The organism is Verrucomicrobium sp. BvORR034 (assembly GCF_000739635.1).
In the GTDB taxonomy this organism is placed as follows: domain Bacteria; phylum Verrucomicrobiota; class Verrucomicrobiia; order Verrucomicrobiales; family Verrucomicrobiaceae; genus Verrucomicrobium.
Window position 1 is genome coordinate 1 of the sequence record NZ_BATQ01000104.1, and the last position, 57,671, is coordinate 57,671.

The 57,671-nt window shown below is 58.7% G+C and carries 52 protein-coding genes (1 of these 52 running past the window's edge); 24 read left to right on the forward strand and 28 right to left on the reverse strand.

Annotated elements, in window-relative coordinates:
- Both BV034_RS17030 and BV034_RS17035 read left to right on the forward strand, forming a co-directional pair.
- The coding region (locus tag BV034_RS17030) for a hypothetical protein (RefSeq protein ID WP_265593110.1) at positions 1-397 on the forward strand (397 nt) is incomplete at its 5' end.
- 33 nt (positions 398-430) lie between these two features.
- Positions 431-700 carry a hypothetical protein gene (locus BV034_RS17035; protein ID WP_050028198.1) on the forward strand — a complete coding sequence of 90 codons (270 nt, stop codon included), beginning with the start codon at positions 431-433 and terminating at the stop codon, positions 698-700.
- Positions 701-865: 165 nt separating this feature from the next.
- Here the strand turns inward: BV034_RS17035 and BV034_RS17040 are convergent, their stop codons facing one another.
- The 6 genes from BV034_RS17040 to BV034_RS17070 all read right to left on the reverse strand — a co-directional run bounded on the left by BV034_RS17040 (position 866) and on the right by BV034_RS17070 (position 10,426).
- Positions 866-5,224, reverse strand: a complete 4,359-nt coding sequence (locus BV034_RS17040; protein ID WP_050028199.1) for a hypothetical protein — start codon at positions 5,222-5,224, stop codon at positions 866-868.
- A 579-nt stretch (positions 5,225-5,803) separates the two neighbouring features.
- Positions 5,804-6,511: an ABC transporter ATP-binding protein gene (locus BV034_RS17050; protein WP_029190501.1), complete on the reverse strand. Its 708-nt coding sequence runs from the start codon at positions 6,509-6,511 to the stop codon at positions 5,804-5,806.
- Positions 6,504-7,292: an ABC transporter ATP-binding protein gene (locus BV034_RS17055; protein WP_050028201.1), complete on the reverse strand. Its 789-nt coding sequence runs from the start codon at positions 7,290-7,292 to the stop codon at positions 6,504-6,506. Before BV034_RS17055 ends, BV034_RS17050 begins: the two co-directional genes overlap by 8 nt.
- A complete protein-coding gene (locus BV034_RS17060; protein WP_050028202.1) occupies positions 7,289-8,266 on the reverse strand; it encodes a branched-chain amino acid ABC transporter permease in 978 nt (325 codons plus the stop codon). The genes BV034_RS17055 and BV034_RS17060 overlap by 4 nt, the downstream gene beginning before the upstream one ends.
- 11 nt (positions 8,267-8,277) lie before the next feature.
- The gene (locus BV034_RS17065; protein WP_050028203.1) at positions 8,278-9,201 is read right to left on the reverse strand and encodes a branched-chain amino acid ABC transporter permease; all 924 of its coding nucleotides are present in this window, start codon (positions 9,199-9,201) and stop codon (positions 8,278-8,280) included.
- 70 nt (positions 9,202-9,271) lie between these two features.
- Positions 9,272-10,426, reverse strand: a complete 1,155-nt coding sequence (locus BV034_RS17070) for an ABC transporter substrate-binding protein (RefSeq protein ID WP_051946243.1) — start codon at positions 10,424-10,426, stop codon at positions 9,272-9,274.
- Between the two features lie 185 nt (positions 10,427-10,611).
- Between BV034_RS17070 and BV034_RS17075 the strand changes: the two genes are divergently transcribed.
- The 7 genes from BV034_RS17075 to BV034_RS17105 all read left to right on the forward strand — a co-directional run bounded on the left by BV034_RS17075 (position 10,612) and on the right by BV034_RS17105 (position 18,421).
- A complete protein-coding gene (locus BV034_RS17075; protein WP_050028205.1) occupies positions 10,612-12,630 on the forward strand; it encodes an ATP-dependent helicase in 2,019 nt (672 codons plus the stop codon).
- Positions 12,627-13,670 carry a phosphodiester glycosidase family protein gene (locus tag BV034_RS17080; RefSeq protein WP_050028206.1) on the forward strand — a complete coding sequence of 348 codons (1,044 nt, stop codon included), beginning with the start codon at positions 12,627-12,629 and terminating at the stop codon, positions 13,668-13,670. Before BV034_RS17075 ends, BV034_RS17080 begins: the two co-directional genes overlap by 4 nt.
- Positions 13,667-14,371 carry a ribonuclease HII gene (locus BV034_RS17085; RefSeq protein WP_081887883.1) on the forward strand — a complete coding sequence of 235 codons (705 nt, stop codon included), beginning with the start codon at positions 13,667-13,669 and terminating at the stop codon, positions 14,369-14,371. Before BV034_RS17080 ends, BV034_RS17085 begins: the two co-directional genes overlap by 4 nt.
- The gene (locus BV034_RS36845) at positions 14,298-14,756 is read left to right on the forward strand and encodes a YraN family protein (RefSeq protein WP_081887884.1); all 459 of its coding nucleotides are present in this window, start codon (positions 14,298-14,300) and stop codon (positions 14,754-14,756) included. The genes BV034_RS17085 and BV034_RS36845 overlap by 74 nt, the downstream gene beginning before the upstream one ends.
- Before the next feature lie 44 nt (positions 14,757-14,800).
- Positions 14,801-15,649 carry a PEP-CTERM sorting domain-containing protein gene (locus BV034_RS17095; RefSeq protein WP_050028208.1) on the forward strand — a complete coding sequence of 283 codons (849 nt, stop codon included), beginning with the start codon at positions 14,801-14,803 and terminating at the stop codon, positions 15,647-15,649.
- 93 nt (positions 15,650-15,742) lie between these two features.
- Positions 15,743-16,642: a PEP-CTERM sorting domain-containing protein gene (locus BV034_RS17100; protein WP_050028209.1), complete on the forward strand. Its 900-nt coding sequence runs from the start codon at positions 15,743-15,745 to the stop codon at positions 16,640-16,642.
- 75 nt (positions 16,643-16,717) lie between these two features.
- Positions 16,718-18,421 (forward strand): alpha/beta fold hydrolase, encoded by a 1,704-nt coding sequence (locus BV034_RS17105; protein ID WP_050028210.1) that lies wholly within the window; start codon positions 16,718-16,720, stop codon positions 18,419-18,421.
- A 227-nt stretch (positions 18,422-18,648) separates the two neighbouring features.
- Here BV034_RS17105 and BV034_RS34880 read toward each other — a convergent pair whose 3' ends face one another.
- Both BV034_RS34880 and BV034_RS17120 read right to left on the reverse strand, forming a co-directional pair.
- Positions 18,649-19,308, reverse strand: coding sequence for a helix-turn-helix domain-containing protein (locus tag BV034_RS34880; protein ID WP_265593111.1), 660 nt, complete (start codon positions 19,306-19,308; stop codon positions 18,649-18,651).
- Positions 19,309-19,616: 308 nt separating this feature from the next.
- Positions 19,617-20,129, reverse strand: coding sequence for an endonuclease V (locus tag BV034_RS17120; RefSeq protein WP_063768808.1), 513 nt, complete (start codon positions 20,127-20,129; stop codon positions 19,617-19,619).
- Between the two features lie 242 nt (positions 20,130-20,371).
- Here BV034_RS17120 and BV034_RS17125 point away from each other — a divergent pair, with 242 nt between their 5' ends.
- The 4 genes from BV034_RS17125 to BV034_RS17140 all read left to right on the forward strand — a co-directional run bounded on the left by BV034_RS17125 (position 20,372) and on the right by BV034_RS17140 (position 24,226).
- Positions 20,372-21,253, forward strand: coding sequence for an alpha/beta hydrolase-fold protein (locus BV034_RS17125; protein WP_050028213.1), 882 nt, complete (start codon positions 20,372-20,374; stop codon positions 21,251-21,253).
- Between the two features lie 195 nt (positions 21,254-21,448).
- Positions 21,449-22,075, forward strand: a complete 627-nt coding sequence (dhaL, locus tag BV034_RS17130; protein ID WP_050028214.1) for a dihydroxyacetone kinase subunit DhaL — start codon at positions 21,449-21,451, stop codon at positions 22,073-22,075.
- A gap of 107 nt (positions 22,076-22,182) precedes the next feature.
- Positions 22,183-23,085, forward strand: a complete 903-nt coding sequence (gene lsrF / locus BV034_RS17135) for a 3-hydroxy-5-phosphonooxypentane-2,4-dione thiolase (RefSeq protein WP_050028215.1) — start codon at positions 22,183-22,185, stop codon at positions 23,083-23,085.
- Between the two features lie 118 nt (positions 23,086-23,203).
- Positions 23,204-24,226 carry a TIM barrel protein gene (locus BV034_RS17140; protein WP_050028216.1) on the forward strand — a complete coding sequence of 341 codons (1,023 nt, stop codon included), beginning with the start codon at positions 23,204-23,206 and terminating at the stop codon, positions 24,224-24,226.
- Between the two features lie 199 nt (positions 24,227-24,425).
- Here the strand turns inward: BV034_RS17140 and BV034_RS17145 are convergent, their stop codons facing one another.
- From BV034_RS17145 to BV034_RS17165, 5 genes are all read right to left on the reverse strand, one after another.
- Entirely contained in the window at positions 24,426-26,813 is a 2,388-nt protein-coding gene (locus tag BV034_RS17145) for an ATP-binding protein (RefSeq protein WP_081887886.1), read from the reverse strand.
- Positions 26,806-28,332, reverse strand: coding sequence for an ATPase domain-containing protein (locus tag BV034_RS17150; protein ID WP_050028266.1), 1,527 nt, complete (start codon positions 28,330-28,332; stop codon positions 26,806-26,808). Before BV034_RS17150 ends, BV034_RS17145 begins: the two co-directional genes overlap by 8 nt.
- Before the next feature lie 481 nt (positions 28,333-28,813).
- Complete coding sequence (locus tag BV034_RS17155; RefSeq protein WP_265593112.1) at positions 28,814-29,029, reverse strand: hypothetical protein; 216 nt, start codon at positions 29,027-29,029, stop codon at positions 28,814-28,816.
- Positions 29,030-29,261: 232 nt separating this feature from the next.
- Positions 29,262-29,504 carry a hypothetical protein gene (locus BV034_RS17160; protein WP_050028219.1) on the reverse strand — a complete coding sequence of 81 codons (243 nt, stop codon included), beginning with the start codon at positions 29,502-29,504 and terminating at the stop codon, positions 29,262-29,264.
- A 126-nt stretch (positions 29,505-29,630) separates the two neighbouring features.
- Entirely contained in the window at positions 29,631-30,494 is an 864-nt protein-coding gene (locus BV034_RS17165; RefSeq protein WP_050028220.1) for a GNAT family N-acetyltransferase, read from the reverse strand.
- A 1,050-nt stretch (positions 30,495-31,544) separates the two neighbouring features.
- Between BV034_RS17165 and BV034_RS17175 the strand changes: the two genes are divergently transcribed.
- Positions 31,545-32,240: a DUF3592 domain-containing protein gene (locus BV034_RS17175; RefSeq protein ID WP_050028222.1), complete on the forward strand. Its 696-nt coding sequence runs from the start codon at positions 31,545-31,547 to the stop codon at positions 32,238-32,240.
- Between the two features lie 67 nt (positions 32,241-32,307).
- Here the strand turns inward: BV034_RS17175 and BV034_RS17180 are convergent, their stop codons facing one another.
- Both BV034_RS17180 and BV034_RS17185 read right to left on the reverse strand, forming a co-directional pair.
- Positions 32,308-32,508 (reverse strand): hypothetical protein, encoded by a 201-nt coding sequence (locus BV034_RS17180; RefSeq protein ID WP_050028223.1) that lies wholly within the window; start codon positions 32,506-32,508, stop codon positions 32,308-32,310.
- A 308-nt stretch (positions 32,509-32,816) separates the two neighbouring features.
- Positions 32,817-33,188, reverse strand: coding sequence for a hypothetical protein (locus BV034_RS17185; protein ID WP_050028224.1), 372 nt, complete (start codon positions 33,186-33,188; stop codon positions 32,817-32,819).
- Positions 33,189-33,970: 782 nt separating this feature from the next.
- Here BV034_RS17185 and BV034_RS17195 point away from each other — a divergent pair.
- Positions 33,971-34,474 (forward strand): hypothetical protein, encoded by a 504-nt coding sequence (locus tag BV034_RS17195; RefSeq protein WP_050028226.1) that lies wholly within the window; start codon positions 33,971-33,973, stop codon positions 34,472-34,474.
- A gap of 1,085 nt (positions 34,475-35,559) precedes the next feature.
- Here the strand turns inward: BV034_RS17195 and BV034_RS17205 are convergent.
- Entirely contained in the window at positions 35,560-36,045 is a 486-nt protein-coding gene (locus BV034_RS17205; protein ID WP_265593113.1) for a hypothetical protein, read from the reverse strand.
- Positions 36,046-36,343: 298 nt separating this feature from the next.
- Between BV034_RS17205 and BV034_RS17210 the strand changes: the two genes are divergently transcribed.
- Positions 36,344-36,526, forward strand: a complete 183-nt coding sequence (locus BV034_RS17210; RefSeq protein WP_050028229.1) for a hypothetical protein — start codon at positions 36,344-36,346, stop codon at positions 36,524-36,526.
- Positions 36,527-36,632: 106 nt separating this feature from the next.
- Positions 36,633-36,836 (forward strand): hypothetical protein, encoded by a 204-nt coding sequence (locus BV034_RS17215; RefSeq protein WP_050028230.1) that lies wholly within the window; start codon positions 36,633-36,635, stop codon positions 36,834-36,836.
- A gap of 32 nt (positions 36,837-36,868) precedes the next feature.
- Here the strand turns inward: BV034_RS17215 and BV034_RS17220 are convergent, their stop codons facing one another.
- The 12 genes from BV034_RS17220 to BV034_RS17285 form a co-directional block, all read right to left on the reverse strand.
- Positions 36,869-37,783 carry a hypothetical protein gene (locus BV034_RS17220; protein WP_050028231.1) on the reverse strand — a complete coding sequence of 305 codons (915 nt, stop codon included), beginning with the start codon at positions 37,781-37,783 and terminating at the stop codon, positions 36,869-36,871.
- Between the two features lie 164 nt (positions 37,784-37,947).
- On the reverse strand, positions 37,948-38,127 hold the full coding sequence (locus tag BV034_RS17225; protein WP_050028232.1) for a hypothetical protein: 180 nt from the start codon (positions 38,125-38,127) through the stop codon (positions 37,948-37,950).
- 81 nt (positions 38,128-38,208) lie between these two features.
- Entirely contained in the window at positions 38,209-38,424 is a 216-nt protein-coding gene (locus BV034_RS17230) for a hypothetical protein (protein ID WP_050028233.1), read from the reverse strand.
- Entirely contained in the window at positions 38,421-39,812 is a 1,392-nt protein-coding gene (locus BV034_RS17235; RefSeq protein WP_050028234.1) for a hypothetical protein, read from the reverse strand. The genes BV034_RS17230 and BV034_RS17235 overlap by 4 nt, the downstream gene beginning before the upstream one ends.
- A 22-nt stretch (positions 39,813-39,834) precedes the next feature.
- Positions 39,835-41,022: a zonular occludens toxin domain-containing protein gene (locus tag BV034_RS17240; RefSeq protein ID WP_050028235.1), complete on the reverse strand. Its 1,188-nt coding sequence runs from the start codon at positions 41,020-41,022 to the stop codon at positions 39,835-39,837.
- Positions 41,023-41,024: 2 nt separating this feature from the next.
- The gene (locus tag BV034_RS17245) at positions 41,025-41,390 is read right to left on the reverse strand and encodes a hypothetical protein (RefSeq protein ID WP_050028236.1); all 366 of its coding nucleotides are present in this window, start codon (positions 41,388-41,390) and stop codon (positions 41,025-41,027) included.
- 18 nt (positions 41,391-41,408) lie between these two features.
- Positions 41,409-42,767: a hypothetical protein gene (locus tag BV034_RS17250; protein WP_265593114.1), complete on the reverse strand. Its 1,359-nt coding sequence runs from the start codon at positions 42,765-42,767 to the stop codon at positions 41,409-41,411.
- 441 nt (positions 42,768-43,208) lie between these two features.
- Positions 43,209-43,457: a hypothetical protein gene (locus BV034_RS17260; protein WP_050028239.1), complete on the reverse strand. Its 249-nt coding sequence runs from the start codon at positions 43,455-43,457 to the stop codon at positions 43,209-43,211.
- Positions 43,458-43,845: 388 nt separating this feature from the next.
- On the reverse strand, positions 43,846-44,544 hold the full coding sequence (locus BV034_RS17265) for a hypothetical protein (protein WP_050028240.1): 699 nt from the start codon (positions 44,542-44,544) through the stop codon (positions 43,846-43,848).
- Between the two features lie 21 nt (positions 44,545-44,565).
- Positions 44,566-44,958 carry a hypothetical protein gene (locus BV034_RS17270; RefSeq protein ID WP_050028241.1) on the reverse strand — a complete coding sequence of 131 codons (393 nt, stop codon included), beginning with the start codon at positions 44,956-44,958 and terminating at the stop codon, positions 44,566-44,568.
- A 641-nt stretch (positions 44,959-45,599) separates the two neighbouring features.
- Entirely contained in the window at positions 45,600-46,427 is an 828-nt protein-coding gene (locus tag BV034_RS17280; RefSeq protein WP_050028243.1) for a hypothetical protein, read from the reverse strand.
- 561 nt (positions 46,428-46,988) lie between these two features.
- Complete coding sequence (locus tag BV034_RS17285; protein ID WP_050028244.1) at positions 46,989-49,400, reverse strand: DEAD/DEAH box helicase; 2,412 nt, start codon at positions 49,398-49,400, stop codon at positions 46,989-46,991.
- A 936-nt stretch (positions 49,401-50,336) separates the two neighbouring features.
- Here BV034_RS17285 and BV034_RS17290 point away from each other — a divergent pair.
- The 7 genes from BV034_RS17290 to BV034_RS17320 form a co-directional block, all read left to right on the forward strand.
- Positions 50,337-51,113, forward strand: a complete 777-nt coding sequence (locus BV034_RS17290; RefSeq protein WP_050028245.1) for a ParA family protein — start codon at positions 50,337-50,339, stop codon at positions 51,111-51,113.
- Between the two features lie 160 nt (positions 51,114-51,273).
- Positions 51,274-51,807, forward strand: coding sequence for a sigma-70 family RNA polymerase sigma factor (locus BV034_RS17295; RefSeq protein ID WP_050028246.1), 534 nt, complete (start codon positions 51,274-51,276; stop codon positions 51,805-51,807).
- Positions 51,804-53,489, forward strand: coding sequence for a LamG-like jellyroll fold domain-containing protein (locus tag BV034_RS17300; protein ID WP_050028247.1), 1,686 nt, complete (start codon positions 51,804-51,806; stop codon positions 53,487-53,489). Before BV034_RS17295 ends, BV034_RS17300 begins: the two co-directional genes overlap by 4 nt.
- Positions 53,490-53,953: 464 nt before the next feature.
- A complete protein-coding gene (locus BV034_RS17305) occupies positions 53,954-54,604 on the forward strand; it encodes an NUDIX domain-containing protein (RefSeq protein WP_050028248.1) in 651 nt (216 codons plus the stop codon).
- 194 nt (positions 54,605-54,798) lie between these two features.
- Positions 54,799-55,353, forward strand: a complete 555-nt coding sequence (locus tag BV034_RS17310; protein WP_050028249.1) for a sigma-70 family RNA polymerase sigma factor — start codon at positions 54,799-54,801, stop codon at positions 55,351-55,353.
- Positions 55,354-55,359: 6 nt separating this feature from the next.
- On the forward strand, positions 55,360-57,069 hold the full coding sequence (locus BV034_RS17315) for a LamG-like jellyroll fold domain-containing protein (RefSeq protein ID WP_050028250.1): 1,710 nt from the start codon (positions 55,360-55,362) through the stop codon (positions 57,067-57,069).
- Positions 57,070-57,121: 52 nt separating this feature from the next.
- Positions 57,122-57,671 carry the 5' end (the start) of a PSD1 and planctomycete cytochrome C domain-containing protein gene (locus tag BV034_RS17320; protein ID WP_050028251.1) on the forward strand. The gene runs 2,357 nt beyond the window's last position, so 550 of the gene's 2,907 nt are visible here — the first part of the coding sequence; its start codon is at positions 57,122-57,124; its stop codon lies beyond the right edge, outside the window.

A 57,671-nucleotide genomic window follows, 5' to 3' on the forward strand; every position in this document is an offset into this window, starting at 1 on the left:
TTTGATGCTGGCGCTCCTCGCCACCGTGCCATCCTTGCACTCTGAAGGGCGAGACTCCAAAACTCCCGTGGCGGTGAGCCCGTCAAGCTCGACTGAGCGCTGGGTTCCCCCAGGGTATAAGGCCGAGACGACGTTGGTGGGAAAGACGCTGACCAAAGTCCTCGAAGCCCTCAAGACCAGTGAGTCAGCAGTCCAGCACTACGATTTCACGCCGGGCCAACTCACCGCCGTTGCCATTCCGGCTAAAGCCGATGGCAGATGGCTCGTGCTGGGCTTCGCACCGCCCCCGATGGACTTCACGCGAAAGTGGCCCGCGAAGAGCCTTGAAAAGCATCCCATCGCCTGGGCCTATTCACGAGAAGGGAAACCCAAGGCGCACGAGATTGTGCTCGAGTAATACGACAGATCCGAGACCTCGTCCCAGTTTGATATGAACTCCCGTCTACTCAAGCTGGCCGGCATTCTGGTGCTGGCGGCATCCGGCGTCGCCGCCTCCCACATCCCTTGGGGAAAAGAAGACGCATTCCACGGCACCGGGTTCCCGGTATTCACCGTTGCTTGGGACAGAAGCAAGGACACCGCCCTGTTCCTGGACTACCCCAATCCGCTCGGGTACATCCTGAATCCATTACTATTCGTGGTTGTTGGATTTTTTATATTTTGTGCTACGCGATGGTGTTTTCACCTGCTGAACAAATGAGATCTTGATGGCGTAGTCATGAACTTCCCAGGGACATCTGACTGCGGCAGATTCCTGGCAAACGTGGCGCCCTGTGTGTGATCCCATAGTCGTCGGAACATAGGGCAATGAGCATGACGCTTGCGGCGGATTGCCGCATTCAGAGTTAAGCCAACACAGTGCAAATCATTTTCCGGTTGCCAGCGGCGGCGTGAGATCCAGCCCATATACGGCAATTCGAACCGCGTGTTTCATGTCCTCCTCGAGTGCCATGGCAATGCCTTGCAGTCTCAGGACTACCTCGGCGAACGCAAGCTTCCTGCGACTCCCGGGCTCAATCCAGAACTTTTTACTGCCATTGTAAGTTAGCAGCAAGCAACCTGAACTACACAACTTATGCCTGAGATACTGTTTCACCAGTTGAACCCGAAGAGCCTTTTCCAAGTCACGAATCGACCATCGGGAGTCAGCAATCTTCACTTCTATGACGGATCTCACTTCTCCTCGAACGGAGTGTAACCTAATGTCAGTCTTCTTGCGATCTGCGACCTCCTCTTCTCTTACTGTTATGTATACGCTCTTGGCTCGATCGGCAAATTTGGCAGCAAGAGCTCTCTGCATGTCCTCTTCGTCAGAGAGTGCGGTCAAAATGGATCTGTCGGTAAAATCATGATGGCTTATGTCGTGCTGTATATCATCTAGACGGTCGATGACTGTGTTAAACAGACTGTCGCGGTCAAAGGTTGCTCGCTCATATCTCGCTTCAAACATCTGAACATCTTCAGGTCGAAAGGCATCAAACTCAGAATCTTTTGCTGCCCTTTCGCGAGCCAAGTGTCGCAGTCGATCAGGGATGTGTCGAAAGGCGCTCTCGCTGGCTAATTCACGCAGCATTTCACTAGACTTAATTCCCGGTGTTTCGATCAGGGCACCAAGGAGGTAGCCACGCGCTTCTTGAGCATGGTCCCGGATGTCTGGAGTGTAGCCACCTGTGTGCACATGATCGTCTTCTGGCCTCACGAAGGCATATATCTTGCGAAGCATACGACCAAGTAGTTCAACACGCAGTTCTGGGGCTTCAACTATGAGCGCCACTCCATCGGTCCGTGCGAATACGGTTCCAAACGCTTTGATTGCGACTCGGGAGGCGTCCGCGCCATCGCAATGCGTCAAGAGCTTTTCAATAGCTTCCACCCCACGGACGGGATCGAAACGAAAGAGTCCTCGAAGAAACACCATCGCAGTTCCCGCGGCCAACCCTAATTCAGACCGCAATTGACATTGATCAGCTACCAGCACCCGTTGACATGTCGGTATTCCCTCATCAAGGATGCCTAACATTTGGTCTAACACATGTGACCAGTGCGTGTCGTTTTGCTCATAAAAATCTAAACTGAAGGTCTGAAGGATTTCTAGCAATCTCGGTGCCAGAAGAATTTTGAGCGCATTGGACGCGGAAGTAAGATTTTGCAGGGCTGGTAAGTGCTCGGTGCTGGCGGCACTGACAATCTGATCGCGGATTTCGCTGCCCAGTACTGATTCAACGGTAGAAGGATGATTCTGTGCAAGTTCATCAAGAAAATTTGAGAAACTGTTGATCTCAACCATTGCAAGTTTCGCAGCCAAGATCGCTTCGGATGAGTTTAGTTTGGTTGCCCATCCGGCTTTCTCAGATTCGGCAGATACACCGCACATGCCATATATCCAAACGTATTGCGTACTGTTACGATCTTCTTTGGCGCGGCCACTCCACATCTCTGGCGAGGTTTGCCTCCAATACCATTGAAAAGCGGTCGAAGCGTAGTCGGCTACGTTCTGGCCAAATGCCTCAATTAGGAGATTTCTATTCCACACATTGTACCTGGTGGAACTATCCTGCGATTTTGCTAACCATGCGTACAAGAGCGCAATAGAGTTTCCAGTTTTTTCTGTGGAGAAAAATATACAAGGATCCGTCATGACTTTTTGCCTCCATGCGCGCCATTCATCGATTGCACGATCATTGCGCAACTGGTGTAACGCCTGTCTCCTTTTGGCATTCCGTTCCAATCTCTCCATTTTGCGATCTTTTACCGGGGGGATGATACTTTTGTTTACAAGTGCCTCGAGATCCTCGAATCCCGACACTAGTTTCTGCAACTGAATCGCTTGATCGTGTTTGCGGCCACGGCTTCTCCATAGCCAGAGCAATGCTTCAACTGCAACTATTGAGTATTCTCGACAACCGGAGCAGACACGTCGCTCCAACCATTCTGAATCTCCGTCTTCGAACTTGTCTAGGATTGTATTCTGCTCAACTTGATGGAACCTCATCCACGAATCACTCTTTGGATAAAGCTCGTCCATCAGCGATAGCTCCGCCAAAAATGCGGCTTCACGGTATTCGCTTGCGGACTGGAAGAATTTCTTGAGGTTATCAACTTCGGCTCGTGAGTGAGGATCGTTGTGAAAACGGTGTGCTACAATGCATGCGCGAAGAATTGATTGGCCAACGTGATGGGCATTGAGTTCAAGGTATTTGAGGCAAGCGGAAGCTAATCCGATTGAATATGAGTTTAACTTGCCACTCATTCGATAGTACTCTGAGTGAGGACTCCGCCCGCGCAACACTAGATCTGCAAGTCTTTCGATGAATGTTGTCAGAATCTCGGTTGTCGAAAACACTTCAACGATGGTCGACAGCGACCAACTCAGTTGCTCTGCATCTTTCTCCGTATGGGCATCTCTCCCTAATAGTTCAAACAATCGATCCAGCGATAAATGCTTTGGAAATATGTTATTGAGCGCATCAGCAACAAGTTGAGTCGGCCAAGAGCTTGGGTTGCCAAGCATATTGAGAGCAGTCCTCCGAATCCTCGCAATTTCTGTTGAACTCGCCAAAGCTCTCATGGCAACCCCCCGGAGCGATGGTGCGAATCCGTCCGAAGTTGCCACGGATTCGGCAATGTCCATGCACCCTTCAAGCGGGCTGAGCCAAATGAGTTCAAGCAGCAGCGACTGCACTTCATTGTTTTGAGTGGTTCTCTGCCAACATTTGTATACTGTTGAGTCTAGGCCGATGTGCGCTAGCCTTTGCACAGTATCAATCTGAATACCCAGACCTCGCCAACCGCCCCGACCATAGAAGACAACTAGAGCTTCGACTAGCAATTTCCTGCTTTCCACGGTGAGCGATTCGGGATCTCCTTGCGTCAGAAGAAGTTCTGGCTCCAGCTTAAGCACTTTCTGTCGCACTGATTCGTTCGAAAGAGAGTGCCAGGACGCGATTGCGCGCATAGAAGGGACAACTAACTCGAAGCCATATCGATTGGAAAAGAGCAGTCTAAAGATTGCATTGGTAGGCATGCCTCTATCGCGGAGATTGGCAAGTCTTTGGGCTGCAAGATACTCCTGTATGGAACGATGGTGAAAGCGAATGCGTCCATAGGTAGCAGGGTCAAAAAGTGGTCTCCTTAAGAGGGTTTGTCGCTCCTCTTCCGTCCAGTCTGTGAGTATGGCCGATGCATCAATTGCGGTTTCGGAGACATTCAGTTCCAGCACTTGCTCTGGGCTCTTAATGGTCCTACAATGCGATAGCGTAAGTGCAAGAGCTAAACGTTGTGCGCCCTGCATCGCTTTATCATCCGATAGCACGCCGCGATCCGCTCGCTCAGGGTTGTCGCGAAGCCTCGACGATAGATTCAAGGCATGCTGCTCAGCACGCGTTCCCAATCGTCGTTTTGTTTTCCAGAATGAAATGAGCTCCAGTAGATCGAGAGGCTGCCTTGCGAATAGCCACGCATTGCGCTTGCGTATTGTATCGAGGAAATCTTTAGCATCCTCGATGCCTTTAGACAGCGTGAGAGTTTCAATTTGCCGATTACTCAGAGGAAGCAAAGTCACAATTGTCATTGCAGGGAGCGCAGCCTTGCCCTTAATCTCAGCGTTGCGCTGATCAGTCTGGTGTGACTTTTCCTTGTCAAATGCTTGGAGAAATAGCTCCTCTGCGGACAATGTGTTTTTCTTCTTTGGTGGCTCAAAAGGAAGATACTCTTGAACCAGTGCACTATCGTGATGAAGCCTCCAATCGTGGGGTCGACTGGATATCAAGATGTGGGAACGGTTCAGCTCGGCGCCAAGAGCATTCTTTAGTCTTTGCAGTGCTCGCTTGAAGGTTCCACGAGTGAGTTTAAGTTCATCGACCGAGTCCAAGAAAAACCAACCTTCTTCAGATTCGTCATTCAGCCACTGATCGAAACGCTTGTTCTCTGGAGGGCTAAGAATAGACGGGAGATCTTCTTGCCCTAGTTGCTCCAGGGGTATGAAAAGGCAAAATTGCCCATTGGAGTTCAGGGCCTTGGATCGCTCTTGCATTTCCCTGGTTTTTCCGGCTCCTGCAGTCGCCAATAGCAATACTCTTGCGCGACACAATAACTCTTCCCAGCCCAAGGAGAGATACGACTCGTACATCGACGGCTCATTGAGTTGAGCAAGATCGTCAGAGGCTTCGAGCTCTGTTTCGTTCACGATCCGAAATCGCCGCGCGAGGTCAACGAAGGAATTCATGTTATCTAGTTGAATAAATTAGAAACTTTAGACAAAGAATGATGCCAATAGTCTGCACGGGGTCAGTGGGGAGTTAGGTGGGAGCGCGTGCTTACTCGATCTCCGGCAATCCGTTAGGGTAGGGGCGCTCATAGGCAAGGTTCCTTATCCCTCGATAGAGTCCAAGCATAGGAACAAATTCTACCACGAGCCACAGTTCTTGTTCGCACCCCTCGGCGGATCTGACATTCACAGAGTAGTCAAACTCAAGAAGGAATATTGCTGCTCGAATGGAGCCGCAATCCTTGAAAACTATCTTTCTGCGAGACGACAGGAGAATGTAGGCGTTCTCCTCCAGCCACTTTTGCACGGCGAATCGCGCTTGAACCAACATCCAAATGTGTCGGAGGAATCGGAAGGACAGAAATGGCACGAAAATCCAGAGGGAGATTAGTGCGAAAGTTTCGAAGGTCATGGACAGGGGGAGTGACGCATCCTCCCCCGATACGTCACATTTTTCCAGTGGTTTGCGATTCCTATGCTGAAGTGCACCCCACGGCTCCCGCATCAGCACTGCTTCGAGCAACTTCCTGGAGACCCTTAATCCCCCAAATAAGCCTCGCGCACCTGCGGATTTTGCCGTAGCGCAGCCGCAGAGTCTTCCAAGATCACTTTCCCAGTCTCCAAGACATAACCGTAGTGGGAGATCGCCAACGCCAGGTTGGCGTTCTGTTCGACAAGCAGAATCGTCAGGCCGCGCTCTTTGTTGATCTTGACGATCTGGTCGAAGATGGCGCGTACGAGCATGGGGGCGATGCCGAGGGAGGGCTCGTCCAGCATGAGGCATTTGGGCTTGCTCATGAGGGCCCGGGCGATGGCGAGCATCTGCTGCTCACCGCCGGAGAGGGTGCCGGCGAGCTGGGAGATGCGCTCCTTGAGCCGGGGGAACATGGTGAAGGCGTAGTCCACGTCCTCCTTGATGCCGGCTTTGTCCCGACGCAGGTAAGCGCCCATCCGGAGGTTCTCCTCCACGGTCAGGTTGGCGAAGACCATGCGGCCTTCCGGCACGTGGCAGAGGCCCTTGGAGACCACAGCGTGGGGCGACTGGTTGGTGATTTCCTTCCCGTCGTACTTCACTTGGCCGCCGCCGGCGCGGATGAGTCCGGAGATGGCGCGCAGGGTGGTGGACTTGCCCGCGCCGTTGGCCCCGATGAGCGTGACGATGGACTTCTCCGGCACTTTCAGGGACACCCCGTGCAGAGCCTTGATCGTTCCGTAGGAGACTTCGAGTTGGTTGACTTCAAGCATCGAGCGGGCCCTTTCCATCCTCGGTGCCCAGGTAGGCGGCGATGACTTTCGGGTTGCTTTGAATTTCTGCGGGCGTGCCTTCAGCGATCTTCACCCCGTACTCAAGCACGGCGATGCGCTGGCAGATGCCCATGACGACCTTCATGTCGTGCTCCACGAGCAGCACGCTGATTTGGAATTTGTCTTTGATGAACTGGATGAGGTGCATGAGCTCCTCTTTCTCCGTGGGGTTCATTCCGGCGGCGGGCTCGTCCAGCAGCAAGAGCTTGGGCTTGGTGGCCAGGGCGCGGACGATCTCCAGGCGGCGCTGATCGCCATAGCAAAGTGACTTGCACGGTGTGGACGCCTCCTTGCCCAGATCGAAGATATCGAGCAGGTCGAACACCTCGTTCTCGATCATCGCTTCCTCATCCAGGAACGCCGGTCCGCGGAAGAGGGAATGGGCAATGCCATGCTGCAGGTGCATCATCTTGGCCGTGCGGACGTTGTCGAAGACCGACAGCGAGGAGAACAGGCGGATGTTCTGGAAGGTGCGGGCAATGCCCAGCTTCGTGATCTGGTGCGGCTTGTGCCCCGGCACGGAGACACCGCCGAACTTGATGCTGCCGCTGGTGGGCTGATAGACCCCGGTGATGAGGTTGAACACGGTCGTCTTCCCGGCGCCATTGGGGCCGATGAGGCCGACGAGTTCACCCGGCTGGATGGAGAACGTCAGGCCCCCAACCGCGCGCAGACCGCCGAACTGGATCGAGACGTCATTGAGCTCAAGGACCGAACTCATGCGGACTTCCTCCTTTTCTTCTCAAAGGTGACAGGCAGAAGGCCCTGGGGCCGGACAATCATCATGACGATAAGCAGGATCGAGAACACGATCATGCGGAACTTTTCCGCATCGCGGAGTTGCTCATTGAGTGCAGTCAGGCCGATGGCGGCCACCACCACGCCCAGGGTGCTGCCCATGCCGCCGAGGATGACCATGATGATGATATCCACCGACTTGAGGAAACCGAAGCCTTTGGGATCGATGGCACCGAAGAGGTGGGCGTAGAGTCCGCCCGCCAGGCCTGCGAAGAAGGCGCCCAGCACAAAGGCCACCACCTTGTAGCGCACGGTGTTCACCCCCATGGACTCGCTGGCCACTTCATCATCCCGCACCGCCAGGAATCCGCGGCCGTAGGTGGAGTTCACCATGCTGGCCACCACGTAGATGCAGATGGCGGCGATGCCAAAGACCCAAAAGAAGGTGCTGTAGTCAGGAATGCCCCGCATGCCCAGCGCACCGCCGAAAGGCCCGCTGCTGGAGGTGTTCTGGAAAACCACCCGGATAATCTCATTGAACCCGAGGGTGACGATGGCGAGGTAATCGCCCCGGAGACGGAGGGAAGGCACGCCCACCATCCAGCCGCATACCGCCGCGCAGAGGCCGCCCACCAGGAGGGCGATGACGAAGGTCACGCCGTGGGACAAGGTGCTGGGACCGCCGAGGAGCCCAAGGATGGAAGGCCCCATCTCCACGGAAACAGCGGCCGACATATAGGCCCCGACGCCCATGAAACCGGCGTGACCGAGGGAGAACTGGCCCGTGTGCCCATTCACCAAGTTCAGGCTCACGGCCAGGATGATATTGATGCCAGCCACCAGCATGATCTGGAGGACATAGCCATCAATGTTGTCCGAGGCCTGTGAGACCACGAAGCTGACCAGCAGGGCCAGCAGGAGAAACGCTTGAGTGCGATACTTGAGGAGAAGTTGCATCGTGACCAGATTCAGACCTTTTCACGTTCCACCTTGCCCAGGAGCCCCGAGGGCTTGAAGAGCAGGATGAGAATCAAGATGATGAAGGCAACGCCCTCCTTGTAGCCCGAGGGGATGCCCAGCTTCTGGCTGTAGCCGGTGACGAGGGTCTCCACCACGCCGATGATCATGCCGCCGAGGGCCGCTCCGGGAATGTTGCCAATGCCACCCAGCACGGCCGCTACGAAGGCCTTGATGCCCGGCTGAATGCCCATGAAGGGATCCACCGAAGGATAAAGCGAAGCGTACAGGATGCCGCCAGCCGCCGCGAGGGCGGAACCGAGGCCAAAGGTGAAGGAGATGACCACACTGGTATTCACCCCCATGAGGGCAGCCGCGGTGGGGTTCAAGGAAAGGGCGCGCATGGCCAGCCCCAACCGGGTGCGCATGACGATGTAGCGCAAGCCGATGAGGAGGGCGGTGGTGACTACCACCACAATGACCTGCGTCATGGTCACGGTCAGACCTCCCAGACCGCTGATGTTCTGCCGGGGGATCAGCGCCGGGAACGGCTGCTGTGTGGCCCCGAAGACGAGCTGACCGGTGTACTCAATGAAGAGCGAGACCCCGATGGCGGTGATCAGGACGTTGAGCCGTGGGCGAGTGCGCAGCGGCCGGTAGGCGAAGTATTCAATCGCGATACCGAGGGCCGCACAGATCGCCATGGAGGCGAGCATCACGACCGCGAGGGCGAGCGGCCAGGGCAGGGCATTCAGCAGGGGCGCGAGGGCCTTGTGGACATAGAGTCCGCCAAAGGCCCCGAGCATGAAGACATCCCCGTGCGCGAAGTTGATGAACCGCAGGACCCCGTACACCATCGTGTACCCCAACGCGATCAACGCGTAGATGGCACCGAGGAACAGGCCGTTAAGGAGTTGCTGAACGAACTGATCCAAGGTGCGCTCTCGATTAAGGGTGGGGCTGCGGTGTCAGGTCAGATGAGTTAACGAGAGGTCTGCGGGAGGATCAGGGAGCGACCGTTTCGACGTAGACGAACTTGCCGTCCTTGATCGTGAGCACGACCGCCGGTTTGTTGGCGTCGCGCTTGGCGTCCAGGGAGATCTTGCCGGTGATGCCTTCGAAGTCCTTGGTGGCGGCGATGGCGTCACGCAGGGCTTTGCCTTCGGTCGTGCCCGCACGCTTGATGGCGTCCACCAGGATCATGGCGGAGTCATAGCCCAGAGCGGCCATGGCATCAGGGATGGTGCCGTGCTTGGCCTTGTACTTGGTGACGAACTCCTGGATCCGGGGAGCGGTGTCCTCGTTGGAGAAGTGGTTGGAGAAGAAGGAGCCCTCAATGGACTTGCCTGCCACCTGCACGAGGGAAGGGGAGTCCCAGCCATCGCCACCCAGCAAGGGGGCCTGGATGCCGAGTTCCTTGGCCTGCGTGGACATGAGGCCCACTTCATTGTAGTAGCCGGAGGCGAGGATCGCATCAGGCGCGCCTTCCTTGACCGAGGTCAACTGGGCCTTGAAGTCCTTATCACCGGAGGCGTAGCTCTGCTCGCCCACGATGGTGCCGCCGTTCTTCGTGAAGTACTCCTTGAAGTACTGGGAGAGACCCACGCTGTAATCCTGCGTGACGTCCGTCATCACGGCCACCTTCTTCCAGCCACGGGCGAGGGCGAACTTGGCCATCACCGTACCCTGGAAGGGATCAATGAAACACACACGGAAGATGAAGTCACCGGTCTCCGTCACCTTGGGGTTCGTGGAGGCAGGGGAGATCATGGGAATGCCCGCCTTCTGGGCGATGGGGGCCATTTCCAGGGAGCGGCCGGAGGCCACTTCACCCAGGAGGGCCACGACCTTCTCACGGCTCACGAGCTTCTTGGCCACAATACCGGCCTCACCCTGCTTGGACTGGTCGTCCTCGGTCACGAGCTTGATCTTCTTGCCCAGCACCCCGCCAGCAGCGTTGACCTCGTCAATCGCCATCTGCGTGCCAGCATGGGAGGACTGGCCAAACGTGGCCGTACCGCCCGTGAGGGCTGCCACCTCACCGATCACGATGGTGTCGGCATCAGCAGCAGCGTCGCCGCCCTTTTTACAGCCAGTCAGACCGGCGGTGACGACGCCAAACAATCCAAGGAGGAGAAAAGCACGGTTGCGGATTTGCATGGAGGGACTGTTTAGCAGCCACCGTTCCACGGGCAAGGGGAAAAGCCGTACGTACTCCACTTCATTTGCGATGTGGGAAATTGTAGGAAAAAGGAATCTTTCCCACAGAGGTTGCCTCGCGGCGGAATGGTGGTTTGATCGGGGTCGGTTTTGTTCCTGTCCCCGATTCTTTTTGCCCCCCTCTAATGGCCCGCGACTACACGCTTCATGGCACCCCGGCTCCTCATCGTATCGATTACCGTGCGGAGCTGAATGAACAGCAGTTCGCTGCCGTGACGGCTCCAGCGGGGCAGTCCCTGGTGATTGCGGGCGCAGGCAGCGGCAAGACCCGGGTGCTGACCTACCGGGTGGCCTACCTGCTGGACAATGGCATTGCCCCGGAAAACATCCTGCTGGTGACCTTCACCAACAAGGCCTCCCGCGAGATGCTGGACCGGGTGCAGAATCTGCTGCCGATCGAGACGAACCGGCTCTGGGGCGGCACCTTCCACTCCATCGGCAACCGGCTCCTGCGCAAGCACGGCGACCGCCTGGGGCTACGCCAGGGCTTTTCCATCATGGACCGGGAGGACCAGAAGGACCTCATGGAGACGGTGGTGACCAGCAGCGGGGTGGACACCACGACCTACCGCTTCCCCAAGCCGGAGGTGCTGGGGGAGATCTTCTCCCTGGCAGACAACACCAGCTCCACCATCGCCCAGGTGGTGAAAGGGAAGTACCCGTACTTTGAGCGGGTGGTGGAGGGCATTGAGAAGCTCCGCGAGCTCTACACGGCCAAAAAGCTGGATACAAACAACGTGGACTTCGACGATCTGCTCACGATGACGCTCCGGCTCTTCCGTGAGAATGAGGATCTGCTGGATCGCTACCGCCGGACCTTCCGCTTCATCCTGGTGGACGAGTATCAGGATACCAACCTGCTCCAGAGCGAGCTGATCGAGCTGCTGGCCGGGCCCGAGGGGAACCTCATGGTGGTGGGGGATGACGCCCAGTCCATCTACTCCTGGCGCGGGGCGAACCTGAAGAACATCCTGGAGTTCCCCCAACGCTACCCGAAGGCGCGGGTGTACAAGATCGAGGTGAACTACCGCAGCGTGCCCGAGGTGCTGCATCTGGCAAACCGGGCCATCGAGGTGAATCAGGGGCAGTTCCGCAAGGCACTCATGCCCGTCCGCCAGGGGAAGGAGGTGCTGCCCGCCCTGGTACCGCTGGACAACGCCAGCGCCCAGGCATCGTTCGTGGCCCAGCGCATGCTGGAACTGCGGGATGAAGGCATGGAATTCAATGAGATGGCCGTGATCTATCGCGCCCACTACCACTCGCTGGAAATCCAGATGGAGCTGACCAACCGGGGCATCCCTTTCCAGATCACGAGCGGTCTGCGATTCTTCGAGCAGGCACATGTGAAAGATGTGGCCGCCTTCATGAAGTTCGCGGTGAACCGTCAGGACGAGGTCTCCTTCATGCGCCTGGTGCGGCTCATCCCCGGTGTGGGTACCGCCAGCGCGGGGAAGATGTGGCAGCACTGGCTGCAAAGCGCCGCCGTGGCCGGGCCGGTGACCCAGAGCGACTTTGGCGAGTGCCTTCGCAAGCTGCCCGCGCCCAAGAAGGCGGCCAAGATCTGGGAGCAGACCGCCTTCACCCTGGAGGAGTTGCTGGAGCCGGAGGGGCAACCCGTGGCCCCCTCCGCCATGATCCGCAGCGTCATGGAGGGCGTGTATGAGGACTATATGCGCACCAAGTTCAAAAATGCCGACCAGCGCAAGCAGGACCTGGAGCAGCTCAGCAACTACAGCACCCGGTTTAAGGACGTTTCTGAGTTCCTCAGCCAGCTCGCGCTCGTGAGCGGGGTGGACACGGACGAGCAGCCCAACGCAAACAACCGCGACACCGAGGCGGTCACGCTGACCACTGCCCACCAGGCCAAGGGGCTGGAGTGGCAGGCCGTCTTTGCCGTCTGGCTCGCAGAGGGCATGTTCCCGAACAACCGCGTCATCGAGGAGTCAGGCGAGGTGGGGCTGGAGGAGGAGCGCCGTCTCTTCTACGTCACGGTCACCCGGGCGAAGGACGAGCTGTACCTGACGTATCCGGTGATCAACTACCAGGCGCGCGATGGTGAGGTGCTGCAGCGTCCGTCCCGATTCCTTCAAGAACTGCCCAAAGACTTGATGGAGACCTGGAACGTGCGAAGTGTGTTCGCGTGAGGTCCGGTGGAAAACCCCTGAAGAAGAAACGTGGCTGTGCATGGCGGATCCTGGGCCTCCTGATGGTGCTGGGGCTGGTGGCAGTGCTGGCGGTGGACTATGTCTTCAACCTGAGGAGCACGCTGGTGTTCCTGGCCTTCCGCGACTCTCGCCAGCCTCTGGAAGTGCGGCTGGGCGGCAGCGGTTCATGGAAACCAGTTTCCGCCCTCACCGTGGCAGAGCTGGATCGCGCCCTGGTGCGGAGGGATGAGGACAACGGCATCACCTGGCGAACGCTGGTGCTGCGTCGTGAGGCGCGCACCTGGGGTCAGCGTTTGGCGGGCTTCCTCGTGCGCGAGACCGTGAACGTCATCGAGATAACCCCCGCCAACTACCAGTTCCAGACCAGCTTCAAGGACGGCTTTGCCCTCACCACGGCCAAGGAACGGCTCAATACGGAGCGGGCCGCCTTTGCGATCACGGCCAATTTCCGCGATCCCGCGGGCAAGCCGCTGGGATTGGTGGTGCACGAGGGCACCCAAAGGAATTCGACCTTCCCGGCTTGGACAGGCTACTTCTTTGTGAAGGCAGGCAAGCCATGGTTTGGGCCCAAGTCGCTGTTCGAAGAGACCCCAGGCGTGCTCCAGGAGGCGTCCCAAGGCTATCCCTCCCTGATGAAGAACCACACGGTGTTCTCCTATGTGGATCTGCCAAGTACGCGCTACTTCGACGGCAATCGCGTCACCTACCGCGCCCTCGCGGGCATGAAACAGAATGGGAACATCGTCTTCATCCTGTCGGGGACCGGCGGAGTGATGAACGTCTCTGAAGTCACGGCGCTGGCCCAGCGGCTGAACGTGCAACACGCGACTCTGCTGGATGGTGGACGGGCGTTGCAATACTCGCTGAAACTGCATGGTGCCGCCCGGCATTTTACGGCCTTTAACACGTTGATTGACTTCGGCTCTGAGATGCTCGAATTGCAGCGCTCGCCCGTGTACATCGTCGCCCGTCCAACGGCGGTGGTACCGGCGAGCCCTCCCACCGTCACCACGCCGTGAAAAAGTCACCCGCCAAACGCTCAGCTGCTGCCCGCAAAAAAAAGGCGGCGGCAGTGAAGGCGATGCTAGGAGCAGCGCGCCCCACGTTCCACTATGAGATGGAACTGCGCCAGGCCGGGCACCAAGTGGTGGCCGGGGTGGATGAAGCAGGGCGGGGGCCCCTCGCTGGGCCCGTGAGTGTGGCCGCGGTCATTTTGCCGGATGATTTCACTCACGAGGAGTTGCATGATTCCAAGCAACTCAACGAGCTGAGGCGAGAGCGCATCTATGATGAGCTGATGGGGCGCGCCGACGTCCTGTGGTGCCATGTGATGGTGGAGGTGGATGAAATCGACCGCATCAACATCCTCCAGGCTACCCGTATGGGCATGCGCCGGGCAGTGCAAGGTTTGTCCATGCTGCCTCATGCAGTTTTGATTGACGGGACACCCGTGCCCGACTTTCCTGTGCCGCACCGTGCGCTGGTGAAGGGGGATGCGTTGAGCCTCTCCATCGCGGCGGCCAGCGTCATCGCCAAGGTGGCGCGGGACCGGCTCATGCGGCAGGCGGCATTGGACTATCCCGTATATGGCTTCGATCAACACAAAGGGTATGGCACGCCTGAGCACCTGGAGGCGCTCCGTCGGCATGGTCCTTGCCCGCTGCATCGCCGTTCTTTCTCGCCCGTCTCTCAACTCACGTTTGCGTTTGACGACCTCTAGGGGGCATCGCGTCGAGCCCAGAGTCATCGGGGAATGGGGCGAGCATCTCGCCGCGAAGTGGCTGGCGAGGCATGGGAGAAAGATCCTCTACCGGAACTACCGCGGCCCAAAGGGTGGGGAAGTGGACATCGTTTGCCGCCATGGCGAAGTGCTGACCTTCGTGGAGGTCAAGACCCGCACCAGCCTGGACTACGGCCGACCCGCGGACGCGGTGGGCAGCGTAAAGGAAAGACTTATCCTTCGTGGGGCAAGGGGGTGGTTGCGACTACTGGATCGTCCAGAATGCATTAACACTCGATGTGATATTGTGGAAGTCATTGTTTCTGAAGGAGAAAAACCTCAAATATCTGTGATCGAGGGAGCATTTATTCTGGCGGATGACTAACAGGGAAGTTATGGTTTCTCAGAAAATCCCCCCTGAGAAATCGCATGATTCGCAGCGTCTTTGTCTCCCTCGTCTTGCTTCTTCTCCCTGCGGCGGCTCGTGCCGTCACCATCGTGGGGTATGATCCCGCGTTGCATGACCGGTTTGCGTCGGGTTACCCCACAACTCCTGTCGTGAATTCCAGCGCAGGTTACGTTGGTGCAGGATATGACTTTTCTGGGGTGGGGTGGAGCCTGGGTGAACCACAAAAGTCCATCACGATGATTAGCGACCAGTACTTTGTGTACTCGGGTCACTACGAGGTGACTGGTACTGTGCAATTCCGCGCGGCGGACGGCAGCACCGTCACCCGTACCGTGGACAGCAGCTTCTCCTTTGCGCCTACTGGCGAGGTATCCGATGCATTGGGGGACTTGAGGATTGGGCGGTTGACTTCCAGTGTGACGCCGACCGTCGCTTCTTATGCCATCTTCGACTCCTCGGACTACGACGATTTCTCGGGCCTGCCGCTCCTCGTTTATGGTCACGGAAGCGGCGGGTCACCGAGGATTGGGATCAATATCTCTGAGGGACTGCAGGATGTGGAAGTTGCTACTGGCGTCTTCAAGAAGGGCCTAGTCTGGGATCAAGATTCGGCCCTCGGCGAGGCCCTTCTGGAGTCCGGTGACTCCGGGAGCCCGACCTTTGCGATCTACAACGGGCAATTGGTCCTGCTGGGCACCCACTACGGGGTAGGGGGTACTACTTCGGTGGACGATCTCCTTGCGCTCTATTTGGAGAGTCTGGCTGCTGCAGGCATCCCATTCTCCACTGTGCCGGAACCGGGCAAAGTGGCCTTTTTGCTGCTGGCTTTGGGATCGATGGGGATGCGGCGGAAGCGCCAGTCGGTCTGATGTTCCCAACTATTGTCTGGCATTTTCAGGGTTAAATGATATTTTCGGGCTGATTGGAAATATCATAGCGAGGTCCCAAGTCGCCCCTGACTCATGCGCCCCTTGGTGAAATCAGCCATTCTCTTTGCGTTCGGCATCTGCCTTGGATTGGGCAGCATGCCCAGCAGACTGTCTGCGGCGCTTCAGGTGGCCAGTTATGATGCCAATGTGAACGAGCGCCTCAATGGCAGTGCCAATTTCATCGGCGCCGGGTACGACTGGAGCGGGGTGGGGCAGACTTCGGATGGACGTTGGGTCACGATGATCTCTGACGAGTACTTCATCTCTGTGGGGCACTACCATCCCGTAGCTGGAACGGACAACGTGCGCTTTTACCTGAGCGACAGTCTCTCGGGCGGGTTCGAGGACTACACAGTGGACACCTCCTTCGGCATCCAGCTCATGACGGATCAGGGCCTGAGCGACATCTGGATCGGTCGACTCACCTCCGCGACCAGCAGCAACATCACGTCATACGGTATTCTTGACCCGCTGACCGATCCCAATGAACTGGAAGGGGAGAACGCCTTCGTCGTGGGCAATTCCGGGCAGGGCGCCTACCAGAACTTTCGCGTGGGCACGAACGTGCTCGATCTCGATGATGGCATCCTGGGGGTTGCCGAGCGGAGTGTCTCCGTCGTGAACGGCTGGTCTGCCACCGCGGTGTATGACGCAGACGTGCTGTATGACACGTTCTTCCAGTCTGGCGATTCTGGTGCTCCGACGTTCATCGTGAACAACGGGGTGTTGGAGCTGGTCGGCGTGCATTCGGTCGCTGGCACGATCACGCTCCCTGGAGGAGATGAGCAGGTCAGCATCGACTCCTTGGTTTCGGGCTACCGACAGGAGATTCTGGGCATCATCACCCCAGTTCCAGAGCCTGGTGGGGTGGTGCTGGTGTTGGGCGCCGCCGTCTTCCTAACCCTGCGTCGCCGCCGGACACGGAGCGCGTAGCGGAAGGACCATCCGGCTGCAAATGAGTGACAGGGGATTTGTGTCACGTCCGCTCGCATCGTAGGTTTGCCGCGCATGCCCCCTTGCCGTCAGTTTCTCGTCCTTCTCCTCGCCGGGATCCTGCTTTCCGGCCCCGCTTGCACGCCCATCGCGGCCCTGCGGGAGACCCGGGCCCGACTCGTTGACAACGCCAGAGTGGATGTTCGCATCAAGAGCGCGAACGAGGCGCTCGACGAAGCCCACCGCTGCGCCAAGAAGGATCCTAATCTGGCTATTCAGCGCTGTCTCACAGTGCTCAAGGACAGCCACGAGCGCCTCCAGAGAGATGCCGGGGACAAGGAAGCGCTCAAGGTGTACAACTATGCGCTGCAACGGGTCTTCGCGGTGATTCGGATGCACAAGATGGATCCCTGGGCTCAGCCCGCCCGCTTCGGCGAATTCACGCTCGGTCACTACAAGGATCCGCGCCCCACCTGGAACCCCTCGCTCTACGAATTCCTGCCGGATGATCAGCTGGAGGTAGGAGGAAAGTACCTGAAGGAGCGCGTCACCCGCCCGGGCGCTGGTGCCACACTGGTGGCCATCAGCAAGAGCTCCGACATCGACCCGGCCGAAGCCATCACCATGGGTGCCAAGATCTACTACGGCGTCACGGCCGTGGCCAGGTTCAAGGGTAACACTTGCGAGGTCCAGTTCTACGATCCCCTGGACACGGACGATGTGAAGGTGGCCGGCCATACCTTCGACCTGGCGGCAGACTACACCACGCCCATCGCGGTGCTGTTGACCCGTGAGAAGCCGGAGCGGCTCGGACTGCGTCGGCTCATCGATCCCGGGCGCTATGCGGACACCGCCCGGCTCATCCGCATGCGCCCGTACGATCCCCAGCGGATTCCTCTGGTGCTCGTTCACGGCCTCATGGACACGCCTGCCACCTGGACGCCCATGCTCAATGCCCTGCGGGCAGACCCGGTGATCAGGAAGAAGTACCAGGTCTGGATGTACAGCTATCCCAGCGGATACCCATACCCCTACAGCGCCGAACTGCTGCGGAATGAGTTCGACAAAGTGAAGCAGACCTATCCCAACCACAAACCGATGGTGTTCGTCGGACACAGCATGGGTGGGGTGATCGGCCGCCTGATGTTGATCGACACGGGGAACGACGTATGGAACAGATTCTTCCGCGTCCCGCCAGAGAAAACCCATCTCTCGAAAGAGGATCGCGATCTCCTGGCCAATACGCTCATCTTCAGCCATCGCGATGATATTGATCGCGCCATCTTCATCTCCGCCCCGCATCGTGGCAGCAAGCTGGCCATGGGCTGGATCGGCCGGCTGGGCTCCCGCTTGGTCAAGGCACCGTCGAACCTCGTTTCCCTGGCCTCGACCATCACCGATGTGCTGTTGCTGGATGAGACCTCCCTCCAGATGGGGCGCCTGCCGAACAGCATCGACACCCTCTCGCCTGCAAACCCCTTTGTAAAAGCCACCATGGACATTCCCATGACCTCTGGCATCCCGTACCACACCATCTGCGGCAACCGTGGCCGGGGTGGCCCACCCACCTGCAGTGATGGCGTGGTGCCCTACACTAGCTCCCACCTGGAAGGGGCCGAGTCCGAGCTGATTGTCCCCTCGAACCACGGTGCCCACCAGAATCCTCAGGCCATCCAGGAGGTGCGCCGCATCCTGCGCAGGCATGTGGGAGCCCCGCCTGCGGAAACACCGCCCCAGACCGGTGAGGCGGGGAGCAGCCTTCATCAGGTGAGTCGGTAACTCCGGAGGGAGTGATTGACCAAGGAGCGGCGGTTTGTGCCTTGAGCACAACCGCCCATGGTGATCGGACAGATCGCTGGTCCAACTCCTTCCTCAGCGCCCAACGCCTCACATAGTTCCGAGATATTGGCACCCGCCCCGCTTCGCTATCCCCCGGTGGTTGTGCTTGCAGCACAAACCGCCGCTCCTTGATCGAGGGTGCGAATTTGCACCTGTGATCATCACCCTCACCCCAGAGGATATCGCAGCGTCGCCACCACAGGCACTATCCAGCGGATCTGCTCGCGGGACACGTGCATCGGTGGGATCTCAGGTCGCAATGCGGTGAGCGTTGCGGATTGGTCGGCGCCCAGACTGTGAAACACACGTAGCAGCGCTGGTCCCCCGGCAGATCCTTTTAAGCGCACGATGACGAAGTCGCCGCTGCGAACCCTTGCGGCGGGTGAAGCGATGGCGAGGCAGTTTTCCAAGTCGGCCGGAATCTCGGGGCTGGCTTCCAATTTCAAAGCAAAAGCATGCGCATCCTCCGTCACAAAAGCGAGGTGCTTGACCGCAGCTGTCTTTGGAGTCGCAGGCGAGCTCAAAGCTCCCGCCTGGGACAAACTCATGAGAGGGAGCAAACGCAGGACAGGAGGGGTAGCAATGCGCCCTCCTGTCGGAGCAGCGGTTGAAGAGGGAGACAGGGCGGCTTTTTCCAAATGCTCCATAAGGAGCAGCACGGGCCGCGACGGCATGGCTCCGGCTTCCAGCTTGGTGATGTACTGCCGGGACACGCCCAGTCGTACCGCCAACTGGGGGCGGCCCAGACGGAGACGGTGGCGCAGGTTTCTGACTCGCTCAGCCATGGAGATGCCGGCGACAGGGGGATGGACTCGAAGATGGGGCATGCGCAACGGGTGATGCTGAACCCGAAAAGCGTGCCTGTTTTCCAGAACTTTGCCCATAGACCAAAAGGTCCGTTTTGGATTGGCCGGCTGCTGCGAGGTAGTGACAACTGCCAAATAGGAGGGCTGCACCAAAGAGCCTGCGATAGAGCTGCTGATTACAAATCAGCAGGTCGGGCGATTTTCCCCTCGGCGACTGAGCCGGACGGGGACCGTCGGGGCAGAAGCGAAGGGGGAGACGCAAAAGATTTCTGACGTTCTGACCGCCCAGCATGCCTTCTTCGAGCAGCCCTCCCCCTCCGATGACAGGGTCACACCCGACCGCGACACAACTGATCCGCACGCTTGATCAAAGTCGGCAACCGGTGCTCGCCATGCATTTGTTTCACGTGGACGGCCGCCTCTTGCGGGGGCACTCCCGCTGCGGTGACAAACAATGGCCGCTGACTCCCTCCTCGAAATACCTCGACTGCCTCGGTCTGCCCGTGAAATGCTGTCTTGGCAACTCCCACGACGGGAACGCGTGTCTCCAGCGCATCATAGAGCCGGGCACCGAGCCCGGGACGCGCCAGCCCCAACCAGACGTAGCCGTCGATGAGGATCAGGGCAGGGGGCTCGTCCAGAGACTGAATGGCCGCCATCAGACAAGGGAGTTCCCGTTTGTAAAACTCTCCGGGCTCGTAATCCGCTGTGGCAGGCAGGGTAATGGTAGTTTCCTTGATCGCCAAGTCGTCCGTCCAGCTGGAAAACACCACGGCCGCCACGGTAGCGCTGGCATCAGCGTAGTGGACGTCGAGGCATACCATGGGGGAGGCAAGAGACATGGCTGCCACTGTGGACCGGCGAGCAACGCACTTCAATTCACAGGAGGTTACTTGTTCAATCGAGTCCAACAGCCGATAAAGGAGGCGGGGTCTCCGGCCCCGCAGTATGCCGGGTGGCTGGGGCAAAAAGGGGCTCAAGGGAAGCACGACTGAGCGGGGCTGGGACCCCTCCGCCTCCTTTACCCTTTTGAGGATCTGTAAGACTGAATGCCCCACCCCACGTTGTTGAATCTTGCGCCACCATGGGATCTCGCTTTGTCATCTTCTCATCCCTCAGCCTGCTCCTCACAGCCTGGCTTGCCTCGCCATCTGCGGCATCCGGCCAGGTCACCTCAGAGCCCCCGCAAAAGGATGCCACCACCGGCATTCAGAGCTATGCCTTGTCATCCCCATACCAATCCGGTCCCACGGTGGTGCGAGTGATCCTCCCTAAACCCCTCATCGCAGGAAAGCGCTACCCCGTGCTTTACGTCCTCCCCGTCGAGCCGGAAGGCAGCTTTCGCTTCGGCGATGGACTCGAAGAGGGACGCAAGCTCAACCTCGCCAACAAGCACCAGGTCATCTGCGTGGCTCCCTCCTTCAAGGTCGTGCCATGGTATGGCAACCACGCCACGGACCCGAAGGTACGGCAGGAGGACTTTGTGCTGAAATCCCTGGTCCCGGATGTGGATCAACGCTTTCCCACCGTCGCAGATTCAGAGCACCGCTGGCTTCTGGGTTTCAGCAAATCAGGGTGGGGGGCCAGTGTGCTCCTGATGCGGCATCCCACGGTCTTCGGTTACGCTGCCACGTGGGACGCTCCGTTCCTATTGAACGGCGAAAATCACGGGAAAGAATGGGGACCGATCGGCATCAAGGACGTCTTCGGGACCAAGGAAACTTTCCTGGCCGTGCTGCCGCCCACACTCCTCGCCGGCCACGCAGACGCCTTAAAGCAGCGCCGTCGGCTGGTCTTGGGGGTGGGGGTGGATTGGAAATCGCACGTCGTCGGCATGCACGAGCTCCTTGACCAGCGCCGCATCCCCCACGCCTACCTTCCCGAACTGCTGGTCAAGCACCGCTGGGACACCGGCTGGCTGGGCCCAGTGGCGGATCAGCTCGTGGATCTCGCGACCGCCCCCTGAACTCCAATAATGCTTTGCGATGGCAAAGAATTCACCCGGACCGGTGGCAGGAAAGTCCTAAAATGGGCAACAGGGGTTATTGAGGGGGCTACGCACGCGTTTTTGCTTCTGATTGCTCCAAATCTGAGCCATGCTGCGTGTCCCGCGTTTGCGTATTTGACAATACCCACCACCCCGCCTTGTATCCGCGCCACCATGCCCAAGACCACACTTAATAAAGACGAAGTCAAAGCGATGCTGACCCTCGTGGCGGATCGCATCATTGCCGCCGAGCCCCTGCTGTCCGAGGCGGACCGCAACCTGGGTGACGGGGATCATGGTCTGGGCATGCAGCGTGGGATGAACGCCGCCAAGGAAAAGCTGAGCGACGAGTCCATCGAAAAAGCCTTCTCCAGCGTAGGCATGGCCATGATGAGCAGCATGGGCGGTGCGTCCGGCGCAATCTTTGGCACCATGTTCCGCAATGGCGGCAAGGCCCTCGCGGGCAAGGAGGAATTCGACGCCGCTGGTCTGGCGATCCTGCTTCAGGCCGGCCTGGAAGGCGTGAAGTCCCGGGGCGGCGCTGCGGTGGGCGACAAGACGATTGTAGACTCGCTGGAACCCGCAGCAGTAAAGGCTCAGGAAGTCACTGGAGCCTCCCTGATCGATGCCGTGACCGCCGTGGAAACGGCGGCGCTGGAAGGCCTTGAGGCCAGCAAAGCCATGGTGGCCAAGTTCGGCCGCGCCAAGACCCTCGGCGAGGGGGCCATTGGCTTCCCGGACGCTGGCGCGATGTCCCTCACCATCATCGTCGGCGCCATGAAAGAATACATCGCCGCCTAGATTTTCTGACTGATTTGTCCTAAATCGCACTTCTGGTGCGATGAGAACATTCCCCAACAACCGTTTCATCAGACCCCAACTCAACCGACCCTACTAACTACAAGACCATGGCAGACCTTGACGGCACCAAAGCAGAGAAGAAGGAAAAAGAGTTCTTCACCGACGTTCCCCAGGCCGCACCCGGCTTCTTCCTCAAAGGTTCCCACCAGTACGACTGGGGTTTGAAGAACCGCCTGAGCCGCGTGTTCAACCCCAAGGACGGCCGCACGGTGATGCTGGCCTTCGACCACGGCTACTTCCAGGGCCCCACGACGGGTCTGGAGCGTGTGGACCAGACCATCCTCCCGCTTGAGCCGTATGCAGACTGCCTCATGCTCACCCGCGGCATTCAGCGCAGCGTCATCCCCGCCACCACGCAGAAGGCGATCGCCCTCCGCGCTTCCGGCGGCACCAGCATGGCGCAGCCCGACCTCCTCTCCAATGAGAGCATCGCCTGCTCCATCGAGGAAGCCGTGCGCCTCAACGCCTCCGTGTTGGCCGTGCAGGTCTTCATCGGCAGCGAGCATGAGCGCCAGACCATCAAGAACATGACCGACCTCATCGATGGCGCGAACCGCTACGGTATCGGCGTCATGGGCGTGGTGGCCGTGGGCAAGCAGATGGCCCGTACCGCCCAGTACTTCCGCCTTGCCACCCGCATCATGGCGGAGCTCGGCTGTCACATGGTGAAGTGCTACTACACGGAAGAAGAGTTCGACACCATCACGAGCTGCTGCCCCGTGCCGCTGGTCATCGCCGGTGGCAAGAAGCTTCCGGAACTGGACGCGCTGAAGATGAGCTACAACGCCATCCAGCAGGGTGCCTCCGGTGTGGACATGGGGCGCAACATCTTCCAGTCCGACGCTCCTGTGGCCATGATGCGCGCCGTCCGCGGCGTGGTGCATGAAGGCCTCACCGCCGAACAGGGTTTTGAGTTCTACAACGAGCTCAAGTCCCAGGGCGTGAAGTAAGGTCCGCCTCGTTTTCCTGAATGGTGCAACAGAAAGGCTTGCCACGCGCAACCCGGACGTTGCACCATTCCTGTTTCGTCAAAACATCATTCGAATCGCACAGTCCCGTTACCGAATCATGGCTACTCTACCCAAACTGCACAACGCGATGTGGCCCGGCCTTGTCGGCAAGGAGCCCGGCACGGACCACCCGCCCATCAGCCTGGAGCGCATGCTCGAACTCACCGCCAATGCGGAAGTGAACGGGCAGAAGTTCGAGGGCGTGGACCTCTTCCTCTTCCATCCCCACACGGACCCCGATGGCAGTGTGGATGACATCAAACGCATGGCGGACCTCATCGCCAGCAAGAATCTCAAGGTGGGCTCTCTGGTAGCTCCGATCTGGCCAGGCACCGTGGGGGATTCTGCCATGGGCACCCCCGACCAGCGCGCCAAGTTCGTGCTCGCGGTCAAGAAGGCCTGTCGCATCGCCAAGATCCTCAATGAGCACGGCGTCCGCGAGTACGGGGTGATCCGCATCGACTCCGCCGGCAGCCCAGGCGCCTGGGTGGCCGATCCGGTCGCCAGCACAAAGAAGATTGCCGAAACCTTCCGCGAAGCCGGGGTGGTGGCCGCCGCCAATGGCGAGCGCCTCGCTGCCGAGGGCGAGATCTGCTGGGCAGGCATGCACTCCTGGAAGGACATGCTGGACCTGCTGGAGCAGACCGGCATGCCCGGCACCGTTGGCTTCCAGGCTGACTTGGCCCACACGTATCTCTACCTCCTCGGGTACAACGCCCCTGAGCACGCCCTCCTCAAGGAAGGCTACAGCCAGGCAGAGTTCGAAGCCGCCTACACGAAGATGACCGACGCCCTGCGCCCATGGACGATCGACTTCCACGTGGCCCAGAACGACGGTACCGTGCACGGCACCGGCTCCCATGACAAGACCGGACGCCACTGCCAGGCAGATGATCCGAACGGCAAGCTCGACATCACCCAGGCCGCCGGCTACTGGCTGAAGGACGCGGCCTCCCGCGGTATCCAGCACATCTGCTGGGATGGCTGCATGTTCCCGAACGCCGTCCTGGAAACCCCGGACACCTGGAACAAGATCCTGGCTGCCATGATCAAGGTGCGCGAGGCCCACGGCTGGAGCTGATTCCCGGCAACGGGGACACACTTGTGAAATAATGCAAACCCCGTCAGGCCGATGGTCTGGCGGGGTTTTTTGTGTCGGGGAAGCTCATGGGTGGGGAGCACGATCCCGCATGAAAAGACGCTCTTCCGGCCTCCGCGCCCGCGTCCCACCTGGGGTGTAGGGCGACCGCTTCGGTTGCCTTATCGAGATCCTTCACCCTTCACATCGCATGCTTCCCGTTCGGTTGCCTCGTCGCCTGACCAAGAAGAGCCCGCAGTTCCGCAATGCCGACGGGCTTCACCAGATGGTGGTCAAAGCCGGCGTCATGTGAACGCTGCCGGTCCTCCTCCTGACCGTAGCCAGTCACTGCGATGATCAAGGCATTGCGACAGCCTTCGAGGTCACGCATCCGTCGGGCTACCTCGTAGCCGTCCATTCCGGGAAGACCGATATCGAGCACCACCGCGTGAGGCGCCCATTTTTCGGCAATCGACAGCGCTCGTGTGCCATCGTGGGCCACTGTGGTCTGGTGACCGGCCCGTTCAAGCAATCGGGCGAGCCCCTGTGCCGAGTGGACGTTGTCATCGACCACGAGGATGCGTTGTGCCGGAGGCTCAGCAGATGCAGGAGCTGGCTGCTTCATCGTCGCCGGGGCTGGCGTATCCGCCATCGGCAGATGAACGGTGAAAGTGCTGCCCTGCTGTGGCCCGGGGCTCTCAGCCTCCACACGGCCACCATGCATCTCGGCGATCTTCTGCACAATTGTAAGACCGATGCCGAGGCCGCCTTCACTGCGGGCAATCGAGCGTTCACCCTGAGTAAAGAGCTGGAACATCTCTGGCATCCGCTCAGGCACGATCCCGGTGCCGTTGTCCCGAACTTGGATCACCACCTCTCTTCCCTGCTTCTCAGCCGTGAGCTCAATCTGGCCGCCATTGGGCGTGTACTTGGCTGCATTCGTCAGGAGGTTGAGGACCACTTGTTCGATGCGGGTGGCATCTGCCTCCAGCCAGAGCTCGCCCGGGGAGTAGTGTCGGGCGAGGTGGTGCCCACGATCTCTCACCAGGGGTCCGGCGGATTCGCAGGCCCGGTCCAAGATGACGGCGACGTCGATGACCTCCTTCCTCAAGTGGATCTTGCCGGTGGTGATTCGCGAAACGTCCAGAAGATCATCGATGAGATGGGCAAGCTGCCGCGTCTGCCGGTCGATCACACCGGCGGCCCAGTGGAGGTCTTCCGGTTCACAGGCACCTTTGACCAGCGTGGCCGCGTGGGAGACAGCCGCCAGGGGATTGCGCAGTTCGTGGGAGAGCATCGCCAGGAACTCGTCTTTCTTCCGGTCCGCTTCGCGCAGCGCCTCGGTCTGCTGCAGCAGGGCCACCTCCGCATCCTTTCTCGCGGTGATATCCATGACCGTGCCGATCATCCGCGGGAACCGTCCGCTGGCATCGTGATAGAGGCCCCCATGCATCGCGATCCAGTGGACGCAGCCGTCAGGCCACACCACACGGCACTCGAATCGCCACGACTCATTGCTCATGATGGCGGCGAAAAATTTCCTCGATACTGCCTCGCGATCGCCGGGGTGTACGTGCTCGATGAAGGTTTCCAGCCCCCACTCCTTGACTGGCTCTGTGTAGCCGAAGGCCTGATCGTGGCGCAGAGAACGGTGCGACGTGTTGTCGGCCAGGTTGAAATCCCAGTCACCCATCTGCGCGGCGTTGAGGGCAAACTCCAGACGGGCCTTGCTTTCCCGCAGCTCATCCTGCGCGTGGCGGCGGTCTGTAATATCGGAGATGAAGACGGAGATGCCCCGGGTGGAGGGGTAAATTCGCACTTCCAGCCACCGGTTGAGCGTGGCGTGGTGCTGCTCGAAGTCCATGTTCTGCTGCTGGAGCATGGCAAACTGCACCGCCTGGTAGATGGGCAGTTCCCGGGCTTCAGGAAATACGTCCCAGATGCAGCGGCCGATCAGTTCCTCCTTCTTCCGTCCGGCGAGCACCTCCACCTTTTCATTGAGGAAGGTGCAGCGCCAGCTGGTGTCAAAGGTGACGAACGCATCGCTGATGCTGGCCACCACCGCCTGGCGTTCCTCCAGCAGGTCGCGCACCTGGTACTGGCGCAGGCGGGAACGCAGGGCCACTTTGCAGCTGTTCACCAGGGTGGTGGGCCGCACGGGACGCTCCATGATGGAAACGTTGCCCACGGGGCCCAGCAGATCCAGGTAGCGCTGACGATACCGGGTGGCCTCGCCATTCCCGGTCAGGATGAGGATGGGCAGGTCTGACCAGGAGGGCTGAGCATGAAGCTCCTGCACCAGAAGACTCACGCTCTCCGTGTGGAGGGCTTCTTCAGCCACAAGCACGGCGGCACAGCCCACCCGCATGGCCTCCGACAACCCTTCGATGTTGTGGCAGATGAAGGCATCCAGCCCGGCGGCAGAAAGGAAACCTGCGGTGAGGCGGGCATCATTGCTGGTGGGGGCCAGCAGCAGGATGCGGCCGGCCGTCATGGCGGCAGACAGCGCTGGCGCGGCCGGCGGCAGCATGGGAGGTGGGTCTGGGCCGCCACTGGCGAAGGGCGCGGGTCCGTGGGTGGTGTCACTCATGTTCGCGAAGGGGGTTGTCGGTTTCCTCGATCTCTGCCCCCTTCACAAACTCTGGCACGCCCGTGAGGACACCCTGCATGTTGTGCAGGGGCTGTCCCACGGTGATCCCGTCTGAGGTGATGCGCATCTCGCGGATGGTCCGCTCGTGCGTGCCGCTCCGCTTCTTGATGACGGACACCGCCTGCTTCACACGGCCGTAGGCCTCAAAGAAGCGGAGGAGGAGCACAGTATCCGCCAGATAGGTGAGATCCACGGCGGATTTCATAGAACCGATCAGCCCCTGCTGGGCCAGCACCATGATGGTCACGACGCCAAGCTGGTTCAGAAAGGCGAGCAATTCATGCAGTTGCAGGTTGAGATGCCGCTCTGCAGGCATGGCATTGATGTAGCCGTTGATGCTGTCAATGACGATCAACCGCACTCCGCCCCGCGTCACCGCCTCGCGGATGCGATGGCCCATCTCCCCAGGGGAAATCTCCGCCGGGTCCACCGACACGATTTCGATGGTGCCCCTCTCAAGATGTGGCCTCAGGTTCATGCCCAGTTGGGAGGCCCGGTTGAGCAGGGTGCCAATCGTCTCATCAAAGATGAAGAGCATGGCCTTCTCTCCACGTTCGGCCGAGGCCAGCGCAAACTTGATGGCAACCGTGGACTTCCCCGTGCCCGGGGGACCCATGATCATGGTGCTGGTGCCACGCCCCAGGCCACCGCCCAACAGCGTATCCAGTTCGGTGATGCCACTGGGAAAATTCACCCGCTCAAAATCACGGTGCGAGCCGTCGGCGATCAAGCGCGGAAAGACGGTCATTCCACCGCGACGCAGTACCAGATCATGACTGCCTTCGAGGTACTTGGATCCACGGATTTTGAGGACATTGAGCTGTCGCCGCGTGACCCCATAACTGGGGGATGAAGCCTCGATGCTGATCACCCCATGGGCGACACTCTCCACCTGGAGATCCTGCGTGCCTGAGGTGCGATCATCCAGCAGCAGCACCGTGCATTGGCGGCCTGCGAAATAGCTTTTCAGCTGCAGGATCTGTCGGCGGTATCGGAGCGGTGTCTCTGCCAGCATGCGCATTTCCGAAAGGGAGTCAAACACCACCCGGGAGGGGCCGATGCGCTCCACCTCCTCGATCAGAGCACCAATGGTCCGGTTGAGCTCCACCTCGGAGGGATGAAAGAAGGTGCTCTCACTGTCGCCCCGGATCTTCTCCTCGATGGAGGACAGCTCATAGAGATTCACAGGAGACAGGTCCCACCCGTGGGACTCTGCCACGGCCAGGATCTCGTTTTTGGTCTCGGAAAGGCTGATGTACAGCACCTTCTCCCCCTGGCTGGCCCCCTTCATGAGGAACTGGAGGGCGAGGGTAGTCTTGCCCACGCCGGGGTCGCCTTTTACCAGGTAGAGTCGGTGATGGGGCAGGCCGCCGCAAAGGACCACGTCGAGTCCTTCTACCCCCAATTCACAGCGGTTGGGGGAATGAGTATCCTGATCATGATTCTTCGAAGCGGTCATGGGAGTGGGAGGTTGAAAAAGCGGGCCAGTTCCCGGAGCAGCATCCTGCAGCTCCATGCGGTCATCCCACCGGATCCGAGCGGAGGAAGATGTGGCGCCATGGGTAGACATGAGGCACAACCGCCCAATGAGCCATCAATGCTGACGCTGCCTGCTGAGGCAGTGATTGAGTGAGCGGTTTGAGAGGTCGTGTCTCGTGTCAGGAGGAGCCGGCGCATGAGGAAGGGAGTCATACCTTGGGAGGCGCTACATTCCTGATTCGCGGCTTTCCACGCTGTGGCCGTATTGCCATCGACTCAAAAGGAGCGGAAACCCCGTTATAAGTGGCTGAGATCCAAGGAGAGCACTCCGGCGTGCAAACGAGCAGCTCGTAGCTGCACTTGTAAAAGTGCGGAAGGTGGCGCGACCCTGTGGTTCGAACAGCGCGCCATCGGCCTAAGCGCCCTGACCGGGTTCTCACGAACCCAGCCACACTGAGGGGCTACCCGGGAACCGCGTCCCCTAATCCCAAGGCTTCCACGACGCTTTCAGCCACAGCTTCCGTGGCACACTCCTGCCAGAGCAAGACATCGGCGGTCTCAAAGCTGGTCCGCCCATCCGCAGAGTAGAAGGTTAGTTCGCCCCGGGTGTTCGTACCCTTGCGCCCCTTGAATATCACAGGACCCTTCGAATTGGTGACAACCAGTATGACCTTCATGGCAAGTGGAGACTGCACCATAGACTATAATTGGTTGCATGCGCAAATTAAATGCTGGCGAAACATCATAATTAGCAAGCTTCCACCAGACTCACATGGGCGGAGTCGGTGCCGATTAACAATCGGCGGACAGCAGATTGCCAATCTGCGCTACGGTGCTGCGTTGGCCCTTGATCTCAGGTCTGCTGTCTGGCGTCTGGCCGTCTTTTGTCTCCCGCGCAGCGGGGGTGGCTCACTCCGGATTCTTCGGTTCCGCGTAGCCGGGCAGGGGACGAAGCTTGCTCCAGGTGGGTCCCATCCCACCCAGCGGGGGTTTGGTCAGATCCGTGTCCCAGCACAGCACTTCCGTCTTGGAAAAGCTCTTCAGAAGCTCGTCGTTCTCCTTGAACAAGAGCTCCGGCCCGTAGGGATCCACGGTCTCAGCCGTGAATTCGTGATATCCACCGTCGAATGTTACCACCACAAAGCGCGCCATGCTGGTAATTATTGCTTATAGAGGATAGTGGACAAGCTATGACGGAACACCTTAGGAATCAATAAAGTTGGGGCTTAGTGATACCCACTCAACGAAGCGTACTTCTTAAGTGCTTCTACAAGTTCGTCAACCGAGTTCGAAGGTGGTGACGCCAAATGTGCTTCCGAGGTCCACCAAAGGAGGATCCCCAGTGTACATGCGGGCGGTTTCGAAGATCACCTGCATGCCTGCTTCCTCGGCCAAGGCGACAGCGGCCGGGTTCACCTCGGGTACATCCAGAATGACGGGCCCGGTTGAATTCCTCTGGCTGGCCAGAGTCAGCAGGAGCAGTTTGGCGATCTCCACGTTGTCAGCGAAGACGGGGCCCACCTTGTGCCCCTGGAGGCATCGCCGAATCACCCCCATGCCGCGTATGCCGTCGGAGCCCAGCGCCGTTAGCGCCACGCCATCTGGCTGCCCGATCCACGCGCGAAGAAAGCCCTCTCGTTCTGCCGGGAAGAACCGACGATCGTAGGCCATCACGTCTTCGATGGGCACCTCCGTAGCAGGCACTAATCGGATGCCGTCCGGAAGGGGGCCGGGCGAGGGGAGGCTGGAGGAGGCGTAGCGGACGTTCCGATAGGCCAGCTTGAATCCCGATCTGGCGTACGCTTCTTGCATCGCCACCACCCCATCCAGCCCGATGTTGGTTCCCTTCAATCGCTGCATCGCCCGTCGCCATAGAGCCTGACCGATGCCGCCACCGCGGAACTCCGGCTCCACAATGTAGAGGCCAATGAAGCCAAAATTGCCCGGATAGGAAACCGCGGAAATGCACCCCACCGGCTCACCTTCCAGCTCTGCCATCAGAAAGCCTTCGGGATCGGCGGCATAGAAGGAGGCCGCATCCTGCAGGCCCGGATTCCAGCCCTCTGCGGCGGCCAGTTGGATCGCGTACGGCACCTGAGACGGACTCATGGTCACGATGGCGACGGACTTGAAGTGCGACATGGGAACGACAGTTGGACGTTCGCGGGCGGTTGCCCGGCAATCTATCCCAGCTCTGCCAGCACCGCGAGCGGGAATAATTTCGGGGTTGCGTTGGTGGACCCCTGCCTGGCAACGGCACACTACACTTCACAAGCTTCGGAACTGAGGGAGACTCCTCTCAACTCCGCCACCATTTGCACGGCGTCCGGCATGGCCGCGCATTCTTCCCACAGTAAGATTTCGCGCCGGCTGTATTCTCGCCAGACTTCTCCCTGCCGTTGAAAGACAAACGACGGGCCGTTTTCAACCAGAGCGCAGGCCTCGACGATCTCCGGCCCACGGGTAGTTGTGACCACCACGTACACCCGCTCCGCCGCTGATGATGCCGCACCCCCGTTCATCGTGTCCTTCCGTGAATGCCAACAGACCCATTTGCCCGTTCAGCCGTTGACCTGATATCCACCTAAGGTTGTATCATTTTCTGAACCAAAGACAATCGCAAAGTGGGGCTGATCGAAAAACAATCCCGGTTCAAAGGCCGGCATGGCAGGGCATGTTCTCGAGAATCTGGTCCCCCCCTTCGAGCCCGATCGCCTTTGGGGTCAGTGACACACCTTGAGCCACGATGAAGAGCCCTCGGGGTTTGCCTGTGAAAGACGGGAACCGGCCATCTTCATCCCGCGAAGAGGTGCCTCACATCCCATAAAACCGGACCCTGAGGATCACCAATTTCCCGCACCCCCATTCGCGTTCGGTTGGCGCAAACTTGCAACGCCTTGGGAGAGACTCCAACCCTCCCAAGGCGCACGGACCGCTAGCAGTCCTGGAAACAGTAACGCCGCTACGCGGAATGAGCGACGTTACCGTTTCCTTTTTGCATGCTACGAAAAAAGCTCCTGGGAGCACCCCCCTCAATTGTGGGGATCCGTGAAAAACGTTCACGTACAGCGCCATCCATGGGGTCATGCGGAGGAGCGCAACGCCCGTCGTGCGCACGAAGCCCGCGGGGAAATGGAGAGGCTCCGGACCACCGCTGTTTGACGTTCCGGTGCTTCAATCGAAAGTCGTAGGGTGAGGAAACTTCTCTCGTGGACTGGCCTGCTCATCTTCGGCCCATTGTTTGGCATCCTGTTTTTCATGCTGCTCTTCATGATGCCCCTGGAGTTCGTCGTCTCCAGCTGGCATCTCTACCGCACCCGCGATGGCCTGACCCACGGGAAGGTGGTCTCGTCGGAGAAGGTGACCCACCGCGGCAATTCCCGGTCGGACATCCGGTACCGCTATGTGGTGGGAGATCGCGAGTATGAATCGGATCGTGTTCACGCCGGCTGGATCAGCAATCACGGCTTTGAAGCTGGGGCGGGGGAGCTTGGAGGTGCGCTCCGCCCCCGGGACACCATCCCCATCTACTATGACCCCAACCATCCGGAGTTCGCCCTGCTGGAATACGGCTGGCCCAAGTGGAGCATCGGCTTCTCCATGGTCGTTTGGGGATTGATCGTGGGCAGCGCCTGCAGTCCAGATTCCAGATTGGGAATCATCGGGGCATCGCGGTCGATGAGGATGACTTTGACGCGCCGGCTGCTGGGGTATGGCGTGGGCAAGGGCATGCTGCTCGTGGGCTTTGGCACCATCATCCTCCGCCCACCGACGGTGGAGCCTCAGGATCTTCCGCTTCTCTTCACCGCATGGGCTCTGGCAAGCGCGGCCGCAGTCGGGTACGGCTGGTTCCGTCACTACAGGAAGGTTCCCCAACGGCTGGCCTGAAAGGGGTACCCGAGCCGCGTAGACGGTGAGGCTAAAGCGAGCTGCATCTACCCGGTGCGACCGAGTTTCAGAAGCCCATCACGCGCTTCACTTCTTCTGCCTCGAACCGGCTGGCACACTCCTGCCAGGTGAAAACATCTTCGCGACCGTATTCCAGCTTCTTCTCGCCACGCACCTGAATACGAAGCGTTCTGACCGTGGATTCACACCCAATTCCTTCGACGATTTCCGCGCCTTTCGAGTGGGTGACAATCAGGTAGAATTTCATGCTTGGGGGTCGATGGCTGCGAACCGGATCGCGCAATACCCGGAGCGCACGTGCGGCTGCGTCTATAAATAATGCGCAGGGATGCATATATCGACCCAATATTGTACTTAAGACTCTCCAAAAGGAGTATGGATTGGCCCGCGCTTGCCATTGCCATCTGGGGCAGGAGGGAACCGAACCCTTCGTACCGACACCCCCGGGGTCTTAGCTAGCGGTGTCGATGGGGGGGGCGAGGTTGCCTGGGCGGCACCGTCGCAATACGGTCACAACGGGCCCAGCATCCCTCTTGCGTTCTTACTGAGTGCGGCTCAAGTCAGTTCTCGGACTCGAGGCAACTTGTTCGCGTGGGACCTCATATAGACCAAGGGACCCATGCAACCGACTTTGGATTCTTCCATACGGAACACCTCTTGTCCGTTGAGGTAGAGGACGACAAAATCATCGGTCCGCACGGAGTCATCGGCCAGAACCTCCAGGTAGCTATTGTCTTCCAGATAGAGTTCGTAGGGCTCAGCGTGAAGCTTCTGCGAGTATTCCTTCACCTCATCAAGTGGAAACGAAATCTCGTGCCGCACGGAGGCCTGCAGGATCAATGTCCGGCCATCGTCTTGGTGCTTCTCCGCCTGGAAGCGGCGCTCCATGCCATTCTTGAAGACGATGCGGTACTCGTACAAGGACATGGGGAACCCTAGACAGCATGCTGTGCCAGGATGCAAGGTGCAGCTCTGACTGCATGGTTGCGAAACCGCCGCATGCCCGCGGCTTCATCGGGCTGGTTTTCAGGATCGATGATGGGAATGCCCCAGCCGGCGACCAGGGGCGATGCAATCACTCCATATCGGTACCGAAGTCAACTTCACCGACTCTGTGAAGGGGTCAGGTCAGGGTCGTAGCAACGTTCAAGCGCCCCGTGCCGCATCATCAAGGAGGCGGGGGTTCCAGACCTGCATTGCAAGCTTGGCACTTGGAGGTTCCTACACCACCTTGATCAGCCGGCACTTCATCACGATATCTGTCCACCAAAAAAAGATGCCAGCTTGGGAAAAGATGCCAAATTAGGCCTCGATGAAGGCTTGGGGAATTACACTGCAGATTCTCGGGGTTGTCTTGTTCGTCAGTTCCAGCCTGGCTCTGTTCTTCCTGGTTCGCGATACTTCCGGACTGTACCTGCCAGTAAACCTGTTCTGGGTCCTGGTGAGACTCCTCTTTATGCTACAGGGGGGCGCTCTGTTTGTAAGGGGGCGCCAGATGTGGGCGATGTCGCCGGGCAAATGAGGCTGGCGCAATCCTTGGCCCGCAGGACCAACCGAACGAGCAGGCATCCTTTGGTGTGAGAGTAGCACCCCGGGTGAACTTCACGTCAGCCAATCTAGAGAGAGATGTTGCATAGCCACCTCAAGCATCAGTATAGTTTGTCCGTAATTCGACAGATTCCCTGTGCTCTCACGTCGGAAAGGCCGCCATGAAATGCTCCCTCTTCGCCGCTCTCCTTGCAGGGCTTTTCCTCGTTCCTCTGCACTCGGAAGCGAACGAGGAAGGCAATCAACTGAGAGGTAAGATCCTTGAAACTCTAGGCAACGTTTTTGACTGCACCATCACCACTGAACACATTAAGGTCCCCGGCATGAAGCGGCCGCTTCTGAGGATAAAAAAGAATGACCTGCCGGACAATGACATCCTTATCACGGGAGCTGAAGAGCTTGTCATTATTCGGTGCCAAGGCCCGGGCATGGGCGTCGCTCCGCGTAGTCCGGAGCTTGGCTTGGGACTACAGATTCGAGTGCTTGTGAAAGGAGCCAATTCAGAATCAGTGGTCTCCGTCAGCTACACGGTCCCAGAGAACACAGCGAAGACGGTGGTCACCACAAACGGTGACCTACCGCTGCTTTTCAACCGGATCGATCTCGCTAGGGATGGCAAGACTATCCTCGGACAGCTTGAGATCCGCCTTGAAGACAGCAAATAGCTAATTGAGAAGCACAGCTCGCTTAGAGCCCCGTCAGTCCCAGATTTGTCTCGCTGCCATCGGGGCGGGTTTACATGTCAGGGAGAATTGACGATGCCCCGCAACCTGAAAGTCAGCGGGTGCGATCCAGCAAGCCGCTGCACGATCATCCATCGAACGTACGCCACGGCCAAATTCGGAAATATGACGCCGCACCTCTCGACGGGGCAGTTCCGCGACATGGCGTGTGCCTGACGCGCGGAATCCGCCACGCGCTGGCATCAAAGAGGAGAGGGGGGGCTGTCCGGCTAGTTTCCTCGCATGCCTCTCCCTTGCTGTGACCAATGGCACGCGGGGAGCTTGGCAGGCTCGCTCTGATCTGGTCTCTGCTCGGAACAGACCAGGACGCAGGGCAGCAAGCTTCAATTCGCTTTGCGAGTACACATTCAGGACAATATGGGTTCCAGCGGTCGTGGGCTGGACTTGAGCCGACGCCACACAGCAGGAAGCCAAAGGCTCGTTGGACCAACGAGGGTGCAACGATGTGGCGGATTCTGTTCACTGGGGTGTACGGATCTGCCAAATCCGACTGCTGCTGACAGCGCCTCAGGATTCACACCAGAACCACAGTCTATTTTATATTACGTACATCGTGTGTTGCGTAGCAAAACCAATACCCGTAATAACCTCAATAAGAGGGGATTAGACAACAAAGCACCATCTGCGCCAGAAGTACAGTTTGGCGCATTCCACTGGTGTATTTTTGTTCATGCAGCCCTTAATTATGTTATTTCCTATGGGTTTTTCAGATTCTTCCAGATGTCTTCGGATGTTCTCAAACCTGTCTGTTTATGGCAGTCCAGTCGGATTCGATTTTCCACCAGGGGAAGCGCCTCATTAAGTAAGCGCAACAACATCGCACACTCCCGAAGGTGCTGGAGTTCCCATTTCCAATTGGTTTCTTGAAATAACTCCTCTGCGTGATGGCTCAACTGCCGAGCCAAAATCAACACTTCCTCTTTCCTCGTCATCCGCCGCCATGCCTCCCGTTGCCCCCGCAACCCAATGTGCGACGGCCTCCAAAAACTTCAACCCGACGCAGCGAGTTATTTCCCAATGCTCCGCTGAAGTTCGAGTCTCGCTTTTGCCTTTTCTTCTTCTGTCACGGGCTTTGCGGGATCCACGATGGGAGTCAAATATCTGGCCATGTCAGGTGGCCCCGACCGCCTCGTTTGGACTGGCTGAACCGAGGAGCCAGTTTTTGCTTTTTGTGGGTCCGTGATCGTCAATTCCGCCCTCCGATTTGAGGGTGGGAAGTTGAATTGGGGCGGGGGAGGAGGAACGAAAGTAGATTCTTTGTTGGCCTTTTCCGCAGCTTCAGCGATGCCCGAAATCGCCGCGCCTGTTGCAGCAGCGCCCAGACCAAACAGGCCAAGCCCTAGGATGAAAAGGGTCGCGACACCAAGCACCCAAAGGCCGACGAGTACACCAATCACCGTTAACACCCTCATTTTGAGCCTGTAAGACCGTTCGGCGTAGTGAGCGATTGCCGCTAAATCCTGCGTTTCTTTGGAAATGATGGGCTTTAGCATAATTTCCAGAATAGGCCCGAGGCCCTTCGAGTGCAACAAATAGCCTGAAATTGCCCTGACGCTGACGCTGACCCCGCACCCGGCCCTAGACTATCTACTATCTCGTTCGACTCGATAACGCTACGCCTTCACCCGTTCCCCTCGTTGCACTCGGCAACCTGACAAAATCAGAAAATCCCCCATCTACCCCGGATTTTCTGCCCTCGCTTCGCTTCGGTGATTTTGTCAGGTTGACGGGTTCGGGGCTTCGCTTCCGGGCGGTTGGGGTAATCGACTTCGTCGATTTTTTTGCATGTATATGCAAAACGATATCAAACTCACGAAGGAAGAGAAAAGCCAGATTGCAGCCCTGGAGTCTTTGATTGCAGATCTGGACACCCACATCGCACGTGGTGGCCCCGCTGCGGAGGGCGTGGAACTCTCCAAGGCCGTTGCCAGAGGGCACATTTCCGCTATTCACAGTGCCGCCCGGTGGCGGTAGCGGGGAGGGGGGGCGCAAGGCCCCTTTCTCCTGCACGAACGACCTGTATTTTAATGACTGCCGGCATGCCGCTTTTGGCCTGCCTGGTTCAAACTTTTGTATCACTATGGCAACGCGCATCTATGACGTGACCCCGGCCACGTTCTACCAGTACAACCGACACCGCCAGATGTGGGAGGCGTTCAGCCTGGACGAAGACGGCCTACGGGATCCAATCAACGAGTATTGCGAGACGGACAGCGACGCTATTCGTTCGTGTCTTGACTGGCAACAACGACGCGACAGCGACCCTATCGAGCCGCCGTTCTAACGCTGTGAACGGCTTTTGATCGCATCTAGTTCCTAGTCCTGATGCTGCATACAGGTGAGGCATTGATTATCATCCGGATCATACACGTTGCCTTTACATTCCCCTTGATTGCAATCACGGCGCTCAACCGTCACTTCGTTTCCGCAGATGAAGCAGAACAGAGTTGTACTGCCCGCCGTGTTTGGACGCAGCTGAGCCGTTTTACATTCGAGGCCAAATTCCGCGTAAGCCCTGCTACACGTGGGACATCCGTAAACTCTCTGCTTCTTATTGTACCCGAAAAATCGTTTGAGCGAAGCAGCCCCAAGTAGCTCGATCAAGAGCACGAATTCCTCAGCAACACGAAAATCGACATGCTCAAGGTCGATCGCAGAAATCTTATCTCGATAGATATATTCTCGTCGTGCGGCAGCCCAGGCTTGAGGTCCGACTAGATGCTCTGAGAGCACTAGAATTCTCTCGATCAGTGATTTTGCATTAACTTCAAGGTCCGAACAGACACTGTGCATGATAGAGTTCCGCTCTCGCCGAAGATTACTAAATACCTCCACGAACTCCTCTGGCAGTCTCGAACTCAAAAACGTGTCATGTACCTTGATCAAATCATGGGCGTCGATTGTCCGAAATTCTGAATAGTCCGTATCCTCTTTGTCGCAACGGCGAGGCCAATCCGATGGTGAACTAGCAACCAATAACCAAGGGCTTACCGAGCAGATCTTAGCCTTTAACAAAAACTCCGCTCCTTGCATCACGAGTGTCAAAGCGGTGGCCAACTCGCGCTCCGCTGCATCCCAGAATTCTTCTGCCATTTCTGGCTCCAATCCCGAGGCCCATTCGTTAGCGTGTTCAAAATCGGTGAGCACGCTCAGTATCGCACCCCATCCAAGGTTCATGTAGTCGACACCGTGCGCCTTAAAGTCTGTATCGAGAGGAACATTTCGAATCATAATCTCTAGCCTAAAATGTTACGATACCGCTGAATCTGCAAAAGCCTCCGGCAATCGAGCCTTTCCTTCTGACCATCTTAACGTAAAAATCACCCCTAAGCTCCGAGCCTTTCCCAGCACAAGAACTTTTGCGCCGGACCCCAATGTAGCCTTGCCGCGAATGTCTAAAACCCGTCGAGCGCAATGGTCCCACTTTCGGCGGTGTAACTGTTCGGGAACTCTTTCTTACACTCAGCGCTCTCGAGATCAAAAGTACCCAATCTGCGGTTCTCGTCGATGGTGCTTTGGCCGGACACGATCACTTCTTTCCCTATCCTGAATTCAGCTTTCACTTTTTCGGTCATCTGAGCTTAATAGTTAAAGTTAATACACTTTTAACGTAAATTATCATTGCTGCAATTCCTTTCTGCGCATTGCACGGTGCCTTAATGCTGAGGTCCGCCTTCCTGTAGCCGCGCCAGCCAGAACGCCGCCACGTTCTGGCACCTCAGCGCCTCTTGTCGCTGGACCACGGTTAGACTCCGGTCCGTGGCCCGTTCCCTTCGCTCGTGCCACTCGCGGGACCAGTAGCACCAGCCAAGCGACACTGCCGCCCGGTCTTCTGCCGCACTGTGATCGAACCCGGGAAAGTAAGCGCTCATGGCTTGAAAAAGTGGGTGAGATCCATCGCCTTGACTGGACCGCGCCCGACCTTCGGACGGACAAACACGACGATTTCCTTTGTCTCCGTGCCCTTCTTGACGGAGCCGAACAGGTATTTCAGCACAGGCAGACGGTTCAGCCCGGGCACCCCGGTAACGGTTTCCGTGTCGCGCTTGGTCCGCAGACCGCCGAGGAACACCGTCTCACTGTCCCGGGCAACGACGATGCTTTGCACGCCTTGCTCTGAGATGTTTGGCAGGCTGTTTCCTGATACCTCGCTGAACCCGGTGACGTCATTCTTGGACTGCTTAAAATCCAAACGGATCTTGCCGCCTTCCATGAGGTGGGGGGTTACGGAGACCTCCAGACGAACCGGGAGATAATCCGTCGTGACCACTGACGCGGTTTCCGTGACCGTCCGACCGGGCACCGGCACACGTTCCCCAACATAGATGTTGGCGGCCTTGTGGTTTGCCGTTTGCAGCTTGGGACGTTGGAGAATGCGGAAATCCTCCAGCTTGGAAAGCGCCTGGACGACTGCGCTATAGTCCTGCCCAACTTGCCCGTAGAGGGTGAGGCCCTCGCCCCCATAGAGAGCAGATGCGCCGGATCTGACTTGGGCCAAATCGGCCAAACCCGCGCCCCGGATGCTGCCAGCCAGACGAAGGCCGTCGGTGGCCTGCGTGAAGATCTGCGACCAGTCTACGCCGGCACTCTGCCCATCGCTCAGCGCGTACTCTGCAATGATCACCTCTAGCTCGATCATGGCCGGATCGACATCCATTTGCAGCGCCACCTTTTTAAGAGCCTCACGGCCCGCCTTAGTGCCGTAGAAGGTGACAGCATTCCCGGCGACGTCCTGCACCACACGGACCCCGAGAACGTCAGCAATGCCACTGCCAGAGAGAGGCATAGAGGCTTGTGGGGCAATCTGGGTTGATTGGACCGGGACCATGCCCAGCGGTGAAGCCTGATTGATTCCGAAGCCTGAACTTTCCGGAAGGGCCACACGCGAAGGAATGCCTGTCATGGATTGCGCCTGGGTGATGGCCTCGACGAACTCGGAGACTGGCAGGAAGCGGAACACCACCCGCTCGGCATCTTCGCGGGTTTCCTCGCCCTGCACCTTTGGCACCGAGCGCCACACCACGGAGTTTGTTGTGTACTCGAACCCTATGCCCTCCAAACGGAGACTTTCCTCAATCCATTTGAGGGCTGCGGACTGTTCCAACGGACGGAAGGCACGGACCGTAACTTCCGTGTCCTGCACCTCCGGGTGCACCATCACTCGGATGCCAGAGACCTCTTCATACACCTGCCCGACTTCTGCAACGGGGACGTTCTGAAACGACAGGGTGACCAGACCAGCGAGAACGGCAAGATTCATACTTAGTCAGCGTGAAAAGCTCTCAGCGCCCGAGCAACGAACTCAAACCCTGACCCAATGAGACAGGCAACGGCGAAGACCCCGAAAAGGGAGCCTGCGAGATCTGCGAGGATTGTATCCATGTTTTTCTTTCTTGTGTTGTCCATGGCCGAGCTATCAGCCTGCGGCCTGTTTTAGTTGTAGCGTAAAAACGCCCCCCGACTTCGACGAGGGCGACGAGGTTTTCCCCTCGATAGCTGGCACCGATTTCCAGAAGCACGCCGTCACGGCAAAAGACCCGTTGCCGGGTCTTGTCGTGCGCGGAAATAATAAGGTCGTCTTCAAGCCTCACGTTCCATTCCACGCCCTCGACGTGATAAGTCACAGTGTCGCGGGGCAGGACCGGAGCGAGTGCAGGTTTGCCGCTGAAATCTGCGGGAACCGGGGCCGTGGTTGAGCCAGCGCCCGAACCTATCGAAGCGTTGAGGTTCTTTTCCTCTTTGCGTGCTGCCGAGAAAATGCCCTTCACCTGCCAGACTCCGACAACCACCGCGAGGACGAGGAACGCGAGCACCATTAGGGCCGTGCGCTTGTCCTTGTTTTTCTTGGCTCCACGGCTGGCCGTTTTCTTGAGGCCGAGCGACCTGCCGACGGTGTCGTCTGTCCTGTAGAAATCGCCAATGCGCTGACTAAAGCGGTGATAGGTGGAGCCAATGAGGTTTTTACCCTCGCCGCCGCCGTAGCGCATGCGCTTGAAGTCACCCAGGAGCGGCCTCGCCAGCCAGCCTACGAACGGGATCATTTTGACCGCAACACAGTGCACGCGGATCTCGGTGAGACGCCGCAACATCACGTCAATGTTTGCCGCTGACTGCGTGATAAAATACACGTCCAGACCCGCCTTTCTGGACCACACGAGCAACTCGAAAATATCGCGGTTGTCTCCACGCTTCTTTTGCTGGTCGTTCACGTGGAAGCACAGCGCGGCCTCATCGACCATGAGAAGGTTTTCTTTGCCTTCCTCGCCCGCGTGGATCACCGACTGCCATTCAGACGGATCAGCAGGGAGCTTGATATGCTGATCCTGCCAACCATTTTCCGCGATGGTTTCCTCATTAAGCTGCATGTTGGTATGCACCACCGCGCCTTCTTCGAAGGCCGTCAAACACACGTCCGCGCCCAGGTAGCTTTTCCCGCCACCCATCACGCCTGTTACAAGGTAGAGTGCCATAATCAGCCCACGGTTGGAATGCAGGACTTCACCATGCGGATGCCAGTGCAGACGATCTTGATGGGGATCAGCGTTGCCACCATCATGATGCTTTCACTGATGGGGAAGAAGTAGTTCATTTTCCCATAGATGACCATGAAACCACCCTTAGAACCCGCACCGGATGACTGCACGAACTGCACGCCCTGCATGGTGCTGTTCCAGAGGTTGTCATTCAGCACGATGGACCCGAGCGCGGTGAACAGGAAGATAGGTATAGCGAGCAGGGGAAACGCCTTGAGGGCCACCATGTTGGCGGCCCGGAATCCATCGCGGGTGATATTGGCAAGGGTGCGAAGGACCGAATAGATGAATTGTGTGAGAAACATAGTGTTAGGTTCTAGGTGTTAATTTGCATCTGCGAAGGCTCCACGGATCATTTTGATGGCGCTCAAGAGCATCTGCCACGAGACCACCAAAAGGATCACATCTCGGCAGAGTTGGATCCACGCATCATACTGGGAGATGTTGAAGTTGATGGACCCGAAGGGGGTGGGAATCTGGAAGTCCAAGCTCTGCCTGGAAGAAGACCCCGGGAGCACGGTGGAAAACGCATCGTCTATTGCCTCGCCCAAGATGCCGAAGCGCGTTTTGAGCGTTGTCAGCATCTCGCCCATGCCAGCCAGAAATGCGCCGTCATCTTCTGGAATGCCTTCCCCAAGCTCTCCCGGATCATCGCCGTCCCCGGTCAGAGCCTCTTTCAGATCACCCACGCCTTCGCCCACCGCTGCCGTTGCAGCCGTCCCTTGATTGATCGCGGAAATAACTCCACTCATGTCCACCTCTGGCCCACCGTCACCATCACCGACACCAGCGCCAGACTGCGCCTTGATCGCGTTCAACGTCCCCACCGCATCGACGTGAGCGGTGTCGCCGACCGCCTTGACGATGCCACCGAGCCGCTGCAACTCGGCAGTAATGTTGTTTGTCATGCTGTTTTGCTGGCTGGCGGTCGCCGCTGCGGTGCCGGATACCTGCGTATTTGCGGCTGGAGCAGGCAACGGGTTCGGACTGTTTACAACGGGCGTCGCGCCGCCCGTTGACCCCGTCGGGGGCGGGGTGGGCGTCTGCGTGGAGGGCTGCACGACTGGCTGTGACTGCGTGCTTCCTTGAGGCACTTCCTCCTGTTTGGTGCCGCCGAATTCAACGTCAGGCACCCACTGCACAAGCCCGACACCAACGGAGAAAGCACCCGTTCCGCCAGAACTGGAGGGCCGGGTGTACTGTTTTCCCCAGGACTGCCCCGGAGCCAATTCTACCACTTCGTCGGGCATCCCGGGAATGGCGTTGCCTGCCGCATCACGCGGGCGGATCGTGTATTGCTGCGGCTGGCCTGTGGTGTTCGTCAGGGACACGCCCACCTTCTGCCCAACCTCTTGCACGCCGCCGCCGGAGGTAATAGCGCCCGCCTGACTGACGCTGTCACCACTGCCGCCCGCGCCCGTGGTGCGACCAGACCCCATGTAATTGAAGGGCGTTCCCGTGCCCTCAGGAAAATAAGCGGGCTGGCTGGTCTTTCCGCTGCCGGATTCGACGGCGAACCAAGATTGAATCGGGGTCCAACCGACATCTCCATTCGCGGTGTTGGCATACCCAATGATTGCCTCAAAGGCTGCGGGACGGACCCCGCCGAGGCTGACGCTGCGAGCTCCACCAGGGTTAAAGTTGTTGGCAGTAGTGCTTTGTGCGATCAGGGATCCGCTCAAATTCGAGGCAGAACCAACGTAACGGACCATCAAGAAATAATATCGGTTGGTCCCCGATGTGCTTGGGGGCGTCCACATCGTGGTCGTGGGCTGACACACCCAATCAACCGCAAAGGCCGAATAAGAGAGATTCAGCGCGACAGCCCAAAGCGCGCCCAGAGCAACCCGAGAAAGAAAACGAGACATACAGAGTAGGGGAGTAGTTCCGCCTGCCGGACCGTGAAGGGGAGTTGCTCTACTGCGGTGCCGGCATTCACCACGACATAGCCACGGCTAAAGCTGTTTCCAGCGACCGTGCAGCTTTCCCCAAAGACATGCAGGGGACCTGTCAAAGACTGGCCACCAACCTGCACCGTTGTTTCATCTAGAACTTGTATTTCGACCATAAAAAAAGGGGAGCGAAGATTTACACCCTCGCCCCCCCCTCCAGGTTAAGGCACCTTAGATGCCACGCTGAATCTTGCGCACCACGAAGGCACCCACGGCAATGATCCCGGCCACAGGCACCAACGCAGCGAAGAGCGCGGTTGCCTGGGTGGAAAGGGAGGTCGCAGTGGCCTCGATTTCGGTGGTGTAGTCAGCGCGGGCGGTGCCGACCGTCACAAGGGCAAGGGTGCCCACTGCCAGCATGCGGCTGACGTTGCGATTGCGGGCGATTTTGCGCAGGGTGTTCTTGAGCGTGTTTTTCACTTTGGTTTTGTCTTTCTTGGTGGCCCCGGGCTACGGGGCAGTTTGTTTTGTTGTCGGCTAGCTAGGCCGAAAGTTTCAGGCCCCCCACTTGCGCCACGGCGCCCACGTATAGGAGGGTCGTTGCTCTGCTTTCCGGGCAGGTTCCGACGTCCGGGCAATGATGCGATACAGGCGACCCGCAGAGAGGGCACGCCTTGTCTTCAAACGGGAGCATATCAAGCGGGCAGTCTTTGGGGGCATCTTCATAACTAAAGAAAAGGTTCATGGTTGTTTCCTTGATCGGTGTTTTCCGTCCGCCGCTTCGCGGGCATAGCTTCTCCATTCAAGTCGCCCCTGCGGGTTCGGTCCGGGGCTCGCTTCGCTCGCCCCGTCCCTCCCCTTGGGGAACCTATCGAACGAAGGAAGTACCAGCCGGGTGCATGCTGGGGACCCACAGGCCGCCTTCATACGCTGGTGCTTGCTTCGTGCGATCAGCTGCCGCCTTGCGACGGCCCGACAGTGACAGCCCCGAGGTATCGGTGTTCTCTGTCCCTTCCGTAGGTCTTGGCTTTACCGAACCCCGCGCCCATTTTTCTACGCAGGCATTCGCCAAGATCACCTCGCGGCCGTAGTCGGATTCCTCGAACTTGCGCATTTCGTATGCGTTCGCCCGTGACCGACTCCATTCCTCAAGCCCCTTGAGAACGTATTGCACCCCGGAAAGTCGGGTGTCGAAAATACGCACGTCCGAATGACCCCCACCGCAGCGCTTCCAAATCTCCTTGATCGTGAAGCGTTCGGTTTGATTCATCCGCCCAGGGGGTAAGCCGCTGATCAGAATATGAAAATGGTAGCGTCCCTTGAACTCCCCACGCTCCTCACGAGCGGCCCAAAGCAGCTTGGAAAAGTGCACCTTGTCGATGCGCTTTCCCTCGCCGTTTTTCTTGAGGCCCTTCGCGACTTCACGCAGGAAGGCAAACAACATGTGCCGCCGACCGTCCACCTTGGGCACCGAGACGTGATTTTTTTCCCCGTCCTCTGAGCGATAGGTCAGAGTGACAAAGTACTGCCACGTTTCGAGGCTGAGGTTATAGACGTCTGGTGACATCTGTCCGACGCGTAAAGTGTGTTACTTGCTGGCGGTTCCCGCGGCCGCTTTGACCGGGGCAGAGGCGGATCCCATCGGGATCTCGTCAGCGTCCGGGTGCACCATGGCCTCGATTGCCTCGGCGGTGTGCTCGCCCTTCACGATCTGGCCACGGATCGCAATGAAGGCATTGCGGGCGGTCATTTCCTGCACGGCTACAGTGACTCGCTCGTCCACGGCTTCAGAGGGTCTTCCACCGCCAAACTCCTTGCGGAATTTCTCGGCTTTCACAGTCATGATCATGGGCGTCGTGCACCGGAAGTGCTTCGATTTGTCGCCCAGGATAAGCTGATACATGCTGACCTTCTGACCGGGGTTCTGCTTGTCGGGGAACTCCAGTTTTTCGACACGTTGGATTTCTGCCTTGATTACCATGGCTTTAGTTTTGGTTGTTGAGTTGATTGGCCCCGCTTGGGGTGCGACCAGCACGGCGGGGCGCGCACTGGCAGTTTCCGAGGCTCTTGCCGCCATCGTGGGCGGACTGGCATGTCAGGGAAATTTGACGCTGCACCGCACCCTGAAGGTCAGCGGGGTTGATGCAGCGGGCGGTTGTCCGATCATCCATCGAACGGAGTCCACCGCCAAAGTCTTGACGCCGCACCCCTCGACGGGGAGTTGCCAGGGCACGGCGGGTGCTTGACACGCGGAATCCGCCACGCGCTGGCACCAAAGAGGAGAGGGGGGCAGTCCGGCTATTTCCGCGCATGCCGCTCCCTCGTTGTGACCAATGGCACACGGGGAGTTTGGCAGGCCCGCGCTGATCTGGTCTCTGTTCGGAACAGACCAGAACGCAGGGCAGCAAGCTTCAATTCGCTTTGCGAGTCCACATTCAGGACAACACGGGTCCAGCGGTCGTGCGCTGGACTTGAGCCGACTTCACACAGGAAGCCAAAGGCTGATTGCACCAGTGACGGCGCAACGATGTTGCGGATTCTGTTCATGATAACTACGGGTCTCGTAAACCCGGCTGCTCGTAACAGCACCGCGATATTCCACAATGACTATAACGGAGTCAATTATTTTTTTGGCAAAACTTCCTCCAGGTAATTTGTAAACGCTGAGCAGGTCACCAGCATGAACTTTGCTTCAGCATGGGTCACAGTGGACTCTTCCATCAGTGCATGTCGCAAGCCTTCAGGTCCACAGGTCCAGGCATATAGCTTTGTGAAGCCCTCTTTTAGACAACTGGGGAGGGGGATCTTCTTCAAAGCTTCACCCAACGTACTGTGCCCGGTGCGCTGCCTACAGGCAGTTTCGACTGCGGAAATAGACTCTTTGATAACGTTTCGAAAGTCCGGGTGCGGGCGCAGGGCCAAAAGCTTCGCCGCAGTTTTGATATGGGTTGAGCTATGCGGGCATGAAGAAGCCATGGCCGATTCGACGGTCTGCACTTCTACTATGTCACTGATAGGTACAATCATGCCACCAATGATCCGATAAGCAGAGAATTCTTGTTCGAATGCTCGATTGACCGCCCCCACCAAGTCTTCACGCCCAGGATTCCACTTGAGCACAACAAACTCGAGTAGATCCAGCACGCGAAACCAGTCGCCCTCCAGGAAAAGGCTCTTCAATGTATCATACCCAATATGCTTGGAAGGGGTGCGATTGTAGCGAGACAGGGAGTCCAAATCCCAACCGAGGAAATACCAAATGCTGAGATAAAGCTCCTCTATCGCCTGCACTTTGGGCGTTGTGTAGTCCCACGCTCCAGAACTCCAATCGTCCCAAATATGAAGCTTCAGGATGTTCCAGACCTTCCTTCGAAGAACATCAGACAAGCACTCTAATTGGGGACTGTCGGGAGTTTTTACGTATCCGTGTCTTTGCGAAAACGTGTTCATAAATAAAAACCCGCCCGTGTTACGAGCACGGACGGGCGACAATTAAGTCTGGCCGAACAGAATCAGCGTTACGGCAAAAATAGGGGCAGCGGAGCAGCATGCAAGAGACATCTTTTCAATACCTTTATTTTCACCAGTCTATTTTACATTACGTACATTGTATCTAGTTATAAGTATTCCCCGGCGAGAGCTCCAAAACACCCTCAAACCCCCAATCTGCACTCAGTTCTGACAGTTTCCGGCTATAATCGGCTATAGTCGGCTATAGCCGATGCCTGGCCAATTCGCAGGTCTGAGCCTCATCCAAGTCACTTTGTGAGGCAGTGTTCCACGTGCAACATTCAGTATAAACGCCTGATTTTGAGGCCTCAGGATTTCGAAGTTTTGACGCCGTCCGGCGCTGGGCTCACAAAGCTTCGCGCCAATTTGGACTGCCTCGCGTGAAGGCCGTTCTCAGAATCGCGCCAGCGTCCTGTGGCCACCGGCACAGACCCAGGCGCGTCCTGCAGCCTTGACGAAACTGCGAGACGCAACACTGAGACCATCCCGAGATGGCTGCCGTCACGCACCCATGAGCATCTCTTCCAACTCGGAATCTGAGACCCCGGCCATGACGGTCGGATCGTCTTCCAAGGTCATGTCCATGATGGATCGCTTCTTCTCCTGGAGCTTGAGGATCTTCTCCTCCACCGTCCCTCTCGTCGCCAGGCGGTACGCTGTCACCGGCCTGCCCTGACCGATACGGTGCGCCCGGTCGATCGCCTGCGCCTCGACGGCCGGATTCCACCAAGGATCCACCAGGAGCACGTGATCTGCTGCCGTCAGGTTGAGGCCGTAACCGCCAGCCTTGAGGCTGATGAGGAAAAGCTTCCGTTCTGGGTCTGATTGGAACGCTGACACCTGACCGCCGCGGTCCTGAGTGCCGCCATCCAGGTAGCTGTGAGCGATCTCCAAGCTCTGGACTTTGTCACGCACTAAACGTAACATGCCTACGAACTGACTGAATATCAATGCTTTGCCGCCGCCGTCAATGATTTCTTGCAGTAATTCTTCCAGCATGGGCCATTTGCCGCCGGGTTGCCCTTTGAACTGATCTCCCAGCTTGAGAAGCCGGAGGTCGTTGCAGACCTGGCGCAGACGCAGGAGCACAGTGAACATAGTCATACGCGCCGAGCCTTGTCCGGTCCGCTTGCGGGCCGAGCGGATCTCCTCACGCCCTTCCTCCAGCAGGCGCTGGTACACCTCATTCTGCTCCCGGGTGAGTTCACACCAGACCACTTTCTCGATCTTCTCCGGAAGATCCTTGGCCACCTCCCGCTTGGTGCGACGGAACAGGTAGGGCCGGATGAGCCGGCGCAGACGCTCCATGATGGCGCGCGACTGGGTGGACCGCCCCTCAGCCTGGCTGAGCGGTTTCACGAACCGGGACTGGAAATCCTCCAGCACAGGCAGGTATCGCGGCAGCATGAAGGCGAAGATGGACCAGAGATCCTTGATGGAGTTCTCCACCGGGGTACCCGTGAGGGCAAATCTCGCCTCCGCCTTGAGCTGACACAGCGCCTTGGCGGCAGCGGTATCCGGGTTTCGGATATAGCTGGCTTCGTCCAGCACGACGACGCAAAACTTAAGGTTCACGTAATACTCTAGATCTCTGATAATCAGAGCATAAGACGTAAATACCACGTCGTAATCGGCAAGGCTCCCCAGCTTCTCTTTGCGACCAGCTTCATGAGAAACATGGGTCTTGAGCTCGGGCGTGAAGCGGGCCGCTTCTTCTGACCAGTTCGACAAAAGCGAGGTGGGACAAATCACCAAGGCGGGCCCAACCGGCTCGCCCCCCTGCCCTTTTCCTCCCGCCGCGTTGACCCGAGCCCGGATGATACGGAGTAGCGCCAAGGTCTGCACGGTCTTGCCCAAACCCATCTCATCCGCCAGGAGCCCCGCCGCCCCTGAGCGGGTGTGCTGCTCAAGCCATTGAACCCCTTCAAGCTGATAAGGTCGCAAGGTGTTTCCAAGCTCTGCAAGTAGCGTCTTGATCTGCGAAATTTCCAGTGCAGGCACCTTCAGTGGCACCGCAGATTTGCCCGCGGGAAGGAAATCACTGAGCACCCCAAGCTGACGTGACCTGACGGCGATGGTCTGGCCGCCATGGCCAAAGCGCGACTCCACATCCTGCAGAGTCTCTTCCAGCTCCTCGCAGCCCTCAATATCCAGGAGATACCGACGCCCATCCTGAGCTCGAACATCCCGCTTGCCGCTGCGAATGAGGCGCAGGACTTCTTGGCGAGCGATGCGGAAACCATCGGCGGCCTCATAGGCCACCTCAAGGCTGAGCCAGTCCATACCCGCGCCCTGACGCGAGTCGGCCGCTGACGAATCCCGGGGATCATCCTTGGTTCGCATCTGCGGGCGGATCGTTGCCAGACCGCGCGTGGCATTCCGCCAGCCGTCACCGTCCTGGATTTCAAAGAGCTCCTTCAGACGCGGCAACTCTGTGGCGACAAACCGCAGCACTTCAGACTCACCATCGATCGCCAGCACTCCTTGATGATCCATACGAAAGCCTGCTGACTCCAATCGCTGCCAAGCGCCCTGCTCCCGCAGCAAATTCCGATGCCGGAATCGCAGTGGATCTCCAGAAGGATCCGGAATCGGGTAGAGGTCTGTCTCGCGCCACTCGCGACCAAAGTCCGCCCCGAGGGTGACCGGATGAGATGCCTGAGGGACAGGATGCACCGTCAAGGAGGCCTCAACGCGTCGCAGAGAACCGTCGAGCCGGAGACCAAAGACCGGATCCGCGGGCACGACCCGCACCTTTGCCAGGGGAGCCGCCGGGCTTTCGACGTCCAGGATTTCCCCGAGCGCCCCGAGGTTGGCCGCCACCCAGCGGGGCGTGCGCTCCACTTTGCGGCGCGTAAAAAGCTCATCCAGAAACTGCCGCAAGTTATTCACATGCGGACCATCAAGAAGCATAATCGTACCAGCCCCTTCATCGACTACCGACGAAACACCGCCAATACTCCTAACCGATAAAGCATTACTTAACACCTGAAGGTCAATGCTTTGCGATACGTTAACACGTACAATTTCATCAGAGAGATGCAAGTCATTGATAAGGAGCGCCTTCAGTGAGGATGTCACACTTGCAGAAGGTTTAGCGCTCAATGCGGGCAGTCCATTGTGGACCCGGGGATGTCCCTTCAATATTGTGAGTAACTCACCGAGATCTGCCGCAGGGAGTCGGAGTGGCATGGACTGGCATTTTAGTCCTCGCGTGAAAAGCCATTGGGCGATTTCCGCCTCTTTGGTCTCGCCACCGGCTTGGAAATCGAGGTACACCGGGACGGTTCCCTTGGGTAACTGAGAGAGATGAGAGAGAGGAATGTAGACGGTGAATTTTCCCGCTGGCACCGTGTTAAGATCCAGCACGGCTTTCGGAGTGGCATCGGCGCTTTTCACGCCCGCGGCATGAGAAGTCACACCCCTCGAAGACGAAGATCCGACCGGGCTGGCATACCGAGATGTTCCAGTACCTGGACGCGCCTCAGCCGTACCGGGTCCCGAACTGGCTGCTGGTCCGCCGCTGATCGCATAAAGTGCGACGGCCAATCCGTGCGAACAGATGAGGCCCCGCTGGGCATCACTGCAGGCACATCGGCAGTCCACCGTGCGCGCGTCCTTCACGGTCAGGGTGGCCTTGTAACGCCGTCCCCCCTGCCCTACCAGGCCCTGATAGACCTGGCCTTGATGGGAGGCTTCCGCCACGCCACCAGTCCGCACGTATTCCCTGGCCGACTTCATTGCCTGCCAGCCACCGATTTCACCGAGCCACTTTTCCGTCACCTGCATGGGGATTTATCTTGCTGTCATGCAGGTTTGTGATGATGGAATGCGCCCGTCAAGCTGCGTATGAGGATAGTTGCGATCGCGAACCAAAAGGGAGGTGTGGGAAAGACCACCACATCTCTAAATTTGTCTGCCTGTTTGGCAGCAAGAGGGCTGCGCGTGCTGCTCATTGACCTTGACCCCCAGGCCAATACGACGAGTGGCCTCGGCATCGCCCAGGAGGAGGGGGGGAGCCTATACCCCTGCCTGGTGAGCGATGTCAATCCCACCCAGGTGATCCGGAGCACCCGCCTGCCGAACCTTTCCATCATCCGCTCCCACCAGGAACTGGCGGGGTGCGAAGTGGAGCTGGCCCAGACCGGTCACCACCTCACGCGTCTGCGGGATGTGATGAAGCCGCTGCGCTATAGCGGCCACTTTGACTATGCGATCATGGACTGCCCGCCCTCTCTGGGTGTGCTCATGACGGGTGCTCTCGCCGCGGCGGACGAACTGCTGGTGCCGATCCAGTGCGAGTACTTCGGCCTGGAAGGTCTTTCCAAGATCGTGCAGATCGTCCAGCAGATCCGCGAAAGCGGGGCCAATCCCGCCCTGGCGCTGGAAGGCATCGTGATGACGATGTTCGACTCCCGGATGAACCTCTCCCAGCAGGTGGTCTCAGACGTGCGGAACTACTTCTCCCAGGTGGTGTATGACACCATCATCCCGCGCACGATCCGTCTTGGCGAAGCCCCGAGCTTTGGCAAGTCGATCATCGAGTACGAACCAAACGGTCGTGGCGCTCAGGCCTACCTGTCGCTGGCTGAGGAGTTCCTGCGTCGGCACGGGGATGCGCGGTAGGTCGGTAAACCAGTAATTCAGTAATTCGGTAGAACAGTGGTGGGGTAAACGGCGTGATGGGTGTCGAAGCACCCGGAGCTTACCTCTCACCTTTTACCATTTGCCTGAAGCTTCAGCACCTTTTGCGTCCAAATCGCGCCACTCGGTGCTATCCATCCCCATGGACCCAGCCCCAGATCCCCACCGCGCTCTGGTGCCGCTGTTGATGCGGCATGAGCGGCAGATCTTTGCTTACATTTACACGCTGGTGCCGCACCGTCATGATGCGGAGGACATCCTGCAGGAGACCTGCCTGACCATCTACGACAAGTTTCAGGAGTTCACCCCGGGCACCGATTTCCTGGCCTGGGCCATGCGCATCGCCTGGTGGAAGGTGCGCCAGGCCCGGCAGAAGTATGCGAGATCTAAGGTGGTCTTCAACGACGAGGTGCTGGAGGCGGTGGCTCACACCGCGGAAAACATGCAGGAGGAAACCTCCGCCATGCAGATCTGCCTGGCCCAGTGCCTGCAAAAGCTGAATGAACGGGACCGGCGCATGATCCTGACCCGCTACGAGCGCGGCAGCGGCGTGGAGCGGGCGGCGATGGTGAGCGGTCGGTCGCTTCAGGCGGCCTACAAGGCGCTCATGCGGATCAAACAGGTGCTGCACGACTGCGTGACGAATTCCATGTCGAAAGAGGAGGCCCTGTCATGAGCCACGAGGAAAGCAATCACAATCGGCTCTCTGACGAGGACACAGTGAAGCTGAACAGCTGGCTCCACGACCTGGAGGAACATCAACTGGCCGAGCCGGACCGGAAGGCCCTGGAGGCCATGTTGCTGGGCAGTGAACTCGCCCGCCGCTATCTGGTGCAAAGGCTGGGCATGGGAGCGACGCTCTGCCGGCTCGCGGACGAATCTCAGGAATCAGGCGATCAAGAGGGTGACGCCCCCCAAGGATTGCGTGCGCATGTGAATGCAGCCCGTTTGGAAGGGGCGCATCGACCAGGATCTCTGAGACGGGCATGGCCAGCCTCCGCCAAGCTGGCTCTCGCGGCCTCGCTGGTACTGTGTGCCTGCACTTTGGGCCTGCTCCTTTTCAGCCCGAGGTTGCACCGACATGACGGTCCCGGGTCCCAGGCAGAAGTGACAGATCAAGGCTGCGCGGTGCTCGTGGATGTGGTGGGCGCACAGTGGGCCAGCGACGGTGGATCCTGGCAGGTGGGCATGTCCGTGCCCGCTGGAAAGGTGAAGTTGCAGAGCGGTCTGGCGCGATTGGAATTCTACAGCGGAGCTTCGGTGACGCTTGAGGGCAATAGCGAGCTCGAGATCGTCTCGGTCAACGAGGCCAAGTGCCGGTTTGGCCAGATGCGGGTGCATGTGCCGCCTCACGCGCGTGGGTTCAAGCTGATGACTCCCGATGCCAAGGTGGTGGACCTGGGTACTGAGTTTGGCCTGAAGGTGAGCGACTCCGGCAAGTCGGATGTGCATGTCTTCGACGGTGAGGTGGAGGTGTATCCCGGAGCCGGCGACGACAAGCTGAACCTCAAAACAGGGGCCCGCTGGAACGCCGCCAATGGGGCGGGAACGACGGGGGCCGACACTCAGGCCTTCGCCGACATCGCCTCACTGCATGCAAAATCTCAGGATGCAGACGAACGCCGGAAGCTGGAGTGGCGGGTGGGACTGCAAAAGTTCCTCGAAGATCCCCGCCTGCTCGTGGGCTACACGTTTGAGCCGCTCAATGCGTGGGATCGCACCCTGCGGAATCAGCAACCCTATGCACCCGAGTTTACCAACGGCTCCGTCGTGGGTGCGCAGTGGGCGCAAGGGCGTTGGAGAGGCAAGCAGGCGTTGGACTTCAAGTCACCCGGCGACCGCGTGCGCCTGGCAGTGGCTGGCGAGTACGATGCCATCACGCTGGCGGCCTGGGTGCAGGTGGGCGGGGTGGACCGGAATTTCAACAGCCTCTTTCTCACGGATACCTGGACCTATGGCAACCCCCACTGGCAGATCATCCGGTCCGGAGCTGTCGCCCTGGGGGTGCACAACGGGAAAGGCGGCAGCCAGCACGTGCTCAACTCCCCTGTGCTCTTTGGCCCGGAGAATCTGGGGCTCTGGTTCCATGTGGCATCCACCTTCGATGTGCGCACGAGTATGCTGCGGCACTATGTGAATGGACGGCAGGTCAGTGAGTTGAAGGAGGCTAAAGTGGATCCCGCCACACGTATCCGTATCGGCAGCGGAGAACTGGGCAACTGGGGGCTGCCGGAAGGCAAAACGCCCCGTACTGAGGTGCGCAGCTTCAACGGTCGGATGGATGAGTTTCTGATGTTCAAGGAGGCTCTGAGCGCGAAGGAGATCGAGCGGATCTTCGAGATCGGGAAGCCAAATTGAAGACACCAGACTGCCAGACACCAGACCTGAGGGGCTGTAGCGCAGATTGGCAATCTGCCGTGCCGCCGATTGTTAATCGGCAGGGTGGCTCTGCGACGGAACGGAGTTAACACGACAGGAGCAGAGCAGTGCGTGTCCCGACTTTTGGAGTAAGTTCGCACCGGGGTTGGAGTACCGCTTTTAAGCGGAATCACGTCTCGCACGTCCCATGGCGAGATTCCATCCCCAGGCCCCCAAGCGATTGCCAATTGGTCAGTCGCTTCGCACCGGGAGCGCGATCAAGGGCCAATTGTATCCTGATTCCGCTTAAAAGCGGTACTCCAACCCTGCTGCGAAACGGTGGTTGTCACTTGGTGCCCCCAGACCAGGGGAGTCCAATGCGCCGCCTACTGCCTACTGCCCACTGATGACTGCCCACTGAATTCCCCTTGCCCCTCCCGGCCTCCCCGCCTACAAACGGGCCGATGTCCGAAACCACCGCCTCCCCTGCTCCCGCTGCTGCTGTCGCATCTGTCGAACACGTTCTGGTGATCCCCCGTGCGCTGTTCGATGAACTGGGGGCATTCCAGGGATTTCAGCCGGAGGTGGACCGTTATTTGGAGGCCATCCTGGCACCGGGCGCGAACTTCTTCCTTCCCCGCCCTGCCGCGGAACTGGACCCCACGCACAAGCAGATCATCCCGTACGCGATCTTTCACCACCAGGGCAAGTACCTCGTCTATACCCGGGGCGGCAAGTCGGGTGAAAAGCGCCTCGTGGCAAAGCGCAGCGTCGGCATCGGCGGCCACATCAACCCGCACGACGAACGCGAGGACTCCCTCGCCAAGACGACCTACCTCAACGGCGTGGAGCGCGAGATTGAAGAAGAGTTGGTGCTCACGGGCAGTCACACCCAGCAGGTCATTGGCCTGATCAATGATGACTCCAATGAGGTCGGCCAGGTCCACCTTGGCGTGGTGCACCTCTTTGATCTGGAGAGCGATCAAGTGACCTCCAACGAAGACGCCATTCAGGACCTGCAGTTCCTCAGCTTGGACGAGTTGGTCGCAGGGATCGAAAACCTCGAGACCTGGTCGGCGATTTGTGTGCGGCATCTGGTGGAGCGCAGGGCGTAGCGAGGCTTCAAAATTAAAACGCCAGACTTCAAAGAAGTCACAAGCCCCAAGCCTCAAGGCAGCGTGAGGATTGCCCGAACGTATGTTCCTTTGAACCTTGGAAGTTTGAGGCTTCCTTGATCGTTTGTATTTGAGGTTGAAGTTTTGTTCCCCGTCCAATTCCCGCCTCTGATGCGGTAACCCTGCAACTGCGCATGTCCTCTGACGCCTCCGCCTCCCTGCCCCAGCCACCCGAACACTACGAGACGTTCGTCCGGCTCTTCGTGCACCACGAAGGACGGTTGCGGGGCTTCCTGCGGACCTTGGTCCGGGATTGGGATGATGTGGACGAGGTGATGCAGGAGACCAGTCTGGTGGCTTGGCGGAAGTTCTCGCAGTTCGATCCGGACACGAATTTCATGGCCTGGGCGGCGGCGATTGCGCGATTTGAGGCGCTGAAGCACCTGCGAAAGCAATCCCGGGACCGGCTGGTGTTCAACGATGACATCCTGGACCTGCTGGCCGAGGAGAGCCTGGAAGAAGTGGACTCGCTGGAGCGCCACCGCTCCGCGTTGGGCAAATGCCTGGAGAAGCTCGATTCCCGCCAGAAGGAACTCCTGCAGCTCGCCTACCAGCCGGGGGTGAAGTTCCACGAGGTGGCCGCGCAGGCAGGCAAAAGCGCCCAGGCCTTCTACAAAACCATCCAGCGCATGCGGGCAGCCTTGCTCCAGTGCGCGGAGAAACAGATGCAGGCGGAGGCTGCGACCTGATCCACCATGGCGACCTTTGGTAACAGCGATGGCGGCAACGGCGGCGGTGGCGGGTGCAATCCGGGGAAACTTCCCGAGGCCAGCCGTCTGATCGGTGAATGGCTCAGCGGCAGCATCACGCCAGCAGATTTTGACCTCTTGCAGACGATGCTGCAGGATTGCAGCGAAGTGCGACGGATGCTACGTGAGGAGGTGAACCTCGAGCAGGTGCTTCGGGAGAACGCCAGCGTCACCGCGGACCTCAAGGCATGGAATCCAGAAGGCCTGCCAGATCATGAGGGCGAGGGCGAAGCGGCAGCCATCCCCTTCCCAGACCAGGGCACGAAGGCCCGGGCCAAGAAATACTGGATCTCCTGGGCCGCGGCAGCGTCAATGGCCGTGCTGCTCTCCGCAGGCACCTTTCTCTGGGGTGGCCGCCATGCGCTGAGCAAGGATCTGGTGCAGGAGGAGACCAATCGCGGCTGCGCCATCCTCACCCATGTGGTGAATGCTGAATGGCTGGATGATGACAACAGCCGGCGCACCGGCGACACCGTGAACTCTGGCATGCTCAAGCTGGCGTGCGGCTTTGCCCAAGTGGAGTTTTTCAGCGGGGCCACGCTCCTCATGGAGGGTGATGCTGAGCTGGAAATCGTCTCGCCCTGGGAGGCGATCTGTCACTCGGGCAAGGTGCGCGTGCGCGTGCCGCCGCCCGCGCGTGGCTTTCTGCTGCACGCCCCTGGCATGAAGTTGGTGGATCTGGGCACCGAGTTCGGTGTGCAAGTGAATCCGGAGGATCTGAGTTCCGAAGTGCACGTCTTTGAGGGGGAGGTGGAAGCTCATCCGACGAACCAGGACCTCATCAGCCTCAAGCAGGGCATGGGCCTGTACAAGGAAGGCAACAAGGTGGCCCCTCTCCCAGGCGTGCGTCCGGATGACTTCATGGGGATGGAGCGCCTGGACGCGATCACCGCCACCCGAGCCAAGGCCAGGTATGATGCCTGGGCCACGTGGAAGAAGGACATGTGCGGCGACGAGCGGCTGGTGGTTTACTTTCCCTTCGAGCGTCAGGGCAAGTGGCAGCGCATGATCGGCAACGGCTGCAACCCCTGCAACCCTGACCGCAACGGCGGCGTGGTGGGCGCACGATGGACTCAGGGCCGCTGGCCCATGAAGGATGCCCTGGAATTCAAGCGTCCCGGGGATCGGGTGCGGCTGCGTATTGATGGTGAGTATGAGGCGCTTACGCTCACCTGCTGGGTGAAAGTGGACGGGCTGGACCGCAAGTTCAACGCCCTGCTCCTGACCGACGGCTATGATGCCGGTGAGCCCCACTGGCAGATCACCCAGGATGGGAAGCTCATGTTCTCCATCGCCTATCCAGACGAGGAGCACCCCGAGGTGAAACGCAATCAAGTGCACCTCTCCCCGGTCGTGTTCAATCGCTCCAACATCGGCCGCTGGCACCAGCTCGCTGTGACCTATGACAACTGCAGCGGCGAAGTGATCCAGTTTGTGGATGGCAAGGAAGTGAGCCGCGAGGTCTCGCCGCTCTACCAGCCCGGGCGCAAGATTGTCTATGGCGCCTGTGAGCTTGGCAACTGGGGCCTGCCCCTTCAGGACCACCAGTTCCCCGTGCGGAACCTCAATGGCTGCATGGACGAGTTTGCCATCTATCAGATCGCGCTTGCCGGCGACGAGCTGAAGAAGATCTACGAAGCCTCCAAGCCGGAGTAGGCGGGTTCATTGCGGATTCTGGAAGGGTGAATTTGGATTGTTTGTTTCCTCGATGCGATCTCACAGGCACTTCTGGGCGCTGATGACGGTGGCGGCAGTCACCGGGGGCGCCCCCACCCTGTTGGCGGCAGAGCCGGAGGCTGAGAAGCATTTCGTGTTGAAGGTACTGCCGCTCTTCAAGGAGAAATGCCTCGCCTGCCACGGGGACGACCCGAAGAAGTTCAAGGGTGGGTTCGACATGCGGACGCCGGAGCGGTTCTTCTCCGGTGGTGACAGTGAGAAGAACCCCGTCGTGCCCCGCAAGCCTGAGGAGAGTGTGCTCTACATTGCGGTGACCCGCACCGACTCCAGCCTGGCCATGCCCCCGAAGGAGAACGACAAACTCTCTGAGGCGCAGGTGGAGATCATCAAACGCTGGATCCTGGACGGTGGAATCTGGCCGGATGCCAAAAGGATCGCGGAAATCACGGAGGAACAAGCTCGCGCGCCCCAGTCTGCCGTCACCGGAGAGACGGGAGTCAAGGTGACCACCAGCGGCGGACTGTCGGGCGACTGGACGAACCGGCTCTACAAACCGGAAGATCTGTGGGCGTATGCGCCGC

Coding starts and splice junctions, on each gene's coding strand:
- BV034_RS17035 (WP_050028198.1), top strand. CDS start 431: ATGAACTCCCGTCTACTCAAGCTGGCCGGCATTCTGGTGCTGGCGGCA.
- BV034_RS17040 (WP_050028199.1), bottom strand. CDS start 5,224: ATGAATTCCTTCGTTGACCTCGCGCGGCGATTTCGGATCGTGAACGAA.
- BV034_RS17050 (WP_029190501.1), bottom strand. CDS start 6,511: ATGCTTGAAGTCAACCAACTCGAAGTCTCCTACGGAACGATCAAGGCT.
- BV034_RS17055 (WP_050028201.1), bottom strand. CDS start 7,292: ATGAGTTCGGTCCTTGAGCTCAATGACGTCTCGATCCAGTTCGGCGGT.
- BV034_RS17060 (WP_050028202.1), bottom strand. CDS start 8,266: ATGCAACTTCTCCTCAAGTATCGCACTCAAGCGTTTCTCCTGCTGGCC.
- BV034_RS17070 (WP_051946243.1), bottom strand. CDS start 10,426: ATGCAAATCCGCAACCGTGCTTTTCTCCTCCTTGGATTGTTTGGCGTC.
- BV034_RS17075 (WP_050028205.1), top strand. CDS start 10,612: ATGGCCCGCGACTACACGCTTCATGGCACCCCGGCTCCTCATCGTATC.
- BV034_RS36845 (WP_081887884.1), top strand. CDS start 14,298: ATGGTCCTTGCCCGCTGCATCGCCGTTCTTTCTCGCCCGTCTCTCAAC.
- BV034_RS17095 (WP_050028208.1), top strand. CDS start 14,801: ATGATTCGCAGCGTCTTTGTCTCCCTCGTCTTGCTTCTTCTCCCTGCG.
- BV034_RS17100 (WP_050028209.1), top strand. CDS start 15,743: ATGCGCCCCTTGGTGAAATCAGCCATTCTCTTTGCGTTCGGCATCTGC.
- BV034_RS17105 (WP_050028210.1), top strand. CDS start 16,718: ATGCCCCCTTGCCGTCAGTTTCTCGTCCTTCTCCTCGCCGGGATCCTG.
- BV034_RS34880 (WP_265593111.1), bottom strand. CDS start 19,308: ATGCCCCATCTTCGAGTCCATCCCCCTGTCGCCGGCATCTCCATGGCT.
- BV034_RS17120 (WP_063768808.1), bottom strand. CDS start 20,129: ATGTCTCTTGCCTCCCCCATGGTATGCCTCGACGTCCACTACGCTGAT.
- BV034_RS17125 (WP_050028213.1), top strand. CDS start 20,372: ATGGGATCTCGCTTTGTCATCTTCTCATCCCTCAGCCTGCTCCTCACA.
- dhaL (WP_050028214.1), top strand. CDS start 21,449: ATGCCCAAGACCACACTTAATAAAGACGAAGTCAAAGCGATGCTGACC.
- lsrF (WP_050028215.1), top strand. CDS start 22,183: ATGGCAGACCTTGACGGCACCAAAGCAGAGAAGAAGGAAAAAGAGTTC.
- BV034_RS17140 (WP_050028216.1), top strand. CDS start 23,204: ATGGCTACTCTACCCAAACTGCACAACGCGATGTGGCCCGGCCTTGTC.
- BV034_RS17145 (WP_081887886.1), bottom strand. CDS start 26,813: ATGAGTGACACCACCCACGGACCCGCGCCCTTCGCCAGTGGCGGCCCA.
- BV034_RS17150 (WP_050028266.1), bottom strand. CDS start 28,332: ATGACCGCTTCGAAGAATCATGATCAGGATACTCATTCCCCCAACCGC.
- BV034_RS17155 (WP_265593112.1), bottom strand. CDS start 29,029: ATGAAGGTCATACTGGTTGTCACCAATTCGAAGGGTCCTGTGATATTC.
- BV034_RS17160 (WP_050028219.1), bottom strand. CDS start 29,504: ATGGCGCGCTTTGTGGTGGTAACATTCGACGGTGGATATCACGAATTC.
- BV034_RS17165 (WP_050028220.1), bottom strand. CDS start 30,494: ATGTCGCACTTCAAGTCCGTCGCCATCGTGACCATGAGTCCGTCTCAG.
- BV034_RS17180 (WP_050028223.1), bottom strand. CDS start 32,508: ATGAAATTCTACCTGATTGTCACCCACTCGAAAGGCGCGGAAATCGTC.
- BV034_RS17185 (WP_050028224.1), bottom strand. CDS start 33,188: ATGTCCTTGTACGAGTACCGCATCGTCTTCAAGAATGGCATGGAGCGC.
- BV034_RS17195 (WP_050028226.1), top strand. CDS start 33,971: ATGAAATGCTCCCTCTTCGCCGCTCTCCTTGCAGGGCTTTTCCTCGTT.
- BV034_RS17205 (WP_265593113.1), bottom strand. CDS start 36,045: ATGCTAAAGCCCATCATTTCCAAAGAAACGCAGGATTTAGCGGCAATC.
- BV034_RS17210 (WP_050028229.1), top strand. CDS start 36,344: ATGCAAAACGATATCAAACTCACGAAGGAAGAGAAAAGCCAGATTGCA.
- BV034_RS17215 (WP_050028230.1), top strand. CDS start 36,633: ATGGCAACGCGCATCTATGACGTGACCCCGGCCACGTTCTACCAGTAC.
- BV034_RS17220 (WP_050028231.1), bottom strand. CDS start 37,783: ATGATTCGAAATGTTCCTCTCGATACAGACTTTAAGGCGCACGGTGTC.
- BV034_RS17225 (WP_050028232.1), bottom strand. CDS start 38,127: ATGACCGAAAAAGTGAAAGCTGAATTCAGGATAGGGAAAGAAGTGATC.
- BV034_RS17230 (WP_050028233.1), bottom strand. CDS start 38,424: ATGAGCGCTTACTTTCCCGGGTTCGATCACAGTGCGGCAGAAGACCGG.
- BV034_RS17235 (WP_050028234.1), bottom strand. CDS start 39,812: ATGAATCTTGCCGTTCTCGCTGGTCTGGTCACCCTGTCGTTTCAGAAC.
- BV034_RS17240 (WP_050028235.1), bottom strand. CDS start 41,022: ATGGCACTCTACCTTGTAACAGGCGTGATGGGTGGCGGGAAAAGCTAC.
- BV034_RS17245 (WP_050028236.1), bottom strand. CDS start 41,390: ATGTTTCTCACACAATTCATCTATTCGGTCCTTCGCACCCTTGCCAAT.
- BV034_RS17265 (WP_050028240.1), bottom strand. CDS start 44,544: ATGTCACCAGACGTCTATAACCTCAGCCTCGAAACGTGGCAGTACTTT.
- BV034_RS17270 (WP_050028241.1), bottom strand. CDS start 44,958: ATGGTAATCAAGGCAGAAATCCAACGTGTCGAAAAACTGGAGTTCCCC.
- BV034_RS17280 (WP_050028243.1), bottom strand. CDS start 46,427: ATGAACACGTTTTCGCAAAGACACGGATACGTAAAAACTCCCGACAGT.
- BV034_RS17285 (WP_050028244.1), bottom strand. CDS start 49,400: ATGCTTCTTGATGGTCCGCATGTGAATAACTTGCGGCAGTTTCTGGAT.
- BV034_RS17290 (WP_050028245.1), top strand. CDS start 50,337: ATGAGGATAGTTGCGATCGCGAACCAAAAGGGAGGTGTGGGAAAGACC.
- BV034_RS17295 (WP_050028246.1), top strand. CDS start 51,274: ATGGACCCAGCCCCAGATCCCCACCGCGCTCTGGTGCCGCTGTTGATG.
- BV034_RS17300 (WP_050028247.1), top strand. CDS start 51,804: ATGAGCCACGAGGAAAGCAATCACAATCGGCTCTCTGACGAGGACACA.
- BV034_RS17305 (WP_050028248.1), top strand. CDS start 53,954: ATGTCCGAAACCACCGCCTCCCCTGCTCCCGCTGCTGCTGTCGCATCT.
- BV034_RS17310 (WP_050028249.1), top strand. CDS start 54,799: ATGTCCTCTGACGCCTCCGCCTCCCTGCCCCAGCCACCCGAACACTAC.
- BV034_RS17315 (WP_050028250.1), top strand. CDS start 55,360: ATGGCGACCTTTGGTAACAGCGATGGCGGCAACGGCGGCGGTGGCGGG.